The organism is Thiorhodococcus mannitoliphagus (genome assembly GCF_010915725.1).
Lineage (GTDB): Bacteria > Pseudomonadota > Gammaproteobacteria > Chromatiales > Chromatiaceae > Thiorhodococcus > Thiorhodococcus mannitoliphagus.
Genome location: NZ_JAAIJR010000039.1, coordinates 1 through 44,194, shown reverse-complemented (window position 1 = coordinate 44,194; position 44,194 = coordinate 1). Strand labels below are relative to the sequence as shown.

The window sequence follows — 44,194 nt, the reverse complement described above, 5'->3', positions numbered from 1 at the left end:
CGGGCTGGTGGGGTTAATCTCGGGCCTTTTACCGCGTTGGGGTGCCTCGCGTGTTGGGGGTGCGCGGGGGCCCCCGCCGATTCGGGGGGCTGTTTGGGGGGGGGCGCCGCTCCCACGTCGCTTTGCCTGAAACTGGGCGACACAGTGATCCACGCCCATCACTCGGCGATGCGCTCCTCGGCGTGCCTTGAAGGCGAACCCTGATCCCGCACCACCTGCTCTGAGGGTTTCCGGCAATCCCCTGATTCTTCTGTTTGATTTCCGTCCATTTTTGTTGATCGGTATCAGGAAGCCGCACGGCCGGCATCCTGCTATACTGTCAACAATTCTTGACAGTTAGGTGGGTAATAAGAAGTTGACAGTTGCAGCTCCACAGTCTCCTGATCGTCGCTCCGGGCAGAAAAAACCGCATGCCGTCGTGATCGGCAGTGGCTTCGGTGGTCTCGCCGCTGCGGTGCGTCTCAGCGCTCGCGGCTACCAGGTGACCATCCTCGAGAAGTTGGACGCCCCAGGCGGGCGTGCCTATGTCCATGAGCGCGACGGCTTCAGCTTCGACGCCGGGCCCACCATCATCACGGCGCCCTTCCTGCTCGAGGAGCTTTGGAATCTCGCGGGTCGACGCTTCGAAGACGACATCGACCTGAGGCTGATGGATCCCTTCTATCGCATCCGCTTCGACGATGGCCGCATCTTCGACTACAGCGGTGACGCCGAGAAGGTGAAGGCGCAGATCGCCGAGTACTCGCCCGCCGATGTCGCGGGCTACGACCGCTTCATGAAGATGAGCGAGGCGGTGTTCAAGGTCGGCTTCGAAGATCTGGCGCATGTCCCCTTCAACTCCGTGATGGACATGGCGAAGATCGTCCCGGACATGACGCGGCTGCAGAGCTATCGCACCGTTTATGGGATGGTGTCCAGCTACATCAAGGACCCCTATATCCGCCAGGTGCTCTCCTTCCATCCGTTGCTGATCGGCGGCAACCCCTTCACCGTGACATCCATCTACGTCCTGATCTCCTTCTTGGAGCGCAAGTGGGGTGTGCACTCGGCGATGGGCGGCACAGGCGCCATCGTCAAGGGGTTGGTCAGTCTGATCGAGGGGCAGGGCAGTGAGATCCGCTACCAGGCGGAGGTCGATCAGATCCTGGTCAAGAACGGCAAGGCGGCGGGCGTGCGCCTGAACTCGGGCGAGGAGATCCCGGCTCAGGTGGTCGTGTCCGATGTCGATCCCGCGACGACCTACGGCAAGATGTTGACGGGTCATAAGCGCCGTCGCTGGACGGACAGCAAGATCGAGCGCTCCAAGTATTCCAACGGGCTCTTCGTCTGGTACTTCGGCACCAAGCGTCAGTATCCGGATGTGAAGCACCACACGATCTTGCTCGGACCGCGCTATCGCGGTCTGATCCAAGAGATATTCAAGCAAAAGACGCTTGCCGAGGACTTCAGTCTCTATCTGTACCGTCCGACGGCGACCGATCCGAGCTTGGCACCTGAAGGCTGTGATACCTTCTATGCCTTATCTCCGGTCCCGCATCTAGGAGGCGAGACCGATTGGGAGGCCCAGGCGGAGCCGTACCGCGCCAGGATCGCCCGTTATCTGAGCGAGACGGTACTTCCAGGATTGGAAGATCAGATCGCGACCTCTCTCGTGACCACGCCGCAGGACTTCAAGCATCGCTTGAATTCGCACCTGGGCGCGGGTTTCAGTCTAGAGCCCATCTTGACGCAGAGTGCGTGGTTCCGCCCGCACAACAAGAGCGAAGAGGTGGATGGTCTTTATCTGGTCGGTGCGGGGACCCATCCAGGCGCAGGTGTGCCTGGGGTGATCTCTTCCGCACGGGTCCTCGATACGGTGGTTCCGGATGCCTCAAGCTTCGTCTAATCAGAACGGTATGAAGAAGAAACACGCGTCGGCAGCAGACATTGTCGCGTGTCGTGACCTGCTGCGCTGTGGCTCGCGCTCCTTCTATGCGGCGTCCTTCCTGCTCCCGCAGCGTTTCCGCGATCCGGCGATGGCGCTCTACGCCTTCTGTCGCATTGCCGATGATGCCATTGATTGTGTCGGCGACGATCCAGTGCTGCAGGCGGAGGCGCTTGCAATGCTCCATGATCGGTTGGACCGCATCTACGACGGCCGGCCGATCGACGATCCGGCCGACCGCGCCTTGGCTGACGTGGTCGTCGACTTTGCCATGCCGAAGCGGCTCCTGGAGGCCTTGCTCGAAGGCTTCGAGTGGGATGCCGAGGGGCGTCGCTACGAGGACATCTCCGGCGTCTACTCCTACTCGGCGCGGGTGGCGGGCACCGTTGGCGCTATGATGGCGGCGCTCATGGGCGCGCGGTCTGAAGAACTGGTGGCGCGTGCCTGTGACCTCGGCGTCGCCATGCAGATCACCAACATCTGCCGCGACGTGGGTGAGGATGCCCGCAACGGTCGGCTTTATCTACCGCGCGATTGGATGCGCGAGGCCGGGATCGATCCCGATGTCTGGCTGGAAAAACCCGTCTTCAACGATGCCCTGGCCGCAGTGATCCGGCGCATGCTGGAGACGGCCGATAGGCTCTATCAGCGCTCCGATGCCGGTATCGCCGGGCTGCCGATGGGCTGCCGCGCGGGCATCAATGCCGCACGCTATCTCTATGCCGAGATCGGCCGTCAGGTCGAGCGTCAGGGGTTGGACTCCATCTCTCAGCGCGCCGTGGTGCCGCCGCAGCGGAAGCTGCAACTCTTGGCGCCCATCCTCGGTAAGGCCATGCTGCCCTCGCGTTCTGTTGCCGACTCCGTCCTCGAAGAAACGCGTTTCTTGGTCGACGCGGTCGTTGCTGAGACACCGCAACCGGAGAGCAAACCAGCTTCGAGCGGTGTCAGCGGCAATCGCGTGATGTGGGTGCTGGAGTTGTTCGAGCAGATGGAAGAACGCGAGCGCGCGGTTAGCCTGCGTTAAGGCCGCGTCTCTCGGCTCGCCCGTCACGCGACAAGCGGGGCGCAACCTCAGGTGTTGCGCCCCGCTTGTGCGTCTGGGGGGTGGCATCCAAATTGGACTGAACCGCACGCCTGTCGGTCCTGGCGCACCGGCGGTCACCCAGCCCGGCGATGCTCTCGCCGGTGCTCCTGGAGGGCGAACCTCGATCCGGCGCCGCCCTGGTATGGGATTTTCCGACAATCGCCTCAACCCAGGACCTGTTGCGAATACAGCTTGAGTGGGAGGGGCGTGGCCCGTATTCTCTTTTCAACCATGGGGTCGCTCGGCGATCTTTACCCCTACATCGCGGTGGCCAAGCACCTGCTTCAGCGCGGCCATGGTGCTGTCATCGTCACCAACGGGGAGCACAGGGCATCCGTCGAGCGTGCTGGGGTCGAGTTCGTCGAAACCGCGCCAATCGCGAACCTTCAGGGCGACTACCAGGCGGCTGCAGAGCGGATGCTCGCTGCGCGCGGGGGCGAAGAGTTCTTGGTGCGCGAACTGGTGATGCCCCAGCTGCGCGAGACCCACCAGGTGATGATGGAGGCGGCTAGGGGTGTCGACTTGCTGGTCTCCCAGACCTTTGGCATGACGGCGTCCATCGTGGCGGAGCAGCGTGGGCTGCCCTGGGTGGCGACGCTGCTCGCGCCGATCTCCTTCATGTCGACCTACGATCCGCCGCTGATCCCCGCAGCCGCTTGGCTGTTCGGATTCCGGCGGCTGGGGCCGAAATTCCATCGCGCGGCCTTCGCCAGGGCCAGGAAGCAGGTCTTCACCTGGGAGGCGCCTTTGCACGCGCTGCGTCGAGAACTCGGGGTCTCGGCGCTGGCTGGTCCGGCGCTGTTCGATGGGCAGTATTCACCCTACCTGAACTTGGCCTTGTTCGACCGGGTGCTCGCCGCGCCCCAGCCGGATTGGCCAGCAGGCACCGAGATCACGGGAAGCCCTGTCTATGACGGTGAGGCCGATCCGGCTCAGCTCGCCGATTTCAGAGGCTTTCTGGCCGAGGGTGAGGCGCCGCTCGTCTTTGCCTTAGGATCCTTGGCCGTATTGGCTGCCGGCTCCTTCTGGGAGCATGCGGTGTCGGCCGCGGTGCGGCTGGGGCGTCGGGCCGTGCTGCTGACCGGGTCGACGCAACTCGGTGCGCTGCCAGCTGGGATTCGGGCCTTCCCCTATCTGCCCTACTCGGAGGTGTTTCCGCATGCGGCCGCAGTCGTCCATCAAGGCGGAATCGGGACCTTGGCGCGGGCAATGCGCTCTGGGCGTCCACAGGTGATCGTGCCCGTGGCATTCGATCAGCCGGACAATGCCCGCCGCACGTCCGCACTCGGCGTCGCGCCTGTGATCCCAATGCGAAGGCTCACCACCGCCAAGCTGGTTGTAGCCTTGGAGTGCGTGCTCAGCACGGCTCGGTATGAGCAAGCCGCGACGCGGTTGGCCGCTGATCTGGAGGCTGTCGATGGTGCCGCGCGCGCGGCAGACAGGCTCATTGCGATGCTTGCTTGAACTGCCAACTGTCTTGCTCTCCGCACTGACGGGCGCTTAGTATTGGGTTCCATGCTTCTGGGCGCGGGGCGCTCGGAAATCACCTAAGGCAGAAGGGGTAGACCACAAGCCGTGAACGAATTCTTTGCCAGCGGGCACTCCATCGACTTGGTTCTGTCACTGATTGCCCTGGAGGCGATCTTGCTCATGGTGCTGTGGCGCAAGGGGCGTTGCCCCTTGTCGCCGCTCTCAACCCTGCTCATCCTTGCCCCTGGTACCTGTCTGCTGCTGGCCGCGCGCGCGGCCCTCGCGGGTGCCGACTGGGTTTGGATTTCATCCCTTTTCCTCGTTGCGCTCGTCATCCACTTGACTGATCTGTGGCAGCGGTGGCAAGAGCGGGGTCGCCAAGGCTCGGTCAAGAGTTGACGCGGCAAGTCGTTTTCTGCCTTGGTCATCAGTTGGGCCGCTAGGGTGGACGAGCGAGAGCGAAGTCCACCGAATCCCGCGTCGGCGTTGGTGGACTGCGCCGCGCTTGTCCACCCTCCGGAAGACGACTGGCCGAAACGATGATCGACGCCCGTTTTTCAAGCCGTCAGTCGCAGGAGGCTGCAGTGAGCGAATCCAAGGGAGCGGTCGAGTCCAAGGGAGCGGTCGGTGGGGGAGGGGGGCTGTGGATCCCGACACTGCCGGCGCGCTTGCTGTATCGCATCGCCTCGACCCATGCCTTCACCGAGCAGGGGTTGTACCTGAACCTCGGCTACTGGCCCGAGGCCAGGAACATCGACGAGGCCTGCGAGGCGATGGTCGAGTTGGTCGGTCAGACGGCCGGCCTGACGAGTGACGACGAGGTCGTGGATGTCGGCTTCGGGTTCGCCGATCAGGATATCTATTGGACCCAGCGCTTTGCGCCGCGACGCATCATCGGCATCAATATCACGCCCCAGCAGGTCCGGGTGGCGCGAGCGCGCGTCCAGGAGCTTGGCTTGGAGGAGCGTATCGATCTGCGCGAAGGCTCAGCAACCGCGACCGGGCTGCCAGACGCCTGTTGCGACGTGGTTATTGCGCTCGAGTGTGCCTTCCATTTCGACACTCGCGAGCAATTCTTCGCCGAGGCCGCCCGTCTGCTGCGGCCGGGTGGGCGCCTGGTGCTCGCCGACTCGATACCGACCGGACCCAATGTCAATCCGTGGCGGCACCCAGTGCGGGCCTTCATGAACGACGTCATCCGCGCTGCGCTCTCGGTGCCGCGCGCCAACGTCTATCCGCGCGATGTCTATGCTGCAAAGCTCGCCGCAGCCGGGTTCGAGGCGGTGTCGGTGGAATCCATCCGCGACCAGGTGCTGCCGGGCTGGCATCGCGCCCTGTTTGAGGACCCCGGGCTGCGACAGCGGCTTGGTCCAGTGGGATGGCTGCTTCGTCGCTCTCCCAAGGAGAGTCTGCATGAAGGGTTCGACTACGTCCTGGCCGTGGCGCGTCGGCCGAGTGCCGAGGCGGTCACATGAGCCCCAGGTTGCTGGCCCCCGGTAAAGCGCGAGTCAAACCCCGCATCTGCGGCAGCGGGTCATGGACGAATCAAAATCGGGCAAGCCCCTAGTCTCCACCGAAAGGCAAGACCGAAAGCCGGTCGCTGGGGTCTGGCCGCGCGCTCTCGGATGAGGGGCAGGCTTCCCGAAATGTCAATGCAGTGCCCAGGCGTTCGCCGTAACTTGGCACGCCTCCCATTATTTTCTATGGAGATCAATAGACGATGGGTTGGACAACTGTCGACATCCCGTCGCAAAGCGGGCGGCTTGCCGTCGTCACCGGAGCGACCGGCGGGCTCGGTTACGAGGCTGCATTCGCGCTCGCGGCGGCGGGTGCCGAGGTCGTGTTGGCGGGTCGCAACGAGACAAAGGCCGCCGACGCCCTCGCACGCATCCGCGCCGCTCATCCTGATGCGACGCTGCGCTTCGAGCGGCTCGACCTCGCCTCGCTCGCCTCGGTCGAGGCCTTTGCGGGGACGCTGCTCGCCGCGGGTCGGGGCATCGACCTGCTCGTCAACAATGCCGGCGTCATGGCGCTGCCTGAGCGGCAGGAGACGGTCGATGGCTTCGAGCTTCAGTTCGCCACCAATTATCTTGGCCATTTCGCTTTGACGGCCCGGCTGCTGCCGCTGTTACGGCGCGTTCGCGGCGCTCGTCTCGTCACTGTCAGCAGTCTCGCTGCGGGCTTGGATTCGATCGATCTCACTGATCTGCAGTCCGAGCGAGCCTATGTCCCCTTCCGATCCTATGGGCTGACCAAGCTGGCGATGCTGATGTTGGCATTGGAGTTCCAGCGCCGCAGCGAGGCCGCGGGTTGGGGGGTCGATGGCATGGCTGCCCATCCAGGCTATGCCCGCACTGACATTATCGGCAATGGCCCCGCCTCGCGTGGCCTGCTCGGGAGGCTATGGCGGATCACCAAGCCGGTCTTGCTTCCGCTCAGCCCTGCGGCCGACCAGGCCGTCTTGCCGATCCTCTTTGCCGCGACCTCCCCGGATGCGCGGGGCGGCGGGTTTTACGGGCCGACGGGGTGGCACGAACTCAAGGGCCCGCCCGGAGAGGCGGAGATACCGCCCTTGGCGCTAGACGTCTCAGCCGCTGCCCGGCTATGGGACACCTCGGAACAACTGGCTGGAGTGCGGTTTGCGTGAAGGGCGCCGCTGTGGCTGTGAGCGTCGGTGCCGGTCGCGCGAAAGAGCGCGCGCGGGCGATGGCGCGATGGCGCAGACATCAATGAGATGAAACCGCGTCTAGCCTGAAGTGCGCAGTTCAGGGCGATTTCCGGGAAAGGATTGCCCGCAAGCGCTGTAGGGGCGAATTCATTCGCCCCTTGTTGTTCTACAGCGACAACGATGATCCGAGGCAGAGAGGTATCAGGATTCTCTGAGCGCGTCTAAGTGCCCTGTGCGGCGGCCTTCTCTGCCGCAAAATCGCGTTCCGATATGCTGTATTGCGACAAGACGACCGTCTCCCGGGCGTAGCGGTCACCGTCAAGGATTTGGGCAATGAAGTCGGCGAGATCGACCCGGCTGACGGTTCGCTTGCGCCTGTCGCCGGAAGTGCTGGCCAGCCAACGTCCAGTGGCTGCGCCGTCGGTCAGGCCAACCGGTTGGAGCAGCGTCCAGTTCAGGTCGCAGCCCTTGACCAGCCTCTCTTGCTGCTCCTTGTCGGCCAGTTGCTCGCCCAGCTGCAGTACGCGGAACCAGAGCTTGAACACGCGCGACAGCCTGTTGCGGGTGTCGCCAACGCCGTAGGAAGTGATGCAGATCATGCGCTTGACCGAGGCTGCCTCCATGGCGGCGATCACATTGGCCGTGCCAACCTCGCAGATGTTGGGCGGGGTGTTGCGCTTGACGCCCAGCTTGGCTCCCAGCTTCAGGACAACGGGGTTGAGGGAATCACCCAGGCTGACCACGACCGCGTCTTGACCGGCCACGGCGGACGCCACATCGTCCGCGTTCAGGGCGTCCCCCTTGAGGATCGTGAGCCCTTCATAGGTGTGTGAGGAGAACTTTGCCGGATCGCGGGCAAAGGCGGTCACCTCATGGCCTGCGGCGAGCAGGTTCAACGCCACCGTGCGTCCGGTCTTGCCGGTCGCGCCGAAAACAACAACTTTCACAACAGGCCTCCTGATGTCTGGCCGATCTGCAATGCCTTGTACCGCTCCGATGATCGCCGAATCAAACCCGACTGGCCCCGTCGGCGTATGCACATTTTCGCGGGTGCGAAGTCTAGCACAGGGACACTGACGACCGTCCACTGCTTACCGTAGCGCTGCCTATACAACCCAGATGTCCGCCACTATAATGCGGCCGCCGCGCCGTTTTTGGCCAGTGTAACGGCATTGTCTACCGCAATGAGGCCGTCGGCGCCATCGTTGGGCATGCCTGGTAGGCTCCCAAGTCGTCCGGTCATACTCCAGCTAGCGCGCATCGGTTACTCAACTGTCTGCGTCAACGCCCTTGAGGGATCGGTACCTTTCTGTCCTCTAGTCCACGGGGTGAACGTCACTTATGGAGTGGTATCCCTTTTTTAAATCCCTGCACATCTTAGGGATTATATTGATGGCCGGAAACGTAACGGTCACGGCCCTCTGGAAGGTGTTTGCCGATCGCACGAGTAAGACGCAGATCATGGCTTTTGCCCAGTGGTTGGTGACTGTAACCGACTTCTCATTTACCTTGTCCGGCGGTTTTCTGTTGGTCGTCGGTGGCTATGGGGCTGCCTTCGTGGGGCAGTTGCCGCTGTTCGGAACCCCCTGGCTCGTCCTCGGGCAGTTGATGCTGGCCGTGGCGGGAGCCGTTTGGCTGGGCATTCTCGTGCCGCTCCAGGTCAAGCAGGCGCGTCTCGCGCAGGAATTCGCGGTCATTGGCGAGGTGCCGCCAGAATATCGGAAGTACAGTCGCATCTGGCTGGTTTGGGGTCTCCTCTCGACGGTGCCGCTGCTTGCCGCCCTTTATTGGATGGTGGCCAAGCCAATGACCTACGGGTGGGGCTAAGAAAGCGTCCATCAACAACTTCCCCCCTTTCGCAAAGGGGGGCTAGGGGGGATTTCGGGCGGCATCCCTCGCATCGGGAAACAATTGATGGACACTTGCTAAGGTCGAAATCGCTTGGTGCCATGTCTTGGGAATCGCTGTCCGAACCTCACCTTGAAAAACCTCGAAGGACACTGAGACCTTGATCATCGTTCCGGCCGGCTGCAAAGCTGACTCTGTCGTCAGGCCATCTTGGCCTGACGATCTCAGGGCTAGAAGCCCTGGCTACAGATAGGCACAAGCGATCGGCCGAAACGATGATCAAGGTCGACACCGATGACCCGGTGCTGCAGCGATTCCCTATTCCGGGGTCCCGCGAAGGCCATGTGGGTCCTCTGTTTCGCGAGTTCCGCAGCTCCCTGATCGGGATCAGCGGTGGCGGTTGCCTCGGGGATTCCGATGCGGCATCGCAATCTGTTCTTCCTTATCCAGTTGTTCAACCGACACCCGTGAACTCGGCGATGAGCAATTACCGCGTTTGCCCGCGGCTTCTAACCTGTATGTCCGTACTCAGGACTGCGGCGGCGCGGCTGCTCTGCTTGATCAGGGCGTCGGTGACCGACGATGCACGATTCTTTGCTGCATTGGAGATGGCGTTATGCGAGCACTAGACTTTCAACAACCCGGAGCGCTACAGGTGAACGATGCACGGCCGGCTGGAAGCAATGAAGGCGACCAGATTGAGGGCGCTCGAGATGACGTCTCCCCACAAGGGCCGGGAGGCGCGCTCGGCGTCGAGGGTCGTGGTGGTGACGAGGTCGCTCTGCTTGCTGCTTGCGAGCCCGGGGTCGGGCCGCGCTTCGACGCGCCGGTCATGCCGGAGGGTTACCTCTGGTGGTATGTCGACGCCCTCAGCGACGACGGGCGGCATGGGATCACGCTCATTGCTCAGCTCGGCAGTTGCTTCTCCCCCTACTACTTCAAGGCGCGTCAGCAGGGCGACAGTGATCCGCTGAACCACAACTCGCTGAATGTCGCGCTCTATGGCGAGTGTAAACGCTGGAGCATGACCGAACGGGGGCGTTCCGCGCTGCGGCGGGATGTCTCCTCGCTGGAGATCGGGCCGAGTGCGCTGTCCTGGGATGGCACCTGTCTGACCATCCAGATCGATGAGGTGACGGTGCCCTTGCCCTCGCGTATCCGTGGCACGGTGCGCGTCTATCCTGGCGTGTTGGCGGGCCAGCCGTACCGCCTCGACAATGCGGGGCGCCATTACTGGGCGCCGATCGCTCCGCGCGCGCATGTCGAGGTGGATCTCGAGCGGCCATCGTTACGCTGGTCGGGCAGCGGATACCTGGACTCCAACTGGGGCTCCGAGCCGTTGGAAAGGGCGTTCCAGAGTTGGGAGTGGTCGCGCGCGATGCTAGAGGATGGTGGCGTCGCGATTCTCTATGACGTCACTCAGCGCGAAGGGCACAAGCCGCCTCTGGGCTTGCGCTTCGCTCCCAGCGGCGACGTGGAGCATTTCGAGCCGCCGCCGCGCGTGAGGCTGCCGAACACGGGATGGCTGGTGCGGCGCGGCACGCGGGCGGATCCGCAGGAGTCCGCGCGCGTGACCGAGACCCTGGAGGATACGCCCTTCTACACGCGCTCGGTGCTGGAGACGCATCTGCTCGGTGAGCGGGTGACGGCGATGCATGAGAGCGTCTGTCTTGACCGCTTTAGCTCGCGCTGGGTGCAGAAGCTGATCCGTTTCCGGATACCGCGGGCATTGAGCTGAGCCAAGCTCAGGGCTTCGCGCGGTTTGCCGAAGCTCTCTGGCGTTGATCCTCGGTTCACCCAGTCGGTCGAGTCGGCACCGGGCATCCTGCGGGCGAAGCGACGTGGAATAGGCGCCGCGCCGCGATCGCGCGTGCGGCGCCGCTTCGTCGAGCGCATCCATAGGTACTGGCGGAGGCAGTCGTCGCGGACGACACTCAAGTCGAACCGAGGTCCTCGATCAGGCGGGCCGCCGCCAATCGACCAGACATCGCCGCCATAGGGATGCCTGCGCCCGGATGCGTGCTCCCGCCCGCCAGGTAGAGGCGTGGAATGCGCGTGCGCGAGGCGGGGCGATTGAAGGGTGATCGCCATCCGTGGGTGGTCTGGCCGTAGAGCGCACCCCCGGTTGCTGGAAAGAGCCGGTCGAACTTGGTGGGCGTTGTGACCAGGCAGGGCTCCGCCGCTCTGAGTACCTGTAGACCACAGTTTTCCAGGTGCGAGAACACCCGCTGCTCACATTCCTGGATCTCTGCTGCGTCGAATGAATGCAAATCCCCCCTTGGGGGCGCATTCAGCAGCAGGAGGAGCCGCTCAGGGCCGCTCAAGGGGGCGCCGCCCTGGTCGCTGCGGTCCTGGGCGCAGAGATAGACGGTGCCGTTGCGTGGGAGTCTCGCGTGCTTGAAGACGTCGTCGAACTCGGCGGCGGAACTCCCGCCGAAAAAGACGTTGTGCCGCACCAAGGGGAAGCCTCGGGTTTCGGCCGTCAGGCACCAGGTGATTGCAGACAAGGAACGGCGGCTCGGTCCGACGCGGGCGACGGCACGGCTTGCGGCTTTCCCGAACAGACCGTTGGCGACAGCGGCCGGATCGGCGTTGACCACCACGGCGTCCGCCTGCCTGACCTCGCCACTGGCGAGCCGGACGCCAGTGGCCGATCCTCGTTCAGTGAGGATCTCGGCGACCTCGCTATCGTATTCGATGGTGGCGCCGTGCTGTTCGGCAAGACTCGCCAGCGCGCGGGCAATCTGATGCATGCCGCCGGGCACGGACCAGACGCCCTGCTGTTCGACGTGCGCAATCAGCATCACAGTGCCTGGCGCCTGGAAGGGTGACGAGCCGCAGTAGGTCGAGTAGCGGCCGAAGAGTTGCTGCAGCCGTGGATCCTTGAAGTAGCCTCCGAGAATCTTCCAGAGGCTGTCGTAGGGCTTGATGTCGCTTAGGTTGCCGAAGCCGCGGAGGCCGCAGCGACCCATGAGGCCAAGGAAGCTGGGGCGCGAGGCGCGGATGAAGGTCTCATTCAGCGTTTCGTAGACCATGCGGGCCTGCTTGCAGAAGGCGCGATAGCCATCGGCCTCTGCGGCGCCCGCAAAATCGCCGATCGCCTCGACGGTGCGCTCATGGTCGGCGAAGAGGTCGAGTCGCTCATGCTCGCTCCAGGCATGGCGTGCTATGATCTCGAGCGGCTCCAGCCGCACATAATCTTCGAGTCTTGCGCCAGCATCCGCGAAGACGCTCTCGAAGATTTCGCGCAGGGTGAGCACCGTGGGGCCGGCGTCGATGCGACTTGCCCCGACAGCAACCTCGCGCATCTTGCCGCCCGGGGTGCTGGCGCGCTCGAGGACCTGAACCTGGAGCCCTCGGGCAGCGAGCTGGACGGCCGTGACGAGTCCGCCGACGCCGGCTCCGATGACGACAGCCTTTTGGGTGGGCATCAGTTTTCGAGTGGACATCACAATCAGGCCTCCCTGCATTTGCGTTGACGCATCGGATGTAGATGTCTATTGTACATGACGCACATAAGTGTCAATTATTCCTTACATTTGACTGCGGTTACCGGGGGAGCACCGATGGATGCCACAACAAGAATCGAGCAGGCCTTGGCCTCTGCCATAGATAGTGTGGCTGCCTCGGGCTGTCCTCCACGTCTTGCTGAAGCAGTTCGTCATTCCGTCTTCCCTGGCGGTGCGCGCGTGCGCCCTAGGCTCTGCCTCGCCGTGGCCGCTGCCTGCGGCAGCACTGACTACGCGGCGGCCGATGCCGCGGCGGCCGCGATCGAACTGCTGCATTGTGCCTCCTTGGTCCATGACGATCTTCCCTGTTTCGATGACTCGCCCTTGCGCCGCGGTGTTCCCTCGGTCCATCGCGCCTTCGGTGAGCCCCTTGCGGTCTTGGCGGGCGACGCCTTGATCATCCTGGCCTTCGAGCATCTGGCGCGCAGCCTGGCCGCCAGCCCCGAGCGACTCGGTCCGCTGCTGCTGACCATCAGCCGCTCCGTGGGTATGCCGCACGGCATCACGGCCGGTCAGGCCTGGGAGTGCGAGCCGCGCGTGTCGGTCGAGGACTATCACCGTGCCAAGACGGGCTCTCTCTTCGCGGCCGCGACGGCTGCCGGGGCTCAGGTTGCAGGCGCTGACGCAGATGCTTGGCGCGTGGTTGGCGACCGCATCGGCGAGGCGTACCAGGTTGCGGACGATCTTCGCGATGTCGCAGCCAGTGCTCAGGAAGTCGGCAAGCCGGTGGGTCGCGATGCCTTGCTCAATCGCCCGAGCGCGGCCGGCGAGCTTGGGGTCGACGGGGCCATCGATCGACTTCGTCAACTGGTCAAGGGGGCGATCGATGCGATTCCGCCCTGTCCCGGCCGCGATAAGCTGGGTGAAGTCCTGATGGCTGAGTCCCGCCATATCATGCCGAAGGATCTGGCTCAGCGTGCGGCCTAGCACCTCCGCATAGCAGGGCGGGGCGCCTTAGCCCCGACGGCCCGAGACAAGACGCGGTAGTAAATCTGTGTGGCTTCCTGATCGGCTCCTCACCCTACGTAATCGTGTGCTCTCGAGCCCGGGCTTTCAACGCTGGGCCGTCGCATTTCCTTTGACGCGCTGGATCGCGAGACGTCGCTCGCGCCAGCTGTTCGACATCGTCGCCGGTTTCGTCTACTCCCAAGTCCTCTTTGCCTGCGTGCAGCTGCGGCTGTTCGATATCCTCGCCGATGGCGTGCAGTCGACCGACCATCTGGCCGGGCGACTGAATCTGCCCCCAGAGGGTGCGCGCCGTCTGCTGCGGGCTGCGGTGAGTCTGCGGCTTGCCGAGGCGCGCGGGCGTGATCGCTTCGCCTTGAGTGAGCTGGGTGCGGCCATCATCGGTAATCCCGGAATCGTCGCCATGATCGAACACCATGCCATGGCCTACGCGGACCTTCGTGATCCGGTGGCCTTGCTGCGCGGTGAGGTCGAGCAGCGCGAGCTTATGAAGTTCTGGACTTATACCGGCTCGGAGCCTCCGGCGGCGGCCGCCGGGTCTGCGGTCGAGGGCTATACGGAGCTGATGGCCGATTCGCAGCGCTTGATCGCCTCGGAGGTGCTGGATGCCTACTCGCTCAAAGAGCATCGCTGTCTCCTCGACGTGGCGGGCGGGGACGGCACCTTCCTGGTAGCGGCGGCGAAGCGCTGGCCTCACCTGCGCGTCATCCTCTTCGATTTGCCGGCCGTCGCCGAGCGCGCGCGTGCTCGGTTCGAGCGTGAAGGGCTGGCCGATCGGGCGACGGCGATCGGCGGCGACGTGCTGCGTGATCCGCTGCCGCAAGGGGCCGATATTCTGTCGCTCGTGCGTGTGCTGCACGATCACGACGACCGCACGGCGCAGTCGTTTCTTGCGGCAAGCTGCAGCGCCCTGCCCGAAGGCGGGCGGCTTCTGGTTGCGGAGCCCATGTCCGGCACGCGGGGCGTCGAGCCGGTCGGTGATGCCTATTTCGGCTTCTATCTGCTCGCCATGGGCAAGGGACGCCCGCGGACGCCGGCGGAGATCGAGCAGATGCTGCGGGATACCTGTTTCGATCGCGTGCGTCAGCTCCCGACCCGTCAGCCGCTCCTGACTCAGGTCATGGTGGCTCGTCGCGTCGGCTGAGCTGCGTCGAGCCTGGCCCTAAACCGCGTCCAGACCGAGAAACGTAGTTTTTTCGAGACCGGTGCCGCCTAAAATTACGCATCCCGCTCTGGTCGGGGTTTAGAATCCTTGAGGACGCAAAATGCTCGCAGATGAGTCAAATTTCGATGAAGCGTCCGACCATCCAAGGCCGTCGGGATCAGGGTCGGGATCGGGATCGAACCGACGATAGCGATCCCGATCCCGATTCCGATAGCGATCCCGATAGCGATCCCGATGGCATGACGCGGCGGTCTGAGGCGAAGCCTCGCTCGCTGGTCTTCCCTCCTTTGTGCCCCAGACTCGGCGGGCCGCGCTCGGGCGACCGGCGCCATCTCGACCGATTTCAGATCAAATCCGCTCCAATCGCCCTAGACTGACAGTCAACTTTGGTTAAACTGTCCCATCCTTCAGTATCAATCTGTTTCGAGTCACGTTTTGAGCCCTACTATCCCGAATCTCGAAGCCTTGGCGGTCGTGCTCGAGGAGCCGGAGCGCCTGTCCTTAAGAACGCTGGCGCTGACGCCGCCGACCGACGAGGATGTCGTGGTCGACATCGAGTGGAGCGGCATCAGCACGGGTACAGAGCGCCTGCTCTGGTCCGGCCGCATGCCGGAATTCCCTGGAATGGGCTATCCGCTCGTGCCGGGCTACGAGTCGGTCGGCCGCGTCGTCTTCGCGGGTCCCCAGGCTGGTCTCGAGGTCGGACAGCCTGTGTTCGTGCCTGGTGCGGTCTGCTACGGCGAGGTGCGCGGTCTCTTTGGCGGGGCGTCTTCACGGGTCGTGGTGCCCGCGAAGCGTCTCCTGGCGGTCGACGACGCACTTGGCGAGCAGGCCGTGCTGCTGGCGCTGGCGGCCACCGCCTATCACGCCATCGCCGGCCCCGCGTCACCCCATGTCGAGCTGATCGTGGGGCATGGTGTCCTGGGACGTTTGCTGGCGCGCATCGCGGCGCTGGGAGAGGGCTCCCGCCCGGTGGTTTGGGAGACCAATCCGGCGCGGATGTCAGGTGCCGAGGGCTATGGCTACGATGTGATGGCGCCGGACGATGATCCACGGCGCGACTACAGTCGCATCTGCGACATGAGCGGCGATCCCGAGATCCTGGACAGCCTGGTTGCGCGCATGGCTCGGGGCGGGGAGATCGTGCTCGGCGGCTTCTACAGCCAGCCTGTCTGCTTCACCTTTCCGCCGGCGTTCATGCGCGAGGCGCGTTTCCGCATCGCGGCCGAGTTTCAGCCGTCTGATCTCGCTGCGGTGCGGTCGCTTTTGGAGTCTGGCCGTTTGTCCCTGGATGGGCTTATCACCCATCGCGTGCCCGCGACCGAGGCCGATAGCGCCTACCGCACGGCATTCGGTGATCCCAGCTGCCTGAAGATGATTCTTGATTGGAGAGCGATTTCGTGAATGTACCCGTCAAAGGTCCCGCGCTGACCGCGTCGCGGCAAGCATCAACGGATCCGGCCGCAGCTCCGGCGATCAAAGAAACTCAGATCATTGCCATCTACGGAAAGGGCGGCATCGGTAAGAGTTTCACCCTGGCCAACCTCTCCTACATGATGGCTCAGCAGGGCAAGAAGGTCTTGCTGATCGGCTGCGACCCCAAGAGCGACACCGCGACCCTGCTGTTCGGTGGTCGCAACTGCCCGACCATCCTGGGGGTCTCCAGCGAGAAGAAGCGCGCTGGCGAGCAGGTGGCCATTGGCGACATTTGCTTCAAGCGTGATGGTGTCTTCGCCATGGAGCTTGGCGGACCCGAGGTCGGACGCGGCTGCGGCGGGCGCGGGATCATTCATGGCTTCGAGCTGCTGGAAGGTCTGGGCTTCCACGAGTGGGACTTCGACTATGTCTTGCTGGACTTCTTGGGCGACGTGGTCTGCGGCGGCTTTGGTTTGCCCATTGCGCGCGACCTGTGCCAAAAGGTCATCATCGTTGGCTCCAACGATCTTCAATCGCTCTATGTCGCCAATAACGTCTGCTCGGCCGTGGAGTATTTCACGGGTTTGGGCGGCAACGTCGGTGTCGCGGGCATGGTGATCAACAAGGACGACGGGACGGGCGAGGCTCAGGCCTTTGCGAATGCTGTCGGCGTGCCCGTGCTGGCCACCATCCCGGCGCACGAGGAGATCCGCCGCAAGAGCGCCAACTACGAGATCATCGGCCGGCCTGGCGGGGACTGGGCGCCGCTGTTCAGTGAGCTGGCGACCAATGTTGCGGAGGCGCCGCCGGTGCGTCCGAAACCCCTGGAGCACGAGGCCCTGCTGGATCTGTTCAAGGGCGACGATGTCGGGCGCCACGTCAAGTTGGAGCCGGCGCAGCCAGAAGACATGTGTGATGCGGCGGCGATCGCCAAGCCGTCGCTCGAAGTCGTCTACGACGACGTCTGAGTCAGTAGCGGAACCTTCTCATGAGCGACCATGATCAAGCCCCAGAGGGGCCCGACTGCTCGAGCGCCGAGACCTTGAAGTCCGCCGCGGCAGCTGCCGGCAATGCCGAGCTGCTCAAGCAGCTTGCGGCCGACTATCCAGCCGGTCCTCACGATCAGCCGCAGACCATGTGCCCGGCCTTCGGCGCGCTGCGCGTGGGCTTGCGGATGCGGCGCACGGCCATGGTGCTGGTGGGGTCGGGCTGCTGTGTCTACGGCCTGACCTTTACGTCGCACTTCTACGGCGCTCGGCGCTCCGTCGGCTATGTGCCCTTCGATTCCGAGTCGCTCGTTTCCGGGCGTCTCTTCGAGGATGCGCGCGAGGCGGTGCTCAAGCTGGCGGACCCGGAGCAGCTCGACACCATCGTCGCTATCAATCTCTGTGTGCCGACGGCCTCGGGCGTGCCCTTGCGGCTGCTGCCGAAGGAGCTGAACGGGGTGCGGATCCTCGGCATCGATGTGCCCGGCTTTGGTGTGCCGACCCATGCCGAGGCCAAGGACGTCATGGCCGGCGCCATGCTTCAGTACGCGCGTCACGAGGCGGAGCAGGGTCCGGTTCAGGCGCCGCGCGGCGGGCGCAGCGAGCGTCCGACGGTGACGCTGCTTGGCGAGATGTTTCCGGCGGATCCCGTGGGGATCGGCATGATGCTGGAGCCGCTCGGTCTGGCGGTTGGGCCTGTGGTGCCCACGCGTGAGTGGCGTGAACTCTACGCCGCGCTGGATTGTCGCGTCGGCGCGGCCATCCACCCGCAGTACACCGCCTCCTGCCGCGAACTCGCGGCCGCTGGGCGCCCCATCGTCGGTTCGGCGCCCGTGGGGCGGGAGGGGACCGCTGCTTGGCTGGATGCCATCGGTCAGGCCTGCGGTGTCGCGCAGGATAAGGTGGATGCGGCGAAGAACAAGTTCCTTCCCGCCATCGACGGGGCGCTTTCGGCGATGCCGATCAAGGGTCGCGTCATCGTCTCCGGCTACGAGGGCTCCGAGCTGCTGGTCGCACGCTTGCTGATCGAGTCCGGCGCCGAGGTTCCCTATGTCGGAACGGCCTGTCCGCGAACCCCTTGGAACGAGCCGGACCTGGCTTGGCTCGAGGCGCGTGGCGTCCCGGTGCAATTTCGCGCCTCGCTCGAGCAGGACTTGGCGGCGGTCAAAGCGTTGGACCCGGATTTGGCGATCGGCACGACGCCCGTGGTGCAGGCCGCCAAAGAGCTGCAGATTCCGGCGCTCTACTTCACCAACCTCATTTCGGCGCGGCCGCTCATGGGGCCTGCAGGCGCGGGCTCGCTGGCGCAGGTGATCAATGCGGCGCTGGGCAACAAGGAGCGCTTCAAGGTGATGCGCGCCTTCTTCGACGGTGTGGGCGAGGGCGACACCAGTGGCATCTGGCAAGACAAGCCGGTCAAGCGCGAGCCGAAGCAAACCGGCGCCCGCCGTGCCGCGAAGTCAGCGTGATAGGCGCTGCTTGCGCATAAGTGGACGGGATCGATAGGGCGATGCTCCTATCCGAGCTGATCGAGAAGGCTCCTGTTGGTCCTGTCCGATCTCGATTCAAAGGGCGCATAGGCTCTGGTGAGCGTCTTCGAAAGCAGCGCTGCACGCATGCCTTGATAGCCATGCCGTCTCTTCAGGTTTTTGGTCCCAGAGAGAGGACGCTTTACCGATGTTGATCAATGACCTCGACCGCGCCGGCGGTTACTGGGGCTCTGTCTATGTCTTCACTGCCGTCAAGGGTCTGCAAGTCATCATCGACGGCCCGGTCGGTTGTGAGAATCTGCCTGTCACCGCTGTGTTGCATTACACCGACGGTCTGCCGCCGCATGAGCTTCCCGTGGTCGTGACCGGGCTCGGGGAGGAGGAACTGGGGCAGAGCGGCACCGAGCAGGCCATGCGGCGTGCCTATAAGACGCTGGATCCGACGCGCCCGGCGGTGGTGGTGACGGGCTCGATCGCCGAGATGATCGGTGGCGGCGTGACGCCCTCGGGGACCAATGTCGTGCGCTTCCTGCCGCGCACCATCGACGAGGATCAGTGGCAGAGTGCCGATCGCGCCATCTACTGGCTGTGGACGCAGTACGGTCCAAAGAAAGGTGTGGTGCCCAAGCGTCAGCCGAAGGCAGGGGAGCGCCCGCGGGTCAACATCATTGGCCCTATGTACGGCATGTTCAATACGCCTTCGGATGTGGCGGAGATCCGGCGCTTGGTGGAGGGTATGGGTGCCGAGGTCAATATGACCTTTCCGCTCGGCAGCCATCTGGACGATGTCGCCAAGCTGGCCGATGCCGACGCCAATATCTGCATGTATCGCGAGGTGGGACGCAAGCTCTGCGAGGCGTTGGATCGCCCCTTCCTGCAGGCGCCCATCGGGCTGCACAGCACGACGAAGTTCCTGCGCGCACTCGGTGAGATCCTGGGGTTGGATCCCGAGCCCTTCATCGAGAAGGAAAAACACACGACCATCAAGCCTATCTGGGATCTCTGGCGCTCGGTCACGCAAGATTTCTTCGGTACGGCGAGCTTTGGTGTCGCCGCCACCGAGACCTACGCGCGCGGGCTCCAGCACTACCTGGAGGACGAACTCGGGCTGCCCTGCAGCTTCGCCTTTGCGCGCAAGGCTGGCGTGAAGCCGAACAACGACGTCATCCGTCAGGCCGTGCATGAGAAGACGCCCTTGATCGTCTTCGGCAGCTACAACGAGCGCATGTATCTGTCGGAGATCGGCGGTCGCGCCACCTATATACCAGCCTCCTTCCCCGGGACGGTGATTCGCCGTCACACCGGAACACCTTTTATGGGCTACGCGGGTGCGACCTACCTCGTGCAGGAGGTCTGTAACGCCCTCTTCGATGCCCTCTTCAATATCCTTCCGCTCGGTACTGATCTGGACAAGGTCGATCCCACGCCGGCGCGGTTGCACCGTGAGCTGCCCTGGGACGAGGATGCGCGTGCCCTTTTCGATCGCATCGTCGAGTCGCAGCCCGTCTTGGTGCGTATCTCGGCGGCAAAGCAGCTGCGCGATGCCGCCGAGCGTGCGGCGCGCAATGCCGGGGAAGAGCGGGTATCTGCCGAGCGCGTCTCGACGGCGCAAGCATCCAAGTCAAGCTGATCTGCTGGGCTGTTTTGGGGCTGCGGCGGTTAGCGTTCGCCGCGAGTCTAAATCCAGCGGTTGCAGCCGCAAAGGCGCAAGGGACGCGAAGAAACAAAGGCTTGTTCCATGCTGGCGCTTCACCCGGACGGTGAGCGCCGGTTCCGAGGCAAGACCTTGAAATCCTTCGCGCGCTTCACGGTTCAGCTAATCTTTTTCGGCTGAATGCTACGTGATCCGCGGACGGGCTGATCGCCCCCTTGAACCTGTCGTCCGGCGATCTGCTCGCTGGCTGGTCCGTCTAGTGCTTCGCTGCCCAAGTTCCGAGACCGTTGCCTCATCGTTGTCGTTGTCGTTGTCGTTGTCGTAATCGTGATCGCGGTCTCGACATGGCGAATATTCGATTACGACAACGACAACGACCTGAGACGGTCTTGGGACTTTCGCACAGTTGCACTAGATGCCGATCGCCATTCTAGGCTCCCCTCGATACCCCCCCGCGCGCGTCTTCGGCCGAGCAGCGTCTGCACGTCGATCCAAGGGTTTCGAGCGTCCGTTCCCGCGCTCTACTCATCTCGTCGCGCAAAGCCCCCATCAAAAAGTTGCCATTTCCTGACGGGGCTCAAGTAGAACTCCATCAAGGACTTCAGGCGCTCCGAGTCCTGTGTCAGCATTCCGCCCGGCGTGATGGAAGTCACATCTCGGGCGAGGCATCAGGCCTCGGAGGGATTTGGGGGCGACGGTCGAAAGGGCGGATTTCGGGCATGAGTCGAAGCCGGATCATGCTCCGTCGAGCGCGTCGCGAGGCGGTCTTTGCGCCGCAAAGCGGCAGTCCTGTCCTTGATCAGTTCTCGCCCAAATTGAGTGTAAATGTAGATTGACATCTGTGTCAGTCAAGCTAGACTGACACCACAGATTTAGGCACCCCGTTGCGCTAACGAGGTGCTAAGTGGCCGCTAGGGAATGAGAGCCACTGTAGTGCAGAAGTTGTCTTTAGATTGAGGGCCAGGTAAGGCGCTCAAGCAGTTCCGGGCCCAGGGCGGGCTCAGTTTGAAGAGAGTGTGCCCCTGTGTATCGGGTGTCTTCTCGGCCGTGATCGGGTTGGTTCACGGCGCCCCACGCCGCACGGGCTAGTGTGGCTTAACTTAACGCTTTATCCCCAGATTCGGAGGATTGACAAATGGCTGACAAGAGCATGACTGGTCTGACCGAGCAAGAAGCACAAGAGTTCCATGGCATCTTCGTGCAGAGCATGACGGCATTCTTCGGGATCGTCATCATTGCGCACATCCTGGCTTGGCTGTGGCGCCCCTGGCTGTAATCAGATTGGGTTAAATGTTGACCTAAGTCGTGGTCAACCTTTCTGTATGAGTCCCGTATCTATTTATCTCTAGGAGAATGATGATGTCACCTGATCTCTGGAAAATGTGGCTGCTGATCGATCCTCGCCGTGTCCTGATCGGTTTGGCTGTGTTCCTGACCATTCTTGGTATTGCCATCCACATGATTCTGCTGAGCACCGCCGAATTCAACTGGCTGGAAGATGGCGTTCCCGCCGCTTCGGTCCAGCAAGTGACGTCGGTTGTCCCCCAAAGGTAATCGCGTCCTTTTTGGGGGTGGTAGGTGAGGCCTGTCGGCGCGACAGGTCTCACCTGCCGCTGACAGTGCTAAGAGGAGGCAGCCATCTGGAATGCCTCCCCAGCAGAGGATTTTACGATGGCCATGCTCAGTTTTGAGAGAAAATACCGCGTCCGTGGCGGGACGCTGATAGGGGGAGACCTATTCGACTTCTGGGTGGGGCCGTTCTACGTCGGCTTCTTCGGAGTCGCGGGTGCCTTCTTTACGCTGTTGGGCGTACTCCTGATCGTTTGGGGTGCGACCATCCAACCTAACGCCGAACTCCAGACCTACAATATTTGGCAGATCAGCATCGCTCCCCCTGATCTTAGCTACGGTTTAGGGATGGCGCCACTCACTGAGGGTGGATTGTGGCAGATCATCACGATCTGCGCGGCCGGTGCCTTTATCTGTTGGGCGCTACGAGAAGTCGAGATTTGCCGGAAGCTCGGCATCGGCTTTCACATTCCATTCGCCTTCGCGTTCGCCATTGGCGCCTACCTGGTGCTCGTGGTGGTCCGTCCGGTCCTGCTCGGTGCTTGGGGTCACGGTTTCCCTTACGGCATCCTCAGTCACCTGGATTGGGTTTCGAATGTGGGATATCAATTCCTGCACTTCCATTACAACCCGGCCCACATGCTTGCGATCACGTTCTTCTTCACCAACTGCTTAGCCTTGTCCATGCATGGGTCCTTGATCCTGTCGGTGACGAATCCGCAGAAGGGCGAAGAGGTTAAGACCAGTGAGCACGAAAACACCTTCTTCCGCGATATCGTCGGCTACTCAATCGGTGCACTCGCTATCCATCGTCTCGGCCTCTTCTTGGCTCTGAGCGCGGTGTTCTGGAGCGCGGTTTGTATCGTGATCAGTGGCCCCTTCTGGACCCGCGGTTGGCCGGAATGGTGGAACTGGTGGCTTGAGCTCCCGCTCTGGTAGGATCTAGGAGACTACAATGCCCGAATATCAGAACATATTTAATAGCGTGCAGGTGCGCTCTCCGGCTTATCCCGGTGTGCCGCTGCCGAAAGGCCATCTGCCACGCATCGGCAATCCGATCTTTTCCTACTGGCTTGGAAAGATTGGTGACGCTCAGATCGGCCCGATCTACCTCGGCTTTACGGGAACGCTGTCGCTGATCTTTGGCTTCGCGGCCCTTTTCATCATCGGCTTCAACATGCTGGCCTCGGTCGACTGGAGTGTCATCCAGTTCCTGAAGCACTTCTTCTGGCTAGCACTCGAGCCGCCGGCACCACAGTATGGTCTGACCATTCCTCCTCTCTCTGAGGGCGGTTGGTGGCTGATCGCTGGTGGGTTCCTGACGGCGTCCATTCTGCTTTGGTGGGTGCGTACCTATAAGCGTGCAGAAGCCCTTGGGATGAGTCAGCACCTGTCGTGGGCCTTTGCTGCGGCGATCTTCTTCTATCTCAGCCTCGGTTTCATCCGCCCCCTGATGATGGGCAGCTGGGCAGAAGCGGTCCCCTTCGGCGTCTTCCCTCATTTGGACTGGACGGCAGCTTTCTCGATTCGCTACGGCAACCTGTACTACAACCCGTTCCACATGCTGTCGATCGCCTTCCTCTATGGCTCTGCCCTGCTGTTCGCCATGCATGGTGCGACCATTCTGGCTGTTAGCCGCTTCGGTGGTGACCGCGAGATCGATCAGATCACCGATCGCGGTACGGCGGCTGAGCGTGCGGCCATCTTCTGGCGCTGGACCATGGGCTTCAATGCTTCCATGGAATCCATCCACCGCTGGGCTTGGTGGTTCGCGGTCTTGACGGTGATTACCGCTGGTATCGGCATCTTGCTCACAGGTACTGTCGTTGAGAACTGGTACCTCTGGGCCGTGAAGCACGGTGTTGCTCCGAACTACCCGTCGGAAGTGAACGTTGTCGATCCGTACGCAACGGGGGTGGCACAATGAATATCGGCAAGAATGTTTCGATCCCCCTAGCTGCGGTCGTTGCCTCTGTCGTGCTGATCGGTTGTGAGCGTCCGCCGCCAGAAGTCGTGCAGAACGGCTATCGTGGCCTGGCCATGGAGCAGAACTATAATCCACGTCTGCTCGAGGCTAGCCTCAAGGCGAACATGCCGCCTGCGGCGATCCCGGCAGCTGCCGAGGGTGGTGCTAAGGTCTCGGATGTCTACGAGAATGTTCAGGTCCTTGGCGATCTGACAGTCGCGGAGTTCACGCGGACCATGGTTGCCGTGACGACCTGGGTGTCTCCAAAGGAAGGCTGTAACTACTGCCATGTCCCAGGTAACTGGGCGTCGGACGACATTTACACCAAGGTCGTTTCACGTCGCATGTTCGAGCTGACCAGAAACACCAACGCCGACTGGAAAGACCATGTCGCGGCAACTGGCGTGACCTGCTATACCTGTCACCGTGGCAATCCGGTTCCGCAGTATGTGTGGACCACCGATCCGGGTCCGGGGCAGCCGTCTGGCATGCAGCCGACTGGTCAGAACTATGCTTCGTCGACGGTCGCTTATGCGTCGCTGCCCTATGATCCCTACACGCCGTTCCTAGATCAGGCGAATGAGATCCGCGTGATTGGTCAGACTGCCTTGCCCTCGGGCAACCGGACGTCGCTTAAGCAGGCGGAGTGGACCTACGGTTTGATGATGCAGATCTCCGACTCGCTCGGCGTGAACTGCACCTTCTGCCACAACACGCGGTCCTTCTTCGCTTGGGATCAGAGTACGCCTAAACGGACGACTGCCTGGTATGCCATCCGCCACGTGCGTGATATCAACCAGAACTACATCTGGCCGTTGAACGATGTCCTTCCTGCGTCGCGTAAAGGTCCCTACGGCGACCCCTTCAAGGTGAGCTGTATGACTTGCCACCAAGGGGTGTATAAGCCGCTGTATGGTGCGCAGATGGCGAAAGACTATCCAGGTCTCTATGGCACGCCCAAGGCTGCGGAAGCGGCGCCAGTAGAGCCGGCACCTGTAGAAGACGCAGCACCTGCTCAGCAAAAGCTGTAGCCATCGGATAGAAGTTGGGCAGGGAAGCCCGCGCGGTGCCACACGGATGACGGCGCTGCAGAGCTGGCCGGAATGGCAAAGACCGCATTCATCGGCTGGCGCATGGTAAGTGACTGAATCGTTTAAGCCATCCTGACAATCTGTGAGAGATATACAATGGCTAGCGAGAACCGCTCGATGTCTGGACTCACTGAAGACGAGGCCAAGGAATTCCACGGCATCTTCGTGTCCAGTTTCGTCGCGTTCACGGGGATCGTCGTGGTTGCACACGTCCTCGTGTGGTTGTGGCGTCCTTGGCTGTAATAGCCTAGGGTTTTTGTGTTAGTGACCGACCGGGCGATTGTTGTAAACAGCAGCGCCCACCAGTAAGAGACCGGAGAATACACATGCATAAGTTATGGCTGATCTTTGATCCGCGTAGGACCCTAGTTGCCCTGTTCGGCTTCCTGTTCGTGCTGGGCCTGTTGATTCACTTCATCCTGCTTAGCAGCCCGGCCTTCAATTGGCTGAGTGGCTCCTGAGAACACTTCAGGTGTAGGTTGCGTCCGAGGCGCCTTCAAAGGGCTCTCTGACGCGCCAAAGTGATCCTGGCCGCGAGGCATCGCGGTAACGACCGACAGGTCAAACAAAAGATATTGAGGGTACTTCAATGGCTGATAAGAGCATGACCGGACTGACCGACGAAGAGGCAAAAGAGTTTCACGCGATCTTCGTGCAGAGCATGACCATGTTTTTCGGCATCGTCATCATCGCGCACATCCTTGCTTGGCTCTGGCGTCCCTGGCTGTAATTGCCAAGTATCCGCCGCGTGGCGGATCTAAAGACGGGGTGCCGGTGAGCCAATCACCGGCGTCCCGTACTTTGCTCAGGAGACATCTAGATGCACAAGATTTGGCTGATGTTCGATCCGCGCACCGCGCTGATCGGCCTGTTCGCTTTCCTATTTTTGCTTGCGCTGGCGATCCATTACATGCTGTTGTATTCCGATGGGTTCGATTGGCTGCAAGGCCCGGATTACAAGCCCGTAGAGATGATTCAAGGCATGAACGCCCTTCCGGCGGGAAAGTAAGTCCGACAGTCGAGTGTCCCGACGGGCGGGGGGAGAGACAGATTCTCGCCCCGCCCGTTGCTATTTGAGCGGCAGAAACATCGAGCGTCCGAAATGCGGTTTCATTGCGAGAGCTTGATCATTCCGACCGAGGCGTCGATTCAGATCATTGATGTTTCGGAGCGCGTTCGCGGTGTCTTCGAGCACTGCGCGGTGCGTAATGGTCAGGTGACCGTGACCTCGGCGCACACCACAGCCTTCGTGGCGCTCAATGAGAGAGAGCCGAAGCTCCAGCAAGATATGCTGGAGTTTTTGACAGAGGTGGCGCCGCCCGGGCGCGGCTATCGTCACGACCTCGACCCAGTCGACGGACGTCCGAATGCCCATTCGCATCTCATTGGGCTCTTCATGAACGCCTCGGAGACGATCTTGGTGTCCGATGGCAAACTGCTGCTCGGGGAGTGGCAGTCGGTCTTCTTCATTGAACTCGACGGCCCCCGCGAGACGCGCAAGCTGAGGGTGCAGGTCGCGGGAGAGTCCTAGATCATGAAAGACGCCGAGTGGTCAGGGTTTTTCGCAGATGCGAAGGCCCTTGATCCAGATGCCTACATCAGGCTCGACTATTACTTCGAGTGCTCCGGGGACCCGGATCTTGCTGCGGCGCATTTTTGCGCGGAGCAGTCGACGGCACAGTGGCGGCGCATCGGTTTCGATGAAGATCTGAGGCCAAGGTTCGGGGCGAGGGTCATCGACCTGGAAGTCCTCGCCTCCGGCAGGACCTCATTCAGTTACGATATCGGCAAGCGCACCCCTGGTGAGGTGACGGCCTGTCGTGTCCGTATCGCACATCCGCACGCGAACTTCGGGCCGCGTATCCCAAATCTGCTCAGTGCCGTCTGCGGCGAGGGCACCTTTTTCGCCCCTGGTCTCCCCGTCGTCAAGCTGCTCGACATCCATTTCCCGGATGCCTATCTGGATGCCTTCGAAGGACCACAGTTTGGAATGCGAGGCTTTCGGGATCTGCTCCAGGCCTATGATCGGCCGATCTTCTTCGGCGTGATCAAGCCGAATATCGGCTTGCCGCCGGAGGCCTTTAGCGACCTCGGCCACGAAAGCTGGCTGGGTGGCCTGGATGTCGCCAAGGACGACGAAATGTTGGCAGACACGCCTTGGTGCCCGCTCGAGCGACGCTCTGCCTTGCTTGGGGCAGCGCGGCAGCGCGCAGAGGCGGAGACCGGCTGCCCCAAGATGTACCTCGCCAATATCACAGACGAGGTGGATCGGATGCTCGATCTCCATGATGTGGCGGTCGCCAATGGCGCAAACGCGGTCTTGGTGAATGCCATGCCGGTTGGCCTGAGCGGTGTGCGGATGCTCCGCAAGCACGCTCGCGTGCCGCTCATCGCCCATTTTCCCTTCATCGCGCCCTTCAGTCGTTTGGACCACTTTGGCATTCATACCAAGGTCTTTGCCAAGCTGCAGCGGCTTGCTGGGTTCGACGTCATCATCATGCCAGGCTTCGGCGCGCGCATGCACATGAGCGATGACGAAGTGTGTGATAACGTGGCGGCCTGCCTGGATCCCATGGGGCCGATCAAGCCGAGTCTGCCGGTTCCTGGCGGCAGTGACTGGGCGGGTACCCTGGAGCCGCTCTACCGCAAGCTCGGCTCGGCGGACTTCGGTTTTGTTCCTGGCCGCGGCGTTTTCGGGCATCCTATGGGGCCGCGCGGCGGTGCGGCGAGCATCCGCCAGGCCTGGGATGCCATTGTGAAGGGTGTTGACATCGACACGCATGCCATTGCCCATGAAGAGCTTGGGGAGGCGATTCGTACCTTCCGCAAGCCCTCCGATTCGGCGCCAGCCGAGCAATCCGATGACAAGCGCACTGGAGGTGAACCTTGAGTGCCCAAATCGTTCCGCCCCTGGCGGCAGGAGACCTGGAGCGGGCCGCGCAACGCGACGCCATGGAGCAGGTCATCGTGGTCGACGGCGCGGACCTCGCCACTGGTGTGGCTGGTAAGCTCGAGGCCCATCGCGATGGGGATTTGCACCGGGCGTTCTCGATCCTGGTGTTCAACGCAGAGGGTGAATTGCTGCTCCAGCGCCGCGCGGACAGCAAATATCACTTTGCCGCGCGCTGGTCGAACACCTGTTGTGGTCATCCCCGGCCCGGCGAGAGCACGCCCATGGCTGCGGGTCGGCGTTTGAAGGAGGAGTTCGGCATCCGGGTACCACTGGCGGAGCGGGACGAGCTTGTCTATCGCGCCGAGGACGCCGGGACGGGCCTGATCGAGCACGAGTACCTGCATATCTTTCATGGTGTCTACGCGGGTGATCCGCGCCCAGATCCCACCGAGATAGGCGCTTGGCGCTGGATGGCACCGGTTGCAATCCGCCGCGCCCTGCAACTGCATCCCGACTGGTTTACCCCTTGGTTCCACATCTTGGTGGGCCGCGTGCTGCCCGACTGAGGGACTCATCCTTCCGGCACCCTTGGTTGCGTCAATCGAGGGCGTGCAAGCCGGCTTCTCAGACCCCATAACACCAGCTCAAGCGGTTGGATGAAAAAGGGCTCTATGACCGAACCTGCTTCTCTCAGCGCGCCATCGCGCGCGACACCAGATACCCATCAGCGCGGCAAAGACAAGGTCTCGCGCATTCCCGTCAAGGTGGAGTCTCAGGACCCGCCCCTGCGTAAGCCAAGCTGGATCCGCGCCAAGGCGCCGGTCGGTCCGGGGGTTGCGCGGATCAAGAAGCTGCTGCGAGCATCCAAGCTCGCGACCGTGTGCGAGGAGGCCATGTGTCCCAACCTCGGAGAATGCTTCAATCACGGCACCGCGACCTTCATGATCCTCGGCGACGTCTGCACCCGACGTTGCCCCTTCTGCGACGTCGCGCACGGGCGGCCCGAGCCGATCGATCCGAGTGAGCCGGAGCATCTCGCCGATTCAATCGCGACCATGGGACTACGCTACGTTGTCATCACCTCGGTCGATCGAGACGATCTGCGCGACGGAGGTGCGGGGCATTTCGCAGCCTGTCTGCGCGCCGTTCGGATCCGCAATCCGGAGACTCGGCTGGAAGTCCTTGTCCCGGATTTTCGCGGCCGTGAATCCCTTGCGCTCGACGAGTTCGCAGGGGACGCCGTTCCCGACGTCTTCAATCATAATCTGGAGACCGTGCCGCGACTCTATCGCCAGTCGCGCCCAGGTGCCGACTATGCGGGATCGCTGCGGCTTCTCGCGGGGTTCAAGGCGCGCCATCCGCGGGTGCCGACGAAGTCCGGGCTCATGCTCGGTCTCGGGGAAAGGCGCGAAGAGGTGCTGCAGGTGATGCGCGACCTGAGAGATCAGGGTTGCGACATGTTGACGCTGGGTCAGTATCTGCAGCCGACCCGCGAGCATCTGCCGGTGGTGCGCTATTGGACGCCGGAGGAGTTCGAGGAGCTGCGAGTGCTGGGTGAGGCCATGGGCTTCTCGAACGTCGCGAGCGGTGCCATGGTGCGCTCCTCCTACCATGCCGACCGGCAGGCCGACGACCTTCTCGGCTGATGCTTTATAGCATCATCAAGAGCTTCTTGATTCCGCCCGGCGTCATCATCCTGATGCTCGCCCTTGCGCTGTGGCTGAGGCATGGGGTCGCCGCGCGGCTCCTCACCTTTGTGGCCTTCACGACCCTGACACTCTTGTGTCTGCCCGTGATCGCGACCAGCCTCATGGGTCCGCTCGAGCCCTACCCGGCCATCAACCTCGAGGCCGTCCCGGCGTCTGCGGAGGCCATCCTGATCCTGGGGGCAGGACGTCGCACGGACGCCCCGGAGTATGGCGGGGACACGCTCGACGATTTCAGCCTGCGCCGCGTCCGCTACGGGGCTTTGCTCCACCGCGCGACCGGGCTTCCAGTCTATGTCACCGGCGGACGGCTGCACGACGAGGGCGCGCCGGTGGGACGGCTGATGGCCGAGGTGCTCATCTCCGAGTACGGAATCCCGGTTGCAGCGGCCGAGACCGAGAGCCGGACGACCTGGGAGAACGCCACGCTCACCGCGCCTTTACTCGCCCAGAACGGCATCCACAACGTCTTGCTGGTCAGCGATGCCTGGCACTTGCCGCGTGCCGTCGCGATCTTTGAGCAGGTGGGGCTGCGGGTGACGCCGGCACCCACGGCCTTCGTGCATCGCCCGGATTGGGGCGAGGACATGAGCTACGCGGACTGGCTGCCCTCGATCAAGGCGTTCTCGACGAGCGCCTATGCCATTCATGAACACCTTGGGCGTCTCTGGTATCAGCTGCGCGCCTGGACCCAGGGTGTGTCGCCACCCGAGCAGGTGGCCGGCTAAGGCTCACGTCGTGATTCCGGTGCCCCGGAGCATGGCACAGCGGCCGTAGTCGTCTGCGAAGGCGGCGCAGCGGGGTGCCGCTCCCACCGAATCGAGCGGCTGCGGCGCTGTTCCACGCGAACCGCCAGTCGACCTGACCGATCTATCGAGCGCGCTGTGGGACGTGCCTGCCATAGCGTTCCATCAAATAGCAGAGGCAGTCCTGTCGGATGACCGTCTCATCGAGTGTCAACATCGAGGGCATCACCGCCTGACGCAGTCTCAGCTGCCCCTGGTCGAGACTGAAGAAGCGTGCGCCGACGTCCTGCCCGAGTTCGTCACGGACATCGAGGCCGATGCCGTCGTTGCCTCGACAGGTGGCGAACAGGGTCCCCGGCGGCAGCTCGCAGAAATTCATCCGCTCCAGCTCGGGGTCGAGGATCAGCTCCCCATCACCGACCGAGAAGCTGAAGTCCACATCCTCGGGTACCCGCACCTGCGCAACCGTGTGGTAGAGGTCGATGTCCTGGGGCGCCAGCGGCTCGGCGGGAATCTCTGTCAGGTGCAGCGCGGCATCGATGAAGCTGCGTGCATGCTCCAGACCCTGTTGGTCACCGACCTTGCCGCATTCCACCGTCACCGCAGGACAGAGGCGCGCCATGGCCATCGACTGCACGCCGGCTGGCCGGATGAAGTAGACGACGGTTCGGCTGAAGAGCGTTGCAAGGCGCAGAAAGCGATTGTCGATGACGTTGATGCAGGCGTAGTGCGGGTTGACGCCGGTGTTATTGTGCAGGTCCAAGCTCGCGAAGACGCCGCGCTCGGCCATGATCGCCACGACACGGGCCATGAGGTCGTGCTCGAGCGTGGGGGCAACTGGACTGCCGGGCCAGACGCGGTTGTAGTCGGGCTGCCCGGGCAGGCGTCTGACGCCACTCGCCGCCGCCGTGACATTGCCAATGAAGAGACTCAATGCGCGCGGCAGCCGCAGCTCTCCAAAGCGCTCTAGGCGCTCGCTCAGCAGGCTCCGGATTGCGTCCCATCCAACCGTCTCGTTGCCATGCATGAGGACGGAGACAAAGAGCGGGGGCTCGCGCGCGCCGTCCAGGTGGATCAGGGTCGGTGCCCCCAAGACGGCGCCGAGTTCACGGCTATCCGTCTCCAGCAGGTCATTGGGCAGTGTGTCGAACGCTTGCAACATCGGAGTCAGTGTCGGTCTTGCCGTCGCGAAATGACTTGATGCGGATGATTATGGGGCCGGAAGGCCGCCGACGTCTTCCGCAAGATTGTGGCGCGCTACTCGCCCAGGATGGTGCAGATGACCTGTCGCGTCTGCCGAGGGCCGTCGAGTTCGCACAAGAAGATGTTTTGCCAGGTCGAAAGTCCGAGCTGGCCATCGATGAGGGGGATGCTCTCTGAGGGGCCGATCAGCCCGGCCTTGAGATGCGAGTCACCGTTACCGTCTTGTGCGTCGTGGCGCCACACCCCGCGGGGGATGAGCTTGCGCAGCAGCTCGACGACATCCGTCTGCACGCTGTCATCCCAGTTCTCCTGGATCATGATGGCCGCGGTTGCCCCTTGGGCGTAGACGTTCACCAGCCCGTTCTGAATGTCGCTACGCTCCACGACCGCGCGCACCTGGGGTGTGATGTCCACCAGGACCTCGCGCGTCGCTGTTGAAAGTTGGATGCTCTCTCGGTGCAAGCCTTGATCTCCGAGTAGTCGCTATCGTGGAAACTCTCAGGGGCGCCAACAAGCACGCAGGCCATTGAAATCCAGAGCCCTCATTATGCCCCTCGCCTTTGGACTGGCCTGGCTAGAGTCAATCTAGCGTCCATGCGTGTACGGGTTTGCCGCTGGCCTGGTGCTCGATATAGGCGGTTGTCAGTCCGGCCATATCAGGCCCATGCCGCTCGACCCAGGCGCGCTGCCAGCGCGCGCCTGTGCGTCTAGCGCGCAGCCGGGCGGCGATGATGCCGAGCCAGTGCTCGACCTCGGCGGGCTCGACACCAGCGCGCAGCAAGCCAGCCTTGGCGCGCGGGAGCAGGTCTTCTTCCAGGATCCGGGCCACGGGCAAGGTTCTGCCGTCCAGCCAGGGGATCTCCGCGTCCAGTCCCCGATGCGCGCAAGTGTAGAAGCCCTTTTGTGCGTGCAGGAACATCAGCTGGCTCTCTGGTGGTGTCTCGGCGTGCGCCAGATCCTGCATCATGCCGAAATAGAAGGCCGCATTGGCGATGGCGTCGGGTACCGAGGGACCGGCAGGCACCACGCGGTGCTCGATTCTCAGATGGGGGCGCCCATCCGGATCGAACCCGACTAGGGGGCGATTCCAGCGCCAGATGGTGCCGTTGTGCAGACGCAGGTGGGTCAAGTGTTCGGGGGGATCGTCCGTCACATGCGGCAGCAGGATGGGATAGCGGTCGATGTTGGATTGGAAGGTCTCCAAGATCGACGCCTGGGCGTAACGAAAGCCGAAACTGACCCTCTCTTGAAGGACCGCACCGCCGACGGAGACGGCTTGCTCGAAGAGCGGGATACGCGTCTCGTCCCAGAGATCGCGGCCGAAGAGGTAGGGCGAATTGGCGCTGATCGCCACCATGGGGCCGCTGACGATCTTGGATGCATTGTAGACCCGCGCCGCCTCGCTCGGTCGGACCTTGAGGTGGATCTGAAAGGATGTGGCGCCGGCCTCGAGCATGACGTCGTGCCAGGTCAGCTCAAGGCGGTCGCGTCCCTCGATCAGCAGCTTGAGCGGACGGTTGTGTCGCAGCGCGAAGACCTGCTCGTTCAAGGCCCGGTAGCGCTCGCGCGGCGTCATGAAGGCTGCGGTCAGATGCTCCGGGCGAACGGTCGGCAGGATCCCGATCAGGGCGAGCCGGCTATCCAGCGCTGCCGCGGATGCGTTGGCGTGGGCAAGTGTCTGGGTGAGTTCCTCCGCGAGCAGGGAGAAGACCTGGCCGCCGAGCGGCCTGGCGGTGCCGTTGAACTCCACATTGAAGGTCGCGAGCTCCGGAACCACTAAGGGGTCCTGCAGCCGGGCCAAGAGTGCCTCGACCTTTGGGGCGGGCGTGGCGTCCGGGGCGACCAGCCAGGCCTCGAGTTCGAATCCGACGGTCGGCTCGCTGTCGTCGAGCCGCCCCTCTTTAAGCCAGGTCTCAAGCAGCCTGGTCTCCTGGCGCAGGCGCGCGGAGAAGCGATTGAAATCCCCTGTGGTGAAATGCGATGCGGCGATGTCCTGGCCCATGCAGCTTCCCCGAGTGTTCTTTGTGCTGATTCGCGCAAGATGAGGGAGACTTAGGTGATTTCCGGGAAACAACATACCCACAGTTCCGATCCCGATGGGCAAAGCCCTGGCGATGCGCTTCTTTCGGAGTGCCGAGGGTCGAGGGGCGTGCCCATCATTCCAGCTCAGCGCTTTACAGGATGGGCACGTCCGTCCAGCGCCGAGGTGACGTTCAAGCCCCGCGTGCGGACTTTGCCCATCCTACCGACCCGTGCCTTTTAGGTAAGGTCATTTCCGGAGTTCGCCTTAGGATCATAGTTGCATCCTCAGCCATTCGGATAGTCATTGGTGACGTCAGTCGTCCTTAGAAAGTGTCCATCAATTATTTCCCGATGCGAGCGATGCCGCCCGAAATCCCCCCTAGCCCCCCTTTGCGAAAGGGGGGAAGTTGTTGATGAACGCTTTCTTAGACTCGATGGGGGATGCTCGCGCCCAGGGTTGAAGCGTCAGGAGCAGGCAGACTTGGTGGACTTCTTGAGATCACTCATCGGCGACGATCAGGCCCTGGTGCGGGAGGCATGCGCCGTTCCAGTGGGGGATGTTGGAACCGGACATTCGCTGCGATCCAACAAGCACCGAGCGGCAGTGATCCTCTTGGGTCGAAGGCCCCCGAGCCTGAAGCGCCATGGCCGCGCCTAGCTGGCTGCTGGCAGCCTTGCCGCCGCTCTTCTGGGCGGGGAACGTCGTGCTCGGGCGGGCGCTTCATGCGGAGCTTCCCCCGCTTGCGCTGGCCTTCTGGCGTTGGCTGTTCGCCGCACTCATCCTGCTTCCCTTCGCCATCGGCGCCTTGCGTACCCAGTGGCCGATCCTGCGTCGGCACTGGCGGATGCTGAGCCTGCTCGCCCTGCTGGGTATCAGCGGCTACAACACCTTTCTCTACCTCGGCCTCCAGACGACCACGGCGACCAATGGGGTGCTGCTGACATCGACCTGTCCGGTACTCATCGTTGTCTTCTCCTTCCTGTTGCTGCGGCAGGGTATCCGGGTGTCTCAGGCATTCGGCATCCTGCTGTCGCTGCTCGGCGTGGTGCTGATCCTAACCCAGGGAAATCCGGCGCGACTCGTCCATCTGCGGCTGGACCAGGGCGATGCCTGGATCCTGGTGGCGGCGCTGACATGGGCGCTCTATTCCGTCTCTTTGCGTTGGCGGCCGGCCGGACTCGATCCGCTCGCCTTCCTGGTGGCCATCATGATCCTCGGCGTGATTCCGCTGCTGCCGCTCTACCTCTGGGAGCTGAGCCAGGGTTATCGGATCCAGCTCAGTCTCGTCAATCTTGCGGCCATCGGCTACGTCGCCCTCTTTCCCTCGGTCCTTGCCTATGTGTTCTGGAACCGGGCGGTCGCGGAGCTGGGGCCCAACCGCACCGGGCTCTTCATCCACCTCATCCCCGCCTTCGGGGCCCTGCTGGCCATGCTGTTGCTCGGCGAGCAGCTTGGCGGATTTCATGCCGCCGGTATCGCACTCATCCTTGCGGGCATCTGGTTCGCGACCCCGCGTCGATGAGCAGGTCTCAGATGGCGTAGTCGCTGCCGTCTCCGCTCATCGCCAGGTCGATCACCTTGCGCGTCAGATGGGGGGCGAAGAACTCGATGAAGTCGTAGATATAGCCGCGCAGCCAGGCGTTGCGGCGGATGCCGAGGTGGGTGACGCTGGAGTCGAAGAGGTGGCTGGCGTCGCGCATCCCCAGGCCCAGGTCCATCTCGGGATCGTAGGCCATGCGCGCCACGATCCCGATGCCGAGCCCCATGCGCACATAGGTCTTGATGACGTCGGCGTCCAAGGCCGTGAGCACGACGCGCGCCTCCAACCCGTGGCTCTGGAAGGCGCGGTTGATCTGATTGCGGCCGGTGAAGGCGGAGTCGTAGGTGACGATCGGCCAGTGTGCGATCTGCTCCAGGCTCAGCGGCTGGCCGCTCAGAATGGGATGGTCGCGCGGTGCGATGACGCAGTGATTCCATTCGTAGCAGGGTAGGCTCAGCAGCTCGGCGTAGTCGGCCACGGATTCGGTCGCGATGACCAGATCCGCCTCCCCGGCCCGGACCAGCTCGCAGACCTGGGGCGGATTCCCTTGCTGCAGCGAGAGCGCGACCTCCGGGTAGCGGCCGATGAAGGCCTGGATGACGGGCGGCAGGACATAGCGAGCCTGAGTGTGCGTGGTCGCGATGGCGAGCGTGCCCGCCGACTCCGCGCTGAACTCCGCGCCCACCTGCTTGAGATTGTCGAGATCCCTCAGCATGCGCGCGGCGATGGCCAGCACTTCCCGACCAGGTTCGGTGATCGCCACCAGCCGCTTGCCCTGGCGGGTGAAGATGTCGATTCCAAGCTCGTCCTCGAGCTGGCGGATCTGCTTGGAGACACCGGGCTGGGAGGTGAAGAGTGCCTCCGCGGCCGCTGAGACATTGAGCCTCTGGCGAGCCACTTCATGGATGTATCGGAGCTGCTGAAGGTTCATGCAGGCTGTGTCCGCTGAATGGCCTGGGTTGACCGGAGCCCGCGCGCCTGAACTCCAGCCTGACTTCCGCTGAGTATGGTGCCGCTGAGGCGACACCCATCCGGTTTTACCGATCGAAATCCGCCTTGCGCGGCCGGCGGGGATTGCGGATTGTCGTTTTGGCTTATCATCCGGCACTCATCATTGCAGACGAAGACCGCGACCTATGCTCCTGGGACAACACCAAGTACCTGCTCTCATTTGGAAGGATCAACATGTCGGTTATCGCGAGTTGCTCGCGCGTATCGACGCAGTGTCGCGTCAGTTTCCCAAAGTCCCTTGCGACAAGGTGGCGATCTTCGCCGAAAATCGGCTCGATTGGGTCTACGCCTTCTACGCGGGCCTGAAGCAGGGCTGCACCCTGGTCCCCATCGACTTCATGAGTTCGGCGGAGGATGTCGCCCATATTCTGCGTGACTGCACACCTTCGCTGGTGTTCTGCTCCAAGAGCACCCACGAGGTCTTGGCTCAAGCCATGGGAGCGAGCGGTCATCAGCCTTCGGTTCTGGTGCTGGACGACCTGGATTTGACTGCTGCCGATCGCAAGGCTGAGCCCTTGCCGGCGCCAGCGCTCGACAAGACCCTGCTGCTGATCTACACCTCGGGCACAACCGGGAGCCCCAAGGGGGTCATGCTCAGCTGGGACAACCTGCTGGCCAATCTCGAATCGATCTCAGAGGACGTGCCCATCTACACCCCCGGGCAACGTACCCTGGCGCTGCTGCCGCTGCACCACATCTTTCCCTTGCTGGGCGCGCTCATGGCGCCGCTATACACCGGCGGTACCTGCGTCTTTTCGCCGTCCCTGGCATCGGAGGACATGCTGCGGGCGCTGAACGACAATCAGGTGACGATCATGATCGGCGTGCCGCGCCTCTATCAGCTGATCACCAAGTCGATCAAAGACAAGATCAATGCCAGTCGCCTGACCCGTCTGCTGTTCCAACTGGCCGCCAAGATCAATTCCCGTGCCTTCTCCAAACGACTCTTCGCCAAGGTGCATGCGCGTTTTGGTGGCCAGATTCGCTTTTTGGTCAGCGGTGGTGCCAAGCTGGATGAGGATGTCTTTCGCGATCTGACGACCCTCGGTTTCGAGGTGCTGGAAGGCTTCGGCATGACCGAGGCGGCACCCATGATCACCTTCACCCGCCCTGGCGAGTCCACACTCGGTGCTGCTGGCCGTCCGATGTCCTGCAATGAGGTGCGCATTGTCGATGGCGAGATCATCACCCGTGGTCGCAACGTCATGCAGGGCTATTACAGGCGCCCGGAAGAAACCGCCGCAGTGGTCAAGGACGGCTGGTTGCACACCGGCGATTTGGGCTATCTGGACGAGGCGGGCGCCCTGCATGTCACCGGTCGCAAGAAGGAGATTATCGTCTTGCCCAGCGGCAAGAACATCAATCCAGTCGAGATCGAGGCAAAGCTCTCTGCCTCGACCGACCTCATCAGTGAAGTGGCCGTGTTCCAGCATCAGGACAGCCTGGAGGCCGCTGTGGTGCCGGACTTCCGCAAGGCACGGGAACAGGGCATCGCCGATCTCCAGAAAACCCTCAACGAGCAGGTACTGGCGCCCTATAACAAGGCGGTTACGCCATACAAGAAGGTCCTGAAACTGCACTTGCTGGGAGAAGAGCTCCCCAAGACGCGGTTGGGTAAGCTGAAGCGCTTCTTGCTGCCCGACATGGTGGCGTCGAACGAGACCCGAACGGCTGACTGCGCGGAGCCGGACTATCCCGAGTACAAGACGATTCAACAATTCCTTCAGCAACAGAAGGACTGCGCGGTCTATGCCGGCGATCACCTGGAGCTGGACCTTGGGCTCGACTCACTCGACCGCGTCGGACTGCAGTCCTTCCTGCAGGCCACCTTTGGTGTCGGTGTGTCTGACGAGACCTTGATGGATCACCCGACGGTGGAGCGCATTGCCGATTTTATCCGCGACAAGAAGACGAAAATGGCCGTCTCTGTGGTGGAGTGGGCGGAGATCCTGAAAGAGCGCAGCGAGATCCATTTGCCGCGCAGTTGGGCCGCGCACAATCCGCTGCGCCACGGCATGGCCCTGCTGGCTCGCGCCTATTTCCGCTTGAGTGCCACGGGGCTGGAGAATCTTCCGGCTGGCTCCTGCATCCTGGCGCCCAACCATCAGAGTTTTCTGGATGGCCTCTTCGTCGCCGCCTTCCTGGACAATGCGACCATGAAGCGGACCTATTTCTTCGCCAAGGCCAAGCACGTCAACAAGCCTTGGCTCCGCTTCCTCGCAGCGCGTAACAACGTCATCGTGCTGGACCTGGAGCGCGATCTCCAGCACGCCTTACAGAACCTCTCGGAGGTCCTGCGCCAAGGCTGCAACCTCATCCTCTTTCCGGAGGGAACCCGCAGTAAAGACGGCACCGTGGCCCCGTTCCGTAAGACCTACGCCATCTTGAGCCGTGAATTGGGTGTGCCGGTCGTGCCGGTGGCCATCAAGGGCGCCTGGCAGGCCCTGCCTAGCGGCTCCTGGTTGCCCACGGCCTTCGCACCGATCGAGGTCAGCTTCCTACCCGCCGTCGAGCCGGGCGCGCGCAGCTACGAGGCATTGAATCAGGCGGTGATGGAGCGCGTGGTGGCTGCGGTTAGCGGGTCTCCACGACCCGATGCCGACCGCGACCAAGCTAGCGCTTGATCTTGCGCCAAGGGCTGCCGCTTCCAGCTCCCGCGCCGTCATTGATACAGATGGTTTTACACGATAAGTTGTCGACGCAAGCCCTCTCGGCTAGTCTTCCCTGCCAGGGAAGTTCTAACGGAGGCCATGCGTGCGACTCATCTCAACCTCTCACTGCTCTTGGCTCGCGATTCTGCTCGCTCTGCAGGGTCCCTTCGCGGGCGCAGTCACTCAGCCAGACCCTCACCCAAGCAAGCATAGATCGACTCCCGAGCAGGCTGGGGCGAGCGATCTTGGGGGCGATGCCGCGAGCGCCGAAGCCGACCCTGTTCGACCGCCGGACCTCATGCTCGCCGCGGTCTATCAGGAGGGGATGGATCTCGCCGGCTACTGGGTGAGCGAGAAGCTCGACGGCGTGCGGGCCTACTGGGATGGCGAGCGTCTGATCAGTCGTGGTGGGACGTTGATCCATGCGCCCGGCTGGTTTACGCGCGACTTTCCGAAGACCCCCTTGGATGGCGAGCTATGGGGCAGTCGTGGGGCCTTCGAGTGGGTCTCCGGCATCGTGAGACGCCTAGAGCCGGACCCCGATGCGTGGCGCAAGGTCAGATTCATGGCCTTCGATGTGCCGACGCTTGGCGGCCCCTTCAGCGCTCGGCTGGCCGCGCTCGGGGATGTGGTTGCGGCATCCGGCAGCGCCTATCTTGCGGCCGTCGATCAGCAGGCCGTTGGCGATCACGCGGACCTCATGGCGCGGCTGCGCGCTGTTGAAGCGCGCGGGGGCGAGGGCCTGGTGCTCCACTGGGGCGATGCGCGCTACCGTGCGGGTCGCTCGGCGTATCTGCTCAAGGTCAAGTCATACTTGGATGCTGAGGCACGCGTCGTCGGGCATGTCCCGGGGCGGGGGCGACTGCAGGGAATGCTCGGGGCGCTGGTCGTTGAAGACGAGGACGGACAGCGGTTTCGTGTCGGGACCGGCTTTAGCGACGCGGAGCGCCGTTCGCCGCCGGCGATCGGTAGTTTGATCACCTTCAGATACCAGGGGCGCACGGAGCGAGGCATCCCGCGCTTTGCGCGCTTTCTGCGGATCAAGAATGACGACTAGGCGAGCATGGGGTCACGCTGTCGCCAGCGGCGGGTGCTGTGGGTGCCTGTGAGATCTGATGTGCTCAGCCGGCCCGGCGTCGAGTCTGGGCCGAGCATGGTCGCGATGTAACGCTCATGAAGGCGTCGTCGCGTCATTGCGACAGTCTTTACGAAATGGGCGCCGGATGCGAGGGCCGGCCGGCGCCTGATGTCGATGCGGAATGGATTCAGCCGCAAAAGGGGTTGAGACTGCTCAGGACATCGGCCTCTATTTGCCGCTCGAATTTGCCGAACCGGTTGGCGACCTGCGCACCTTGGTACGACTCGGCCCAAGGTTGGAGCTGCAACGCTGGCTGCTCGCGATCCCAATGCGAGCTGAAGTACGGCTGCTCTGCGCTGCTTTGCGTTGAAGCTTGATCGCGATAGGGCATCTTTGGATCCTCGGTCTGTGCGAAAACGCTTTGGTAGCGCCTGTAAAGCAAATGTCATGCCGGGCGTTTCTGAATTCAAGGCCAGAGCGGCATCAGTCAATGGCCGAGCCCTGCTGCAAAGGCTGCCAGCGGCTCCGACTGGGTCATCTTGGAAAGCATCATCACACCCACTGCCGGTGACGTCTGTGGACGGTTTCCCAACTTGCGAGCAAACGCAGGCCGATCGACAAAGTGCCCGTCTCCGGTGCGCGGCATGCACCTATGAGGTGCATGCCGCCGCAGGCTTGTCTGCTTAGAAAGTGACCCTCAACAACTTCCCCCCTTTCGCAAAGGGGGCCAGGGGGGATTTTGGACGGGATCGCTCACATCGGGAAACAATTGATGAGCGCTTTCTTAGAGCTGACGACAGGACTCGAGCGTCACCTCAGAGCTGGTTCGACCAGACCGCGAGCCCTGCTGCTCCATGGTCTTCACGACATCCATGCCGTCCACCACCTTGCCGAAGACGACGTGCTTGCCGCTCAGCCAGGGGGTCGCTGCAAGGGTGATGAAGAACTGCGAGCCATTGGTGTTGGGGCCAGCATTGGCCATCGCCAGCTGGCCCGGGCCGGTGAAATCGAGATCGAAATTCTCGTCGGCGAACTTCTCCCCGTAGATCGACTTGCCGCCGGTGCCGTTGCCGTTGGTGAAATCTCCACCCTGGACCATGAAGCCGGGGATGATGCGGTGGAAGGGGCTGCCCGCGTAGCTCAGGTCGTCCCCCTTCTCGCCGGTGCAGAGCGCGCGGAAATTCTCCGCGGTCTTGGGTGCGACATCCGCGAAGAGTTCCAGGGTGATGGTGCCAGCAGGCTCGCCGGCGATGCTGACGTCCATGGCGACCTTGGGATTCTCCGCGAAGGCGGGGGCTGCGCTTGCAGCGAGCACGAGCGCTGTGGTGATGGCGGTGAGCTTAGACATGGTGATTCCTCTATGCGTTGGTTTTGCTTGGTGTGTGGGAAAACGGAGCGACGCACAGCCGCGGATTGGCTGGATGCGGACTGTCCATCGCGGATATTGGCGCATGGGCTATGGCGGCGCGGGCTCATCAAGGCGCTCGAGGCCGGTCGGTGGCGGTAAGCGCCGGGCCAGGCTGTCCGAGACCTCGCCCTGGCCCGCCTGGTAGATGGCGCCCGACTCGAGCATGATGCTGACCATCACGGCGATCAGCAGCGGAACGACGCCGATGCGCGCCCAAACGACTTCGCCGAGGTGCTGTGACTCCAGTTTGTGTCTTTGCATTTCCTGCATGGCCGGCGGTAGATCGCGGATCTGCGCCGCGATCTCGGCCTCTGTCGTCGCGCCCAGCCAGCCGAGGCTCAGCAAGCCGCCGCAGAGGACATAGGCCGCGATCAACAGCCTGTATCGCTCTGCGGAGAGCCGCCAATGGACGGCGACGAACCAAGGCAGTCGTCCAGGGCGTGATGCGCGCAGCCAGGTCAGGCCGATCACCATGAGGGACAGTGTCAGTGGGGCCGCGATCGCGACCCACTTGAAGCGTCCGAGCACCGAATCCGGCTGCGCCATGGATCCCGCCAGCAAGGCCACGCCGATCAGCAGGTTGAAGACAATGAGATTGACCATCGCCAGCTCATGTGGTGCCTTGGCCGCTTTGCGAGTCGCCTCGTCGACGTGGATCAGCATGGAGTCGGCCGTCCTTTAGGTTCAGCAGTCGGAGCAGGGTTTCATCGGCAGGCCGCTTCGGATCCAGCCAGGCCCCGCCTTGCTGCCGGCCATGCCCTCGGGCACGTTGTAGACGTTGGTGAAGCCGATGGATTGTAGCTGCTCTTGCAGGTAGGTGCTGCGGTTGCCGGTGCGGCAGATCAGGGCGATCGGGGCCGACTTGTCGCCTCCCATTTCCTTGAGCAGCTTGCTCAGAAAAGCGGAGGGGCCCTTGGGGTCAGCCATGTCGACCCGCTTGGCTACCGTGGCGATGCCGGTCTGACGCCACTCGCCGGGTGTGCGGATGTCGATCAGGGTGATCTCGCCCGCTTGCGCCTTGGCGAGGGCATCCTCGGCGCTTAGGTTCGGTCCTGCGGCCTCTGAGCAGCCAACGGTCAGCAGAAGCGCGACAAGCAGGAGTGTCAGCCAACGAAGTCTCTTGTACAGCATGGTCGTCTCTCTCGGTATTGGAAATCGGAATACATCAGGGCCGCCAGGATCAAGATACGCCCTACAGGCAGCGTGCGAAGGGTGACGGTTATACTCGCGGCCGGACACGAGTTACCAGAACTACACGGAGTGCTGTCAATGACAACTTCCATTCTCGTCGGTAAGCAGGGCGAGCAAGGCATTTCCATCCTCGCGCGCATGGCCAACCGTCACGGCCTGGTCGCCGGGGCGACCGGAACGGGCAAGACCGTGACCCTACAGCGCCTGGCAGAGCAATTCAGTCGCATGGGTGTCCCCGTCTTCCTGGCCGATATCAAGGGCGATCTCTCGGGCATCAGCCAGCCCGGGGGTGGCAATGCGCGCGTCGCCGAGCGGGCAGCGGAGATGGGGCTCGAGCAGGAGGAGGGTTTCGACTATAGCGCCAATCCCGTCATGTTCTGGGACATCCTCGCCGAGCAGGGACATCCTGTCCGCACCACCTTGAGCGAGCTGGGTCCCATGCTGCTGTCTCGCCTGCTGAATCTCAACGAGGTGCAAGAGGGCGTCATCAACATTGCCTTCCACCTGGCTGACGAAAATGGTTGGCTGCTGCTGGATCTCAAGGACCTGCGCGCGCTCTTGTCCCATGTGGCCGACAATGCCAGCACGCTTCAAACCCGTTACGGCAATGTCTCCAAGGCGAGCGTTGGTGCCATCTTGCGGCGTCTGCTGGTGCTGGAGCAGCAGGGCGGAGAGCGCCTCTTCGGCGAGCCCGCCCTCGTGCTTCAGGACATGATGCAGACGGACGAGCAGGGTCGCGGCTACATCAACGTCCTGGCCGCGGACAAGCTGATCCACACCCCGGCGCTCTACTCCATCTTCCTCCTGTGGCTGCTCTCGGAGCTGTTCGAGGAACTCCCCGAGGTCGGTGATCCGGACAAACCCAAGATGGTGCTCTTTTTCGACGAGGCCCATCTGATGTTCGATGACGCGCCCAAGGTGCTGCTGGACAAGATCGAGAAGGTGGTGCGGCTCATCCGCTCCAAGGGCGTGGGCGTCTACTTCGTCACCCAGAACCCGCTCGATGTTCCGGAAGCCGTGCTGGGGCAGCTCGGAAACCGCGTGCAGCATGCGCTCAGGGCCTACACGCCCAAGGATCAGAAGGCGGTGCGCGTGGCCGCCGAGACCTTTCGGCAGAATCCGGACCTGGATACCGCGACGGCCATCACGGCCTTGGGCGTCGGCGAGGCGCTGGTCTCGACCCTCGATGCTGAGGGCATCCCCGGCATGGTCCAGCGCGTCCTGATCGCGCCGCCAGGCAGCCGCCTCGGGCCTATCACCGCAGCGGAGCGCGCGGCGGTTGTGGCGCAATCGCTCGTCAGCGGTGTCTATGACGCCGCGGTGGACCGTGTCTCCGCCTACGAGATCCTCGAGGAGCGCGCCAAGCAGGCGGCAGCGGCCAGCGCCGCGCCCGAGATTCGGGACCTCTCCGACGATTTCGGCGGCGCTGATAAGCCTGCGCCCCAGTCCAAGGCGCGGCGCCAGAGCAGCGGGCGCTCCAGTGGACGGCAGAGCCCCATCGAGGCCTTCGCGAGCAGTGCGATGCGCTCCCTGGGCACGCAGATCGGGCGCCAACTGGTGCGTGGCATCATGGGCTCCCTGCTGGGCGGCGGGACGCGGCGGCGCTGAGCGGCATCCACGCGCTGGGGGTGAGCTTGTCGGGCGTTTGCTGATGCAGGGAGCCAAGCTGATCGTCGGGGGGGCCGAGTCTGTCCTGTCGCTGCGCCATCGCTCAGGTGCTGGGTGCCTCGCTGGTCTAGCTTGGGCTCGCTGGCGGCTGAGCCAGCCAGGGATAGACGCTCTTAGGCGATTCCCGGGAAAGGAAATACCCGCCGGCTCTTTAAGAGGACGGGGGGCCGTCTCCACGCAAGCTTTGAAAGCGTCCATCAACAACTTCCCCCCTTTCGCAAAGGGGGGCTAGGGGGGATTTCGGGCGGCATCGCTCGCATCGGGAAACAA

General features: G+C 62.9%; 44 protein-coding genes. 33 read left to right on the top strand and 11 right to left on the bottom strand.

Annotation, left to right across the window (positions count from 1 at the left end):
• Nucleotides 1-355: 355 nt before the first annotated feature.
• The 6 genes from G3480_RS11440 to G3480_RS11415 all read left to right on the top strand — a co-directional run bounded on the left by G3480_RS11440 (nt 356) and on the right by G3480_RS11415 (nt 7,125).
• The gene (locus G3480_RS11440) at nt 356-1,885 is read left to right on the top strand and encodes a phytoene desaturase (RefSeq protein ID WP_206171674.1); all 1,530 of its coding nucleotides are present in this window, start codon (nt 356-358) and stop codon (nt 1,883-1,885) included.
• Nucleotides 1,886-1,895: 10 nt separating this feature from the next.
• Complete coding sequence (locus tag G3480_RS11435) at nt 1,896-2,948, top strand: phytoene/squalene synthase family protein (RefSeq protein WP_164654024.1); 1,053 nt, start codon at nt 1,896-1,898, stop codon at nt 2,946-2,948.
• A gap of 267 nt (nt 2,949-3,215) precedes the next feature.
• On the top strand, nt 3,216-4,472 hold the full coding sequence (locus G3480_RS11430; protein ID WP_164654023.1) for a nucleotide disphospho-sugar-binding domain-containing protein: 1,257 nt from the start codon (nt 3,216-3,218) through the stop codon (nt 4,470-4,472).
• 111 nt (nt 4,473-4,583) lie between these two features.
• Entirely contained in the window at nt 4,584-4,877 is a 294-nt protein-coding gene (locus tag G3480_RS11425; RefSeq protein ID WP_164654022.1) for a hypothetical protein, read from the top strand.
• Between the two features lie 185 nt (nt 4,878-5,062).
• The gene (locus tag G3480_RS11420) at nt 5,063-5,953 is read left to right on the top strand and encodes a methyltransferase domain-containing protein (RefSeq protein WP_164654021.1); all 891 of its coding nucleotides are present in this window, start codon (nt 5,063-5,065) and stop codon (nt 5,951-5,953) included.
• A 245-nt stretch (nt 5,954-6,198) separates the two neighbouring features.
• Complete coding sequence (locus G3480_RS11415) at nt 6,199-7,125, top strand: SDR family oxidoreductase (RefSeq protein WP_164654020.1); 927 nt, start codon at nt 6,199-6,201, stop codon at nt 7,123-7,125.
• A 242-nt stretch (nt 7,126-7,367) separates the two neighbouring features.
• On the opposite strand, the gene G3480_RS11410 is transcribed toward G3480_RS11415, so the two are convergent.
• Nucleotides 7,368-8,093, bottom strand: a complete 726-nt coding sequence (locus tag G3480_RS11410) for an NAD(P)H-binding protein (RefSeq protein WP_164654019.1) — start codon at nt 8,091-8,093, stop codon at nt 7,368-7,370.
• A 394-nt stretch (nt 8,094-8,487) separates the two neighbouring features.
• On the opposite strand from G3480_RS11410, the gene G3480_RS11405 reads away from it, so the two are divergent.
• The 3 genes from G3480_RS11405 to G3480_RS11395 all read left to right on the top strand — a co-directional run bounded on the left by G3480_RS11405 (nt 8,488) and on the right by G3480_RS11395 (nt 10,732).
• Nucleotides 8,488-8,973, top strand: coding sequence for a DUF2269 family protein (locus tag G3480_RS11405; RefSeq protein ID WP_164654018.1), 486 nt, complete (start codon nt 8,488-8,490; stop codon nt 8,971-8,973).
• A 296-nt stretch (nt 8,974-9,269) separates the two neighbouring features.
• Nucleotides 9,270-9,623 (top strand): hypothetical protein, encoded by a 354-nt coding sequence (locus G3480_RS11400; RefSeq protein ID WP_164654017.1) that lies wholly within the window; start codon nt 9,270-9,272, stop codon nt 9,621-9,623.
• 26 nt (nt 9,624-9,649) lie between these two features.
• Complete coding sequence (locus tag G3480_RS11395; RefSeq protein WP_338114118.1) at nt 9,650-10,732, top strand: carotenoid 1,2-hydratase; 1,083 nt, start codon at nt 9,650-9,652, stop codon at nt 10,730-10,732.
• Nucleotides 10,733-10,928: 196 nt separating this feature from the next.
• On the opposite strand, the gene crtD is transcribed toward G3480_RS11395, so the two are convergent.
• A complete protein-coding gene (gene crtD, locus G3480_RS11390; RefSeq protein WP_164654015.1) occupies nt 10,929-12,425 on the bottom strand; it encodes a 1-hydroxycarotenoid 3,4-desaturase CrtD in 1,497 nt (498 codons plus the stop codon).
• 135 nt (nt 12,426-12,560) lie between these two features.
• Between crtD and G3480_RS11385 the strand changes: the two genes are divergently transcribed.
• The 20 genes from G3480_RS11385 (at nt 12,561) to G3480_RS11290 (ending at nt 30,133) form a co-directional block, all read left to right on the top strand.
• Complete coding sequence (locus tag G3480_RS11385; protein WP_164654014.1) at nt 12,561-13,430, top strand: polyprenyl synthetase family protein; 870 nt, start codon at nt 12,561-12,563, stop codon at nt 13,428-13,430.
• Between the two features lie 151 nt (nt 13,431-13,581).
• Nucleotides 13,582-14,613 carry a methyltransferase gene (locus G3480_RS11380; protein WP_206171672.1) on the top strand — a complete coding sequence of 344 codons (1,032 nt, stop codon included), beginning with the start codon at nt 13,582-13,584 and terminating at the stop codon, nt 14,611-14,613.
• A 456-nt stretch (nt 14,614-15,069) separates the two neighbouring features.
• Complete coding sequence (gene bchC / locus G3480_RS11375; protein WP_164654012.1) at nt 15,070-16,038, top strand: chlorophyll synthesis pathway protein BchC; 969 nt, start codon at nt 15,070-15,072, stop codon at nt 16,036-16,038.
• On the top strand, nt 16,035-17,018 hold the full coding sequence (locus G3480_RS11370; protein WP_164654011.1) for a chlorophyllide a reductase iron protein subunit X: 984 nt from the start codon (nt 16,035-16,037) through the stop codon (nt 17,016-17,018). The genes bchC and G3480_RS11370 overlap by 4 nt, the downstream gene beginning before the upstream one ends.
• Before the next feature lie 20 nt (nt 17,019-17,038).
• Entirely contained in the window at nt 17,039-18,505 is a 1,467-nt protein-coding gene (gene bchY, locus G3480_RS11365) for a chlorophyllide a reductase subunit Y (RefSeq protein WP_164654010.1), read from the top strand.
• Nucleotides 18,506-18,713: 208 nt separating this feature from the next.
• Nucleotides 18,714-20,156 carry a chlorophyllide a reductase subunit Z gene (gene bchZ, locus G3480_RS11360; RefSeq protein ID WP_164654009.1) on the top strand — a complete coding sequence of 481 codons (1,443 nt, stop codon included), beginning with the start codon at nt 18,714-18,716 and terminating at the stop codon, nt 20,154-20,156.
• Nucleotides 20,157-21,315: 1,159 nt separating this feature from the next.
• The gene (gene pufB, locus G3480_RS11355) at nt 21,316-21,456 is read left to right on the top strand and encodes a light-harvesting antenna LH1, beta subunit (RefSeq protein WP_164453637.1); all 141 of its coding nucleotides are present in this window, start codon (nt 21,316-21,318) and stop codon (nt 21,454-21,456) included.
• Nucleotides 21,457-21,539: 83 nt separating this feature from the next.
• Nucleotides 21,540-21,734 carry a light-harvesting antenna LH1, alpha subunit gene (gene pufA / locus G3480_RS11350; RefSeq protein WP_420824619.1) on the top strand — a complete coding sequence of 65 codons (195 nt, stop codon included), beginning with the start codon at nt 21,540-21,542 and terminating at the stop codon, nt 21,732-21,734.
• Nucleotides 21,735-21,851: 117 nt separating this feature from the next.
• Entirely contained in the window at nt 21,852-22,688 is an 837-nt protein-coding gene (pufL, locus tag G3480_RS11345; RefSeq protein ID WP_164654007.1) for a photosynthetic reaction center subunit L, read from the top strand.
• A 16-nt stretch (nt 22,689-22,704) separates the two neighbouring features.
• Complete coding sequence (gene pufM, locus G3480_RS11340) at nt 22,705-23,676, top strand: photosynthetic reaction center subunit M (RefSeq protein ID WP_164654006.1); 972 nt, start codon at nt 22,705-22,707, stop codon at nt 23,674-23,676.
• Complete coding sequence (gene pufC / locus G3480_RS11335) at nt 23,673-24,746, top strand: photosynthetic reaction center cytochrome PufC (RefSeq protein WP_164654005.1); 1,074 nt, start codon at nt 23,673-23,675, stop codon at nt 24,744-24,746. The genes pufM and pufC overlap by 4 nt, the downstream gene beginning before the upstream one ends.
• 156 nt (nt 24,747-24,902) lie before the next feature.
• Nucleotides 24,903-25,049 (top strand): light-harvesting antenna LH1, beta subunit, encoded by a 147-nt coding sequence (gene pufB / locus G3480_RS11330; RefSeq protein WP_164654004.1) that lies wholly within the window; start codon nt 24,903-24,905, stop codon nt 25,047-25,049.
• Nucleotides 25,050-25,132: 83 nt separating this feature from the next.
• Nucleotides 25,133-25,267, top strand: a complete 135-nt coding sequence (gene pufA / locus G3480_RS11325) for a light-harvesting antenna LH1, alpha subunit (RefSeq protein ID WP_081763610.1) — start codon at nt 25,133-25,135, stop codon at nt 25,265-25,267.
• Nucleotides 25,268-25,395: 128 nt separating this feature from the next.
• Nucleotides 25,396-25,536: a light-harvesting antenna LH1, beta subunit gene (gene pufB, locus G3480_RS11320; protein WP_164654003.1), complete on the top strand. Its 141-nt coding sequence runs from the start codon at nt 25,396-25,398 to the stop codon at nt 25,534-25,536.
• Nucleotides 25,537-25,626: 90 nt separating this feature from the next.
• The gene (gene pufA, locus G3480_RS11315; RefSeq protein ID WP_164654002.1) at nt 25,627-25,815 is read left to right on the top strand and encodes a light-harvesting antenna LH1, alpha subunit; all 189 of its coding nucleotides are present in this window, start codon (nt 25,627-25,629) and stop codon (nt 25,813-25,815) included.
• A gap of 93 nt (nt 25,816-25,908) precedes the next feature.
• Nucleotides 25,909-26,337: a secondary thiamine-phosphate synthase enzyme YjbQ gene (locus tag G3480_RS11310; RefSeq protein ID WP_164654001.1), complete on the top strand. Its 429-nt coding sequence runs from the start codon at nt 25,909-25,911 to the stop codon at nt 26,335-26,337.
• Nucleotides 26,338-26,340: 3 nt separating this feature from the next.
• Complete coding sequence (locus G3480_RS11305; RefSeq protein WP_164654000.1) at nt 26,341-27,696, top strand: RuBisCO large subunit C-terminal-like domain-containing protein; 1,356 nt, start codon at nt 26,341-26,343, stop codon at nt 27,694-27,696.
• Nucleotides 27,693-28,265, top strand: coding sequence for an isopentenyl-diphosphate Delta-isomerase (gene idi, locus G3480_RS11300; RefSeq protein ID WP_164653999.1), 573 nt, complete (start codon nt 27,693-27,695; stop codon nt 28,263-28,265). The genes G3480_RS11305 and idi overlap by 4 nt, the downstream gene beginning before the upstream one ends.
• A 105-nt stretch (nt 28,266-28,370) precedes the next feature.
• On the top strand, nt 28,371-29,345 hold the full coding sequence (gene lipA, locus G3480_RS11295; RefSeq protein WP_164653998.1) for a lipoyl synthase: 975 nt from the start codon (nt 28,371-28,373) through the stop codon (nt 29,343-29,345).
• Nucleotides 29,345-30,133, top strand: coding sequence for a YdcF family protein (locus tag G3480_RS11290; RefSeq protein ID WP_164653997.1), 789 nt, complete (start codon nt 29,345-29,347; stop codon nt 30,131-30,133). Before lipA ends, G3480_RS11290 begins: the two co-directional genes overlap by 1 nt.
• A 142-nt stretch (nt 30,134-30,275) precedes the next feature.
• Here the strand turns inward: G3480_RS11290 and G3480_RS11285 are convergent, their stop codons facing one another.
• From G3480_RS11285 to G3480_RS11275, 3 genes are all read right to left on the bottom strand, one after another.
• Nucleotides 30,276-31,313, bottom strand: a complete 1,038-nt coding sequence (locus tag G3480_RS11285) for a M14 family metallopeptidase (protein ID WP_164653996.1) — start codon at nt 31,311-31,313, stop codon at nt 30,276-30,278.
• Between the two features lie 95 nt (nt 31,314-31,408).
• On the bottom strand, nt 31,409-31,816 hold the full coding sequence (locus G3480_RS11280; protein WP_164653995.1) for a secondary thiamine-phosphate synthase enzyme YjbQ: 408 nt from the start codon (nt 31,814-31,816) through the stop codon (nt 31,409-31,411).
• A 118-nt stretch (nt 31,817-31,934) separates the two neighbouring features.
• A complete protein-coding gene (locus G3480_RS11275) occupies nt 31,935-33,356 on the bottom strand; it encodes a glutamate-cysteine ligase family protein (protein ID WP_164653994.1) in 1,422 nt (473 codons plus the stop codon).
• A 664-nt stretch (nt 33,357-34,020) separates the two neighbouring features.
• On the opposite strand from G3480_RS11275, the gene G3480_RS11270 reads away from it, so the two are divergent.
• Entirely contained in the window at nt 34,021-34,899 is an 879-nt protein-coding gene (locus G3480_RS11270; protein ID WP_164653993.1) for a DMT family transporter, read from the top strand.
• A 7-nt stretch (nt 34,900-34,906) separates the two neighbouring features.
• On the opposite strand, the gene cysB is transcribed toward G3480_RS11270, so the two are convergent.
• Nucleotides 34,907-35,848, bottom strand: a complete 942-nt coding sequence (cysB, locus tag G3480_RS11265; RefSeq protein WP_164653992.1) for an HTH-type transcriptional regulator CysB — start codon at nt 35,846-35,848, stop codon at nt 34,907-34,909.
• Between the two features lie 205 nt (nt 35,849-36,053).
• Here cysB and G3480_RS11260 point away from each other — a divergent pair, with 205 nt between their 5' ends.
• Nucleotides 36,054-38,552: an AMP-binding protein gene (locus G3480_RS11260; protein WP_164653991.1), complete on the top strand. Its 2,499-nt coding sequence runs from the start codon at nt 36,054-36,056 to the stop codon at nt 38,550-38,552.
• A 130-nt stretch (nt 38,553-38,682) separates the two neighbouring features.
• Nucleotides 38,683-39,636 carry a DNA ligase gene (locus tag G3480_RS11255; RefSeq protein WP_164653990.1) on the top strand — a complete coding sequence of 318 codons (954 nt, stop codon included), beginning with the start codon at nt 38,683-38,685 and terminating at the stop codon, nt 39,634-39,636.
• Here the strand turns inward: G3480_RS11255 and G3480_RS11250 are convergent.
• The 5 genes from G3480_RS11250 to G3480_RS11230 form a co-directional block, all read right to left on the bottom strand.
• On the bottom strand, nt 39,633-39,773 hold the full coding sequence (locus tag G3480_RS11250; protein WP_164653989.1) for a hypothetical protein: 141 nt from the start codon (nt 39,771-39,773) through the stop codon (nt 39,633-39,635). The genes G3480_RS11255 and G3480_RS11250 overlap by 4 nt on opposite strands.
• Nucleotides 39,774-39,844: 71 nt before the next feature.
• On the bottom strand, nt 39,845-40,048 hold the full coding sequence (locus G3480_RS11245) for a hypothetical protein (RefSeq protein WP_164653988.1): 204 nt from the start codon (nt 40,046-40,048) through the stop codon (nt 39,845-39,847).
• Between the two features lie 393 nt (nt 40,049-40,441).
• On the bottom strand, nt 40,442-41,005 hold the full coding sequence (locus tag G3480_RS11240; protein ID WP_164653987.1) for a peptidylprolyl isomerase: 564 nt from the start codon (nt 41,003-41,005) through the stop codon (nt 40,442-40,444).
• 108 nt (nt 41,006-41,113) lie between these two features.
• Nucleotides 41,114-41,728 carry a hypothetical protein gene (locus G3480_RS11235; protein ID WP_164653986.1) on the bottom strand — a complete coding sequence of 205 codons (615 nt, stop codon included), beginning with the start codon at nt 41,726-41,728 and terminating at the stop codon, nt 41,114-41,116.
• 21 nt (nt 41,729-41,749) lie between these two features.
• Complete coding sequence (locus G3480_RS11230; protein ID WP_164653985.1) at nt 41,750-42,196, bottom strand: rhodanese-like domain-containing protein; 447 nt, start codon at nt 42,194-42,196, stop codon at nt 41,750-41,752.
• A 138-nt stretch (nt 42,197-42,334) separates the two neighbouring features.
• On the opposite strand from G3480_RS11230, the gene G3480_RS11225 reads away from it, so the two are divergent.
• Nucleotides 42,335-43,864: a helicase HerA-like domain-containing protein gene (locus G3480_RS11225; RefSeq protein ID WP_164653984.1), complete on the top strand. Its 1,530-nt coding sequence runs from the start codon at nt 42,335-42,337 to the stop codon at nt 43,862-43,864.
• Nucleotides 43,865-44,194: the final 330 nt, after the last annotated feature.

Bases quoted from the DNA above. Each gene is read 5' to 3' on its own strand.
- pufM (WP_164654006.1), top strand. From the start codon at position 22,705: ATGCCCGAATATCAGAACATATTTAATAGCGTGCAGGTGCGCTCTCCG.
- G3480_RS11285 (WP_164653996.1), bottom strand. From the start codon at position 31,313: ATGTTGCAAGCGTTCGACACACTGCCCAATGACCTGCTGGAGACGGAT.
- G3480_RS11305 (WP_164654000.1), top strand. From the start codon at position 26,341: ATGAAAGACGCCGAGTGGTCAGGGTTTTTCGCAGATGCGAAGGCCCTT.
- G3480_RS11270 (WP_164653993.1), top strand. From the start codon at position 34,021: ATGGCCGCGCCTAGCTGGCTGCTGGCAGCCTTGCCGCCGCTCTTCTGG.
- G3480_RS11260 (WP_164653991.1), top strand. From the start codon at position 36,054: ATGCTCCTGGGACAACACCAAGTACCTGCTCTCATTTGGAAGGATCAA.
- G3480_RS11290 (WP_164653997.1), top strand. From the start codon at position 29,345: ATGCTTTATAGCATCATCAAGAGCTTCTTGATTCCGCCCGGCGTCATC.
- lipA (WP_164653998.1), top strand. From the start codon at position 28,371: ATGACCGAACCTGCTTCTCTCAGCGCGCCATCGCGCGCGACACCAGAT.
- G3480_RS11230 (WP_164653985.1), bottom strand. From the start codon at position 42,196: ATGCTGTACAAGAGACTTCGTTGGCTGACACTCCTGCTTGTCGCGCTT.
- pufA (WP_164654002.1), top strand. From the start codon at position 25,627: ATGCACAAGATTTGGCTGATGTTCGATCCGCGCACCGCGCTGATCGGC.
- G3480_RS11250 (WP_164653989.1), bottom strand. From the start codon at position 39,773: ATGACGCGACGACGCCTTCATGAGCGTTACATCGCGACCATGCTCGGC.
- G3480_RS11435 (WP_164654024.1), top strand. From the start codon at position 1,896: ATGAAGAAGAAACACGCGTCGGCAGCAGACATTGTCGCGTGTCGTGAC.
- G3480_RS11415 (WP_164654020.1), top strand. From the start codon at position 6,199: ATGGGTTGGACAACTGTCGACATCCCGTCGCAAAGCGGGCGGCTTGCC.
- pufB (WP_164654004.1), top strand. From the start codon at position 24,903: ATGGCTAGCGAGAACCGCTCGATGTCTGGACTCACTGAAGACGAGGCC.
- G3480_RS11275 (WP_164653994.1), bottom strand. From the start codon at position 33,356: ATGGGCCAGGACATCGCCGCATCGCATTTCACCACAGGGGATTTCAAT.
- G3480_RS11385 (WP_164654014.1), top strand. From the start codon at position 12,561: ATGGATGCCACAACAAGAATCGAGCAGGCCTTGGCCTCTGCCATAGAT.
- G3480_RS11235 (WP_164653986.1), bottom strand. From the start codon at position 41,728: ATGCTGATCCACGTCGACGAGGCGACTCGCAAAGCGGCCAAGGCACCA.
- G3480_RS11400 (WP_164654017.1), top strand. From the start codon at position 9,270: ATGATCAAGGTCGACACCGATGACCCGGTGCTGCAGCGATTCCCTATT.
- pufA (WP_081763610.1), top strand. From the start codon at position 25,133: ATGCATAAGTTATGGCTGATCTTTGATCCGCGTAGGACCCTAGTTGCC.
- cysB (WP_164653992.1), bottom strand. From the start codon at position 35,848: ATGAACCTTCAGCAGCTCCGATACATCCATGAAGTGGCTCGCCAGAGG.
- pufB (WP_164654003.1), top strand. From the start codon at position 25,396: ATGGCTGATAAGAGCATGACCGGACTGACCGACGAAGAGGCAAAAGAG.
- pufB (WP_164453637.1), top strand. From the start codon at position 21,316: ATGGCTGACAAGAGCATGACTGGTCTGACCGAGCAAGAAGCACAAGAG.
- pufL (WP_164654007.1), top strand. From the start codon at position 21,852: ATGGCCATGCTCAGTTTTGAGAGAAAATACCGCGTCCGTGGCGGGACG.
- G3480_RS11245 (WP_164653988.1), bottom strand. From the start codon at position 40,048: ATGCCCTATCGCGATCAAGCTTCAACGCAAAGCAGCGCAGAGCAGCCG.
- G3480_RS11225 (WP_164653984.1), top strand. From the start codon at position 42,335: ATGACAACTTCCATTCTCGTCGGTAAGCAGGGCGAGCAAGGCATTTCC.
- bchZ (WP_164654009.1), top strand. From the start codon at position 18,714: ATGTTGATCAATGACCTCGACCGCGCCGGCGGTTACTGGGGCTCTGTC.
- pufA (WP_420824619.1), top strand. From the start codon at position 21,540: ATGTCACCTGATCTCTGGAAAATGTGGCTGCTGATCGATCCTCGCCGT.
- pufC (WP_164654005.1), top strand. From the start codon at position 23,673: ATGAATATCGGCAAGAATGTTTCGATCCCCCTAGCTGCGGTCGTTGCC.
- G3480_RS11240 (WP_164653987.1), bottom strand. From the start codon at position 41,005: ATGTCTAAGCTCACCGCCATCACCACAGCGCTCGTGCTCGCTGCAAGC.
- G3480_RS11310 (WP_164654001.1), top strand. From the start codon at position 25,909: ATGCGGTTTCATTGCGAGAGCTTGATCATTCCGACCGAGGCGTCGATT.
- crtD (WP_164654015.1), bottom strand. From the start codon at position 12,425: ATGCCCACCCAAAAGGCTGTCGTCATCGGAGCCGGCGTCGGCGGACTC.
- bchY (WP_164654010.1), top strand. From the start codon at position 17,039: ATGAGCGACCATGATCAAGCCCCAGAGGGGCCCGACTGCTCGAGCGCC.
- G3480_RS11405 (WP_164654018.1), top strand. From the start codon at position 8,488: ATGGAGTGGTATCCCTTTTTTAAATCCCTGCACATCTTAGGGATTATA.